The organism is Bergeyella zoohelcum ATCC 43767, assembly GCF_000301075.1.
Classification (GTDB): domain Bacteria; phylum Bacteroidota; class Bacteroidia; order Flavobacteriales; family Weeksellaceae; genus Bergeyella; species Bergeyella zoohelcum.
This window is the reverse complement of the sequence record NZ_JH932293.1, coordinates 1,284,225-1,330,508: the sequence shown is the minus strand read 5'-3', so window position 1 is coordinate 1,330,508 and position 46,284 is coordinate 1,284,225. Positions and strand designations below refer to the sequence as shown.

Annotated in this window: 38 protein-coding genes and 1 pseudogene; 21 read left to right on the top strand and 18 right to left on the bottom strand. The window is 36.1% G+C overall.

All coding sequences use genetic code 11. The features are described from left to right. A partial coding sequence (locus HMPREF9699_RS10810) for a hypothetical protein (RefSeq protein WP_002663274.1) occupies window positions 1-2,661 on the top strand: 2,661 nt, incomplete at its 5' end. Window positions 2,662-3,069: 408 nt separating this feature from the next. On the opposite strand, the gene HMPREF9699_RS06030 is transcribed toward HMPREF9699_RS10810, so the two are convergent. After that, a complete protein-coding gene (locus HMPREF9699_RS06030; protein WP_002663273.1) occupies window positions 3,070-3,552 on the bottom strand; it encodes a BlaI/MecI/CopY family transcriptional regulator in 483 nt (160 codons plus the stop codon). After that, a complete protein-coding gene (locus tag HMPREF9699_RS06025; RefSeq protein ID WP_002663272.1) occupies window positions 3,549-4,034 on the bottom strand; it encodes a type I restriction enzyme HsdR N-terminal domain-containing protein in 486 nt (161 codons plus the stop codon). Before HMPREF9699_RS06025 ends, HMPREF9699_RS06030 begins: the two co-directional genes overlap by 4 nt. On the opposite strand from HMPREF9699_RS06025, the gene holA reads away from it, so the two are divergent. After that, window positions 4,016-5,053, top strand: a complete 1,038-nt coding sequence (holA, locus tag HMPREF9699_RS06020) for a DNA polymerase III subunit delta (RefSeq protein ID WP_051008205.1) — start codon at window positions 4,016-4,018, stop codon at window positions 5,051-5,053. The genes HMPREF9699_RS06025 and holA overlap by 19 nt on opposite strands. A 493-nt stretch (window positions 5,054-5,546) precedes the next feature. On the opposite strand, the gene HMPREF9699_RS06010 is transcribed toward holA, so the two are convergent. Both HMPREF9699_RS06010 and HMPREF9699_RS06005 read right to left on the bottom strand, forming a co-directional pair. After that, the gene (locus HMPREF9699_RS06010; protein ID WP_245946047.1) at window positions 5,547-7,307 is read right to left on the bottom strand and encodes a TonB-dependent receptor; all 1,761 of its coding nucleotides are present in this window, start codon (window positions 7,305-7,307) and stop codon (window positions 5,547-5,549) included. A gap of 71 nt (window positions 7,308-7,378) precedes the next feature. Next, a complete protein-coding gene (locus HMPREF9699_RS06005; protein ID WP_002663268.1) occupies window positions 7,379-10,345 on the bottom strand; it encodes a tetratricopeptide repeat protein in 2,967 nt (988 codons plus the stop codon). A 525-nt stretch (window positions 10,346-10,870) separates the two neighbouring features. Between HMPREF9699_RS06005 and dacB (HMPREF9699_RS06000) the strand changes: the two genes are divergently transcribed. The 10 genes from dacB (HMPREF9699_RS06000) to HMPREF9699_RS05955 all read left to right on the top strand — a co-directional run bounded on the left by dacB (HMPREF9699_RS06000) (window position 10,871) and on the right by HMPREF9699_RS05955 (window position 21,704). Further along, window positions 10,871-12,316, top strand: a complete 1,446-nt coding sequence (gene dacB, locus HMPREF9699_RS06000; RefSeq protein WP_002663267.1) for a D-alanyl-D-alanine carboxypeptidase/D-alanyl-D-alanine endopeptidase — start codon at window positions 10,871-10,873, stop codon at window positions 12,314-12,316. A gap of 56 nt (window positions 12,317-12,372) precedes the next feature. Beyond that, on the top strand, window positions 12,373-14,304 hold the full coding sequence (locus tag HMPREF9699_RS05995) for a M1 family aminopeptidase (RefSeq protein WP_002663266.1): 1,932 nt from the start codon (window positions 12,373-12,375) through the stop codon (window positions 14,302-14,304). Window positions 14,305-14,380: 76 nt separating this feature from the next. Beyond that, entirely contained in the window at window positions 14,381-14,605 is a 225-nt protein-coding gene (locus HMPREF9699_RS05990; RefSeq protein ID WP_002663265.1) for a hypothetical protein, read from the top strand. Window positions 14,606-14,615: 10 nt separating this feature from the next. After that, window positions 14,616-15,101, top strand: a complete 486-nt coding sequence (locus HMPREF9699_RS05985) for a DUF2335 domain-containing protein (protein WP_002663264.1) — start codon at window positions 14,616-14,618, stop codon at window positions 15,099-15,101. 115 nt (window positions 15,102-15,216) lie between these two features. Continuing rightward, entirely contained in the window at window positions 15,217-16,371 is a 1,155-nt protein-coding gene (locus HMPREF9699_RS05980) for a homogentisate 1,2-dioxygenase (RefSeq protein ID WP_002663263.1), read from the top strand. A gap of 53 nt (window positions 16,372-16,424) precedes the next feature. Then, window positions 16,425-17,696: an acetyl-CoA hydrolase/transferase family protein gene (locus HMPREF9699_RS05975; RefSeq protein ID WP_002663262.1), complete on the top strand. Its 1,272-nt coding sequence runs from the start codon at window positions 16,425-16,427 to the stop codon at window positions 17,694-17,696. A gap of 168 nt (window positions 17,697-17,864) precedes the next feature. Beyond that, complete coding sequence (gene hppD, locus HMPREF9699_RS05970) at window positions 17,865-18,989, top strand: 4-hydroxyphenylpyruvate dioxygenase (protein ID WP_002663260.1); 1,125 nt, start codon at window positions 17,865-17,867, stop codon at window positions 18,987-18,989. A 62-nt stretch (window positions 18,990-19,051) separates the two neighbouring features. Then, window positions 19,052-19,534, top strand: coding sequence for a hypothetical protein (locus HMPREF9699_RS05965; protein ID WP_002663253.1), 483 nt, complete (start codon window positions 19,052-19,054; stop codon window positions 19,532-19,534). Then, window positions 19,534-20,781 carry a fumarylacetoacetase gene (gene fahA / locus HMPREF9699_RS05960; RefSeq protein ID WP_002663252.1) on the top strand — a complete coding sequence of 416 codons (1,248 nt, stop codon included), beginning with the start codon at window positions 19,534-19,536 and terminating at the stop codon, window positions 20,779-20,781. The genes HMPREF9699_RS05965 and fahA overlap by 1 nt, the downstream gene beginning before the upstream one ends. A gap of 101 nt (window positions 20,782-20,882) precedes the next feature. Then, a complete protein-coding gene (locus HMPREF9699_RS05955; RefSeq protein ID WP_002663250.1) occupies window positions 20,883-21,704 on the top strand; it encodes a flavin reductase family protein in 822 nt (273 codons plus the stop codon). 64 nt (window positions 21,705-21,768) lie between these two features. Here HMPREF9699_RS05955 and HMPREF9699_RS05950 read toward each other — a convergent pair whose 3' ends face one another. The 10 genes from HMPREF9699_RS05950 to HMPREF9699_RS05905 form a co-directional block, all read right to left on the bottom strand. Then, on the bottom strand, window positions 21,769-22,326 hold the full coding sequence (locus tag HMPREF9699_RS05950; protein ID WP_002663245.1) for a hypothetical protein: 558 nt from the start codon (window positions 22,324-22,326) through the stop codon (window positions 21,769-21,771). Between the two features lie 38 nt (window positions 22,327-22,364). Continuing rightward, window positions 22,365-22,955 (bottom strand): anthranilate synthase component II, encoded by a 591-nt coding sequence (locus HMPREF9699_RS05945; protein ID WP_002663243.1) that lies wholly within the window; start codon window positions 22,953-22,955, stop codon window positions 22,365-22,367. Continuing rightward, window positions 22,933-24,240 (bottom strand): glycosyltransferase family protein, encoded by a 1,308-nt coding sequence (locus HMPREF9699_RS05940; RefSeq protein WP_002663241.1) that lies wholly within the window; start codon window positions 24,238-24,240, stop codon window positions 22,933-22,935. The genes HMPREF9699_RS05945 and HMPREF9699_RS05940 overlap by 23 nt, the downstream gene beginning before the upstream one ends. 126 nt (window positions 24,241-24,366) lie before the next feature. After that, window positions 24,367-25,275 (bottom strand): DUF5655 domain-containing protein, encoded by a 909-nt coding sequence (locus tag HMPREF9699_RS05935; RefSeq protein ID WP_002663239.1) that lies wholly within the window; start codon window positions 25,273-25,275, stop codon window positions 24,367-24,369. A gap of 15 nt (window positions 25,276-25,290) precedes the next feature. Next, a complete protein-coding gene (locus tag HMPREF9699_RS05930; protein WP_002663237.1) occupies window positions 25,291-25,863 on the bottom strand; it encodes a hypothetical protein in 573 nt (190 codons plus the stop codon). 219 nt (window positions 25,864-26,082) lie between these two features. Further along, complete coding sequence (locus tag HMPREF9699_RS05925; RefSeq protein ID WP_002663235.1) at window positions 26,083-28,602, bottom strand: YfhO family protein; 2,520 nt, start codon at window positions 28,600-28,602, stop codon at window positions 26,083-26,085. Between the two features lie 24 nt (window positions 28,603-28,626). Then, window positions 28,627-28,818, bottom strand: coding sequence for a hypothetical protein (locus HMPREF9699_RS05920; RefSeq protein WP_002663234.1), 192 nt, complete (start codon window positions 28,816-28,818; stop codon window positions 28,627-28,629). Between the two features lie 12 nt (window positions 28,819-28,830). Beyond that, window positions 28,831-29,889 (bottom strand): DUF6263 family protein, encoded by a 1,059-nt coding sequence (locus HMPREF9699_RS05915; protein ID WP_002663233.1) that lies wholly within the window; start codon window positions 29,887-29,889, stop codon window positions 28,831-28,833. Between the two features lie 41 nt (window positions 29,890-29,930). Beyond that, window positions 29,931-30,686 carry a 23S rRNA (guanosine(2251)-2'-O)-methyltransferase RlmB gene (rlmB, locus tag HMPREF9699_RS05910; protein WP_002663232.1) on the bottom strand — a complete coding sequence of 252 codons (756 nt, stop codon included), beginning with the start codon at window positions 30,684-30,686 and terminating at the stop codon, window positions 29,931-29,933. A gap of 63 nt (window positions 30,687-30,749) precedes the next feature. Further along, window positions 30,750-31,217: a DinB family protein gene (locus tag HMPREF9699_RS05905; protein ID WP_002663231.1), complete on the bottom strand. Its 468-nt coding sequence runs from the start codon at window positions 31,215-31,217 to the stop codon at window positions 30,750-30,752. Window positions 31,218-31,335: 118 nt separating this feature from the next. On the opposite strand from HMPREF9699_RS05905, the gene HMPREF9699_RS05900 reads away from it, so the two are divergent. The 3 genes from HMPREF9699_RS05900 to HMPREF9699_RS05890 are packed head-to-tail and all read left to right on the top strand — an operon-like array spanning window position 31,336 to window position 34,968. Continuing rightward, window positions 31,336-32,373, top strand: a complete 1,038-nt coding sequence (locus tag HMPREF9699_RS05900) for an SRPBCC family protein (protein ID WP_002663229.1) — start codon at window positions 31,336-31,338, stop codon at window positions 32,371-32,373. Between the two features lie 57 nt (window positions 32,374-32,430). After that, window positions 32,431-33,804, top strand: coding sequence for a D-alanyl-D-alanine carboxypeptidase/D-alanyl-D-alanine endopeptidase (dacB, locus tag HMPREF9699_RS05895; RefSeq protein WP_002663227.1), 1,374 nt, complete (start codon window positions 32,431-32,433; stop codon window positions 33,802-33,804). Between the two features lie 12 nt (window positions 33,805-33,816). Continuing rightward, the gene (locus HMPREF9699_RS05890; RefSeq protein ID WP_002663226.1) at window positions 33,817-34,968 is read left to right on the top strand and encodes a sensor histidine kinase; all 1,152 of its coding nucleotides are present in this window, start codon (window positions 33,817-33,819) and stop codon (window positions 34,966-34,968) included. A gap of 204 nt (window positions 34,969-35,172) precedes the next feature. Here HMPREF9699_RS05890 and HMPREF9699_RS05885 read toward each other — a convergent pair whose 3' ends face one another. Together HMPREF9699_RS05885 and HMPREF9699_RS05880 are read right to left on the bottom strand one after the other, a co-directional pair. After that, the gene (locus HMPREF9699_RS05885; protein WP_002663225.1) at window positions 35,173-35,853 is read right to left on the bottom strand and encodes an outer membrane beta-barrel protein; all 681 of its coding nucleotides are present in this window, start codon (window positions 35,851-35,853) and stop codon (window positions 35,173-35,175) included. A gap of 61 nt (window positions 35,854-35,914) precedes the next feature. After that, entirely contained in the window at window positions 35,915-36,610 is a 696-nt protein-coding gene (locus tag HMPREF9699_RS05880; RefSeq protein WP_002663224.1) for a porin family protein, read from the bottom strand. A gap of 197 nt (window positions 36,611-36,807) precedes the next feature. On the opposite strand from HMPREF9699_RS05880, the gene HMPREF9699_RS05875 reads away from it, so the two are divergent. Beyond that, window positions 36,808-37,311: a superoxide dismutase family protein gene (locus HMPREF9699_RS05875; RefSeq protein WP_002663223.1), complete on the top strand. Its 504-nt coding sequence runs from the start codon at window positions 36,808-36,810 to the stop codon at window positions 37,309-37,311. 135 nt (window positions 37,312-37,446) lie between these two features. Here HMPREF9699_RS05875 and HMPREF9699_RS05870 read toward each other — a convergent pair whose 3' ends face one another. Beyond that, window positions 37,447-38,244 carry a hypothetical protein gene (locus tag HMPREF9699_RS05870; RefSeq protein WP_002663220.1) on the bottom strand — a complete coding sequence of 266 codons (798 nt, stop codon included), beginning with the start codon at window positions 38,242-38,244 and terminating at the stop codon, window positions 37,447-37,449. A gap of 169 nt (window positions 38,245-38,413) precedes the next feature. Here HMPREF9699_RS05870 and HMPREF9699_RS05865 point away from each other — a divergent pair, with 169 nt between their 5' ends. The 5 genes and pseudogenes from HMPREF9699_RS05865 to HMPREF9699_RS05845 all read left to right on the top strand — a co-directional run bounded on the left by HMPREF9699_RS05865 (window position 38,414) and on the right by HMPREF9699_RS05845 (window position 44,863). After that, entirely contained in the window at window positions 38,414-40,840 is a 2,427-nt protein-coding gene (locus HMPREF9699_RS05865; protein ID WP_002663218.1) for an alpha-ketoacid dehydrogenase subunit alpha/beta, read from the top strand. Window positions 40,841-41,011: 171 nt separating this feature from the next. Then, window positions 41,012-41,737, top strand: a pseudogene (gene lptB / locus HMPREF9699_RS05860) (LPS export ABC transporter ATP-binding protein); the annotation flags it as partial. A 438-nt stretch (window positions 41,738-42,175) separates the two neighbouring features. Then, complete coding sequence (locus HMPREF9699_RS05855) at window positions 42,176-42,751, top strand: cob(I)yrinic acid a,c-diamide adenosyltransferase (protein WP_002663214.1); 576 nt, start codon at window positions 42,176-42,178, stop codon at window positions 42,749-42,751. Further along, window positions 42,752-43,396 (top strand): thiamine diphosphokinase, encoded by a 645-nt coding sequence (locus HMPREF9699_RS05850; RefSeq protein ID WP_034985688.1) that lies wholly within the window; start codon window positions 42,752-42,754, stop codon window positions 43,394-43,396. 75 nt (window positions 43,397-43,471) lie between these two features. Further along, complete coding sequence (locus tag HMPREF9699_RS05845) at window positions 43,472-44,863, top strand: type III PLP-dependent enzyme domain-containing protein (protein WP_002663212.1); 1,392 nt, start codon at window positions 43,472-43,474, stop codon at window positions 44,861-44,863. Between the two features lie 296 nt (window positions 44,864-45,159). Here the strand turns inward: HMPREF9699_RS05845 and HMPREF9699_RS05840 are convergent. After that, the coding region (locus tag HMPREF9699_RS05840; protein WP_002663211.1) for a hypothetical protein at window positions 45,160-46,284 on the bottom strand (1,125 nt) is incomplete at its 5' end.

Here is a 46,284-nt window from a genome sequence, read left to right as displayed (position 1 = left end):
GGAACCGATGGGGATTTCTATATCAACACCACTACAAATACTTTATTCGGACCTAAAACAGGCTCTAACTGGGGCTCTGGTAAATCACTTATAGGACCAAAAGGAGCTAACGGTAATAATGGGGCTTCCATGCTTACTGGTAACGGAGTACCTCAAGCTGCTACAGGAACTAATGGAGATTCTTATGTAGATACCACAACAGGAACAGTATACAAGAAAAACAATGGTAGCTGGGCTAACATCGGAAGTATTAAAGGAGCTACTGGACAACAAGGACCGCAAGGGGTAGCGGGACCAAAAGGAGCTACTGGACAGCAAGGGCCGCAAGGACCTGCAGGACCTCAAGGAGGCATTGGTTTAATTGGAAATGGCACCAATACCACCGTAACCGGAAATGGTACTACGGCAAATCCTTATAAAATCAATACCTCTACAGGAAACATCACAGGTACAGGAATTACTGTAGGAAATGGAAATGGTGCTGCACTTAAAAATGTAACACTAAGTATTGCTGACAATGCCATCAATTCTGCAAAAATCCAAAACGGCACGGTAGAATCTATAGATATTAAAGATGGTACAATTGTAAATGCAGACATTGCCAATAACACTATTACAGGTGGAAAAATAGCCAATGCTACCATCACCGCCGATAAACTCGCTGCTAATGTCCTCAAAAATATCTATACCCATGATGGAACTTTATCTGGTAATAGAACTGTAAATCAAGGAGCTCATAACCTTAATTTTACTGGAAATGGCAACATAAATATTGGTACTGCCACTTCGCAAGGAAAGTTTAGAGTACAAGGAAATGGTACAAATGATAATAACAAAATTGCCTCGTTCACACGAAATGATGGGCAAGGATTAAGCATTCATAGTGACCAATCAGGCAATAGAATAATTGGTAATAGTACACCTGATAACGCAAAACCTATGACCCTCGAGTCCAAAACAAACGATACTTTTACCGCACCTACTGCAGGAGAACTTGGATTTATGTTTAAAGTTCAAAACACAGAAGTAGTTCGCATTAAACCGAATGGCAATGTAGGAATTGGAACAAATACACCTCAAGCCACTTTAGATATTTCCGAAAGAAATTTAACGCCTACCTCTACACCACAAGGGGTAAGTTTCCCAAATTTCACTACCGCCCGTAGAAGCGAGTTTACCAATGTGAAAAAAGGTACCATGATTTTCAATACGGACAAACAATGTTTGGAAATATTTGCAGGAAACCCAGCACAGTGGGATTGTGTATTCTCCAATAGAAACGAGCAACAGCAAAAAGTAGAAATCTCTCCAGCAGGGTTTACGGGGGCGTATGTGGCAAATGTTCCGTTGAATAATGGACATAAAGTGAAATTCTTATTGAAAAACAACTCCTTTTCCACAGTACAAAGTGTGGACTTCAGCTCTGCTGTTACAGTAAGCAATGGAAATTCTAATGTGCAAGTACATCCCAACCAAAATTATAGTGTATCAATAGCTCCAGGAGCATCTACCACCTTAGAATACAGACTCACAGGAACTCCTGTTCAAGGAGATTTGGTTGCTAAATTTAACCACTTAGGATTACTAGCTACGCAAACCACCAAAGTAGGATTAGGCTCTGCTAATATTCAAAATAAAGAACATTACATTGTATCATTAACCTACCAAGGAAGCGAAATCCAAGGAAAAATAAATAATTCCGATAGCAAAGTAACGGTAAGTATTCCTTATACTAGTGGCTCTGGTTCTTATAACGCCGTGAGTACACAGGCAACCACTGTAGCAGGACAAGATGGACAAACCAATCCACTTACGCTCAGCATTCCTGCAGGAAATTTCTCTTCCGCAGGTGCATTACAAGCTACAATACAAGTAGGAGGTGATGGTGAATACCTTGTGAAGAAACTACAGCCAGGCCAAAAAGAAGACATTGCTACTTTTAACATAAATATGAATGGTATGCAGTATAAAGTGAAACTAGTAGCTGTAGGAGGCATTCCTGATAAACATTTTAGCACTCCAGTAACACAATCTGGACAACAATATTACAATAAATATATCTATCTACCTATTCAAACACCCGATGGAAAAACATGGTTAAGCCAAGATTTAGGTTCTAAATATTCTAAATTGGGAAGCCCTGACTTTGACCCCGGGAAAACTTTTACCCATGCTGAATATAGACAAATGGAAGAGATAGATCGAATCTTTGGTGCTCCTTTTCATAGAAACTCTATTGATTATTCTGGTTGGGGGGGAATAAATTATTATCAAAACTCAACAACAAATCCTTGCCCAAATGGATATCGTCTACCAACAATAGATGAATATGTAAATAGTTGGGGGTACCTCAATACTACTCAAGCAAACACTCTCCCCCCAATACCTGCTTTGTCTTTGGATGTGTTAAAAGCGACAACAAGTCCAAATTTGAGATTTAGGTCGGAAACATGTAGTAGAATTGTATATGAACCATGTGATACTGTACCAACTTCATTTGGTTCATGTCCGAAGACAGAGTATTATGAGTGCGGACAACATGAGTGGAAATCCGCCACTACCAGATTTTTAGTAAATGGTTTATGGTCTGAAGAAAATTTTTCACAGAACAACACTACTTTATATAAAGATAAGTTCACCGCTCGTTGTATCAAGGAGTAACAACAGGATTTGGCTTAATCCTTCATTACGCTTATAGTATCGTAATATCTATCAGGGGCTGCTATATAGCAGCCCCTGATTTTTGTAAAAAACTGTAAAAACCTGAACACATAAAGCTTTATAGCGGATTTTCAAAGTGTTTATACTACCTAGATTCAACTTATAAAAGTAACTTTCCGTTATTACTAATTGTTGTCAAATAAGTCGAGATAGCTTCTATAATAAAAATGCAATAACTTCCCTATGTGCCGTTTAAAAGTATTTTCCCTTAAAAAACTTATAAAGTACTCCTTTTCATAGAGTACAAAGTCACTAACTAAAAGCGAATAGCCATTAGGTAATGGCTAATGGTCAATAACCTTATAAAGACTTTGCGATGAAAGTTTCAAACATTTTATCTGGTAAAAATTAAGATTTAATTTTCTTCTTTTCTTTGCCCTTCTTATCTTTTTTCTTTTTCTTCTTTTTATGTTTTTGTTTCTCAGATGGTGCTTCATCTACAGCCTCCATCACCTGATCTACTGCAGGAATTTCTGGCACTTCTATTTTTTCTGTGTACTCTGGCTGTGGAGCTTTCCATCCTTTTTCTTCTATATACTGAATAAAAGCATCAGTAGTTTTAAAGTATTGTTCCACAAAGTTATTCAGGAGAAAATCTGTATAGGTTTCCTTTTTTATCACCGTATGATATACTAAAATGCGTCCTTCCTTTTTAGATTTTATAAACCCTTTTTCTGTAAGAATTTTTAAGTAAGTAGAAATGGTATTCTGATGTGGAACCGGTGCAGGATGAGCTTCCATAATATCTTTCAGCCTAAAATCATTAAGTTCCCAAAGGATATGCATCAGCTGTTCTTCTACCGTAGTAAGTGTTTGGATTTTTTTCTTCATGATTGAGATTGTATTCTATTAAAAAATTCTTCATGAGGCACAAATCTATACTTGCCCTGATAAAGGTAAGCAAAAATATGCTGATAGCCATTGCTTAAAACAATATTTTCCGCCTGAATGATGGAATTGTACCTCGCTACCTGCTCAAAAACTTTCTCTGTAACAGGAACTTGTGGTGCCTTAAATTCAAACAATATCTTAGGCAAAGTCTTCTCCGTAAGTAAAAGGTCTATCCGTTTCGTTTGCTGATTAAGAATAATTTTTTGTTCCAAGATGAGTGATGATAATGATTTCCCCTGACTCTCAATAAGAAAAGCCACCCAGTGCTGGCGTACCCACTCTTCAGGAGTAAGCACTACCCATGATTTTCTTACCGTATCATAAATAAATAATTTATCTTTGTTTGTCCGAATTTTAAATTCGTAGTTTTCTTTAAAATTTAACTTAGGTAGTTGCACAGCAGATGAAAGAATTTGATTCACTAATTAAAAAAGTCAAAAATAAAGAATTTTTGCCAGTTTATTTTTTCCATGGCGAAGAGCCTTATTATACCGATGAACTTACACAGGTTTTCGAAAACGAAATTATCTCAGAAGAAGAGCGTTCTTTCGGGCAAACGGTGGTCTATGGTAGAGATACCACACTGGGAGAGGTAATGGCTTTGGCACAGCAAATGCCCATGTTCGGTACGCTGAACCTCATCATCGTAAAAGAAGCTCAAGACCTAAAGTTTGAAGAAAATGAAACCAAAGCATTAGAAAATTATATAGAAAATCCTTTATCTACTACGCTACTGGTTTTTGCTTATAAACATAAAAAAATAGACGCTAGAAAAAAGTTCGCTAAAGCCCTCCAAAAATCGGGAATGCTCTTTTATAGCGAACCGGTAAAAGATTATCAACTGGGAAAATGGATTTCTGAGAAATTACAAGAAATGCGTTTTAAAACGGCTCCTAATATTTCCAATCTCTTAGCAGAATATTTAGGGAATGACCTTTCTAGAATACAAAATGAGCTCAATAAACTCAAAATCATCCTCAAAGAAGATGAAATTCTAGACGAAACGGTGGTAGAAAAACATATTGGAATTTCTAAAGAGTTCAATATCTTCGAACTTCAAAAAGCATTAGGAATGAGAGACCAAAATAGAGCCATGCGAATAGCTCATTTCATTGCTCAAAATCCAAAGTCTAATCCACTTCCTATGATGATGGGAAGCCTATACACTTATTTTTCTAATCTTATCATCTATCAAACTATGAATGGGCAGCCTCCCAATATCATTGCGGAGGCTATGGGGGTAAATCCTTATTTCCTAAAAGATTATGCACAGGCAGCCGCTTTTTATCCTCTAAAATATGCTACCCGAATTATTTCCATTCTTAGAGAAATAGACATGAAAACCAAAGGTTTAGGAGCAAACGCTATAGAGGACGGGGAACTCCTGATTGAAATGGTGTATAAAATCCTTAATATAGGACAACTGAAAGTGGCTACATGATGAGTTGGAAAGTAGAAATTGTACGATGTACAAAGTATAATGTACAAAGACTTTAGAGATTAGAGGTTAGAAATTAGATGTTGGAAGATAGAAAGTAAATCTTAATTATAATCGCCAAAAGCCAGAAGTTAAAAGCTTTTTTAAACAAGAAGCCAACCGTTTCTTTTTTCTTTTTATTTTTTGGATTTTTAAATGTTTTAGAATTCACTAAAATCCCATTTATTATGGCTGACCCCAACGGGGGCAAATGTGTATAGCAACTTATTATTCGACCCCTTCGGAGACGAATATTATACACAATCATATCCCATGCTATAAGCATACGACTTCTACGAGGTTAGAAAACTAAAAGGTTAAAAAGTTAGAAGCCAAAAAAGCTATTTGACAGCGACTAAAAGCCCTCTGCTTTTATTTCAAATAATGTGGGGAACGGATATATCCATTCCCCACTCGTTTTAATTGTCAAAAGCCTAATGTATAACCTATTGCCTCTTTAAAATCTAAACTTTACACCACCAGTGATTTGAGCACCCAGTACTTTATAACCTTGGAAAATTTCATAGTTTTTATTGAGAAGATTGTCTCCCATCACAAAAGCAGAAAAGTTTTTATGAAAAAGATATTCCGCAGAGAGGTTCAAATCAAAATACGCAGGTAGCTTTCTGAAATCTTCCGTTGCAGTATAGCTGATGGTGTCATCAATAAGTGTATAGAAATTCGTTTCCCGTGTTCCTACAAGATACGCCTTGGCACCAAGAAGTAATTTTTTATCTAAGGCAAAATAATTTACTCCAAAAGATGCCGTAAAATTGGGGCGGTTAAGAATCTTTTCATTATTATCTAGTTTGTAATCAAATATGTTCAAATCTGTATTTAAAGTAAGATTTTGAAGCGGAACATAGGTGAGTCCCAAAGCGAATTGATTAATATTTCCATTAGCATATTTCGCTTGGAAAGTATTGGCATGATCAAATCCGTTTCTGTCATTGGTTATCGCAGTATTAAAAAGAGGGTTGGCACCAAAATGCAGAATGGCATTGGTCTTTGCGGTTCCAAAAGAAAGATGATAGCTTATCTTCTGCTGAATATCTCCCGTAAGTCCAAAATAGAGATGATATTTCTCTTCGGTAGGTCGGGTGTACTGGTGAGACAGCATAAAAGGATTTTCACTGGTAATATGCCCAAAAGCATTATGCATCAGTCCACCTTTAACTCCCAAAATCAGCTGTACTGCATCATCTGCCGCTATTTTCACTTCTGCCTTTGGAAACCAATATGTTTTAGAAGTCAGCTCTCGCTCTCCATTGCGTGTAGTTCTGGCATTGAGCATCGTAAAATTAGACCCTAGGCTTACGCTGGTTTTTCCTTTGTAGAAAGTAATTTTAGGTTCAGCTTCCGCTTGAAAATAATTATTTTCTAATTTCTGAATCTCTTGGAAAGAATTTCCTAAAAACTGTACCCCCAGTCCTGCATCTACATTGAGGCGAATGTCATTCATATGGGTATTAATACCATGTTTTGCTAAATTGGTCTTTAGTGCTGCTTCTGTTTCATGAGCTTTATAGGCATCAGAAAGGTGAGATGCTTTGATACGGATGTCATTAAGAATATGATTATTATAATGATCATACACTGCCTGTAGTGAAACAGTATTGAGCCGCTGTGCTAAGCTATTATGAGGACGATAAGCATCATTAAAAGCATAAATGCCATAATAATGAAAAGCATCCAAATCAAACCCTACATTTGCATTCAATTTTCCAGATTCCAAATAGTGATTAACCCCTGCTTTCAGCTCCAAATCCGTAGCAGTACTTTTCCAAGGATAGATTTTTTTCAATCCCGATGTAGAATTGATATGCACTGCGGCATTAAGGTCTGTATTTTCTCCTAACTTCGCTGTAAATCCAGCATCACCAAGGATTTTTCCATAATTCCCTATCCCGAAACGAACATAATTATCAAAATGTTCTCCCGCCTGATTAGGAGATAAGTCTTCCCCTTGGATAAGAGAAGTTTTAAAATCCGAAAGGAGCGGGATATTGGTAATGGTATATTCTATTTTTTCGGCACTTTTCTCCTCTGGTGGATAGTTTTTAACTTTAGGAACAGAAGTTTTTTTCTTCTGAACTTTTTTTAGAGTAGGATGTTTTGCTCTCTGAATAACCAAAGTTTCTTCCTTAATTTGTCCATACGCTACTAATGAAAAAAGCGTAAGCCCTAAACCTATGATTTTTGTGTTTCTTATATTCATAAAGTACATTAGTAATTAATATTAAAAGATGAAGAGAGGTTAGTATTAATTTATCTTTTCACCATTAAATATTATTTTTTAATCGTTGATTTTAATTTTTTTGCTTCATTAACTACATCCTCGAAATCTTGATAATTTTCAATAATCTGATCAAGGGTATAAGATGCTTGATAATTATCTTTCAGACCGATATAGTTTTTCGCCATCACTACTAAGGCTTTTGCCCCCCAGTATTCTTCTGAAGCATAATTATTAGACAGTCTAAATATGGTTTCATTAGATGCTTTATAAGACTTCGCTTTATTTTGGAAGAAAGCTTTTCTAAAAAGTGCCTCCGCAGCTACTGCTCTATTTACTGATTTTTCCAGCTTAGCAAAGCTATTTTGTGCTTCTTTTTCTTTACCTTCATTAAGCATTGCTCTTGCTTGGATGGCTTTTGCCTGATCTATTACTGCAGCTGAAATACCGCTACTTTTCTCTATTTCCTGAGCCAAAGGCACCGCATTTACCATATCATTTTCCTTAGAATAAATGGTGAGCAATTCTGCCATTGCAAAATTTCTAATAGATGGATTATTACTAGATTTTATTTTTTCTAAAATCCCTTGGGCTTCATTGGTTTTATTCTCTTTCAGATGAATCTGTGCCAGTCTGGTCATTGCCTCTTCTTGGAAAGCACTTGGCGTTTTAGCTACTTCATCTAAAAGGATTTTCGCTTTCGTATATGCTTTGGTTTGGTAATAGCAATCGCCTAATTCATACTGAGCGGTAGCGTAGTTTTCAGACAATGAATTCTGAGCCAAATATTTCTCATACAGAGGGATTGCCTGTGTATATTTCTTATCTGCATAGAGATTTCTAGCAGTAGTAAGATTAATTTCCTCTATTTCATTTTGGGTAATGCTTTCTCCTATCGTCTGTGCAAATTTCTGCAGCCCATCCGCATCTCCTTTTTGTCCGTATAAGAGTTTGGCACTGGTCATCACTCTCCCTGCAAAAGGAGTTCCTTGGTATTTTTTACCTAGAATAACCAGTTGTTTTTCGGCTTCATTCAGTCTATTTTGCTGAATATCATTTTGTACCAAATAAATCTCGGACTGGATAACGAGTTCTGGTTCTTGGCTGTTTTTTAACACCTTCTGAAAGGAAGCATCAGAATTTTTGTAATCCGACAGCATAGCGTAGGCTACCCCCATTTCATAATGGGCATCATCTGTATATTCAGAATTGGGATATTGGGCTAAAAGTGATTTTAGAGCCGTTATTTTTTCATTGTGCTTTTCTAAATCTCCCAATGCCACTGCTTTTTGGAACATGGTATTGGCATCTTGATTTGCTATGGTATCTATCGTTTTTATCGCTTCACCCGCATTATTTTCTGCATAGTGCGTATTAGCAATTCGAGCCAAAGCATCTTCTCGATGTTCCTTATCTCCCGAAGCCACATATTTTTCAAAAGCCTTTCTAGCCTCTGCAAATTTATTAAGCTTCAGATAAGTGTATCCTAAATCATATTGTAACTGGTCTTTTTTCTCAAAATTTTGAGATTTCTCTATCTTTTTAAATTGTTCCAATGCTTCCTCATAGCGTTCTTGGCTATAATAAGTTTGTCCCAAACCATACAAAGCATTGTCCACAAATACTTTATTAATTGGTTTTTTAAGACTTCTTAAATAGTATTTTTCAGCTTGTTCGTACTGAGAATTATTATACTCTTCGGTTCCTAATAAATAAGCTACTTCTTGGTCTATCTTATCTACTTCTGGCGTAGTACTTTGCATTCTATCAATGGCATCTAGTGTCGCCTTAAAATCTCCAGAATAAATATAAGATTTCACCAAAAGCTGTTTAATCTCGGCACCACCATCTTTCCCACCATATTGGTCTAAATAATCTTGTAGTGCCTTAGAGGACGACTCAAAAGGATTCCCTATTTCATAGCTCAGTTTAGCATATTGCTGGGCGGCCAATTGTTTTGCCTCTTTATCATAATCCATCTGTGATGCAGAACGAAATGCCGCCAATGCTTCTGCTTTTTGTCCGTTCTGTAAATACGCATTTCCTAATTGGTAAAAAGCATTTTGTGCCAATGGCGATTTACTATTAATCAATTGATTATAATAAGAAACTGCTTCAGAATACTGTTCCATTTGTGCCGCTACAAATCCCATTTCATATAAATCTGCATCAGAGGGACTGCTGGTGTTTTCTATGTACGCTTTGAGATAAGGATAAGCCTCTGTGTATTTTTGCTGACGAAAATAGCTCTCGCCCACTATTTTCTTCGCTTCATTTACAAAAGATTGAGCACTCTCTGAATGGATAAGTGCCATGCCCTCAGTAATAGCTTTATCATAATCTCCCTCATTATAGTACATCTGTACATAATAAGGCTGTACAGTCTGTGCATACTGAGGATTCTCCTTCAAAGGGTCAAAATATTCAAAGGCTTTATCATATTCTTCTTCTGAATAATGTAAATGCCCCAGCATGTATGCGATATTATCTTTTTGGCTACTGTGATTAGATTCGTACGCTTCTTTTAATGCTCTTTTGGCTGATTTGGTATCTCCCAGCATGAATTTAGTGTATCCATATTTAAGAACATACTCTGCATTTTCAGAATCTGAAAGCTGTGCTTGATTCACCTTTTTCAATACCTCCAATGCTTTTACAAAATCTTTTTTCACCAAATAATAATCTGCTAAAGGAAGATTTGCTTTTCCAAAAAATGCCGATTGTGGATTTTGTGCAATGATAGCATCTAATCCTACTTCTGCATTTTGTTTTTGGAGAAGTACGCCTATTAAGTTACCAAAAAACTGAGCTGCTTCTTTATCTAATGCGGTAAGATAATCATTATAAAAATACTGGTTATCATAAATGTATTTAGAAGGAGAATGAATTTTAGTTTCGTAAAGATTATCTGCCAATTCTAATTTGTAACGCGTCTTTTGTGAAAGCTGTGCCGATTGCTGTGCCGAAAAAGTTCCTGCCAACAAAAACGCAACTCCAATAGCAATTTTATTCTTAATCATAATAAATTACTTGTTATCTATAATTTCAAGCAACGAAAGTAACGAAAAACAAGCCAAAACACAAATATTCCATTTTAATTTAACAAAAATTAGACAAATACCAAACTCAAAAGCCATTGGTCTATATTCTCAAGTGGTTTAAACTCATTTAAGTTCTCTCTACTTAATGAACAAAAATAACCATTAAGAAATTAAGATAATGAAGCGTATAGTTGTTATTTTTATTAAGAATCCATTGTATGGATTTAGTGCAGTACGATGTTTTCGTATAGTGTAGTACGATGTATTCGTATAATGCAATACGATTTTATGGATTGAATGAAGTTCATTCAGCTGAATGCTATAAGCTATATGCCAAAAGCCATAACCATATCTTTCTTGTATACATTACTCTTTTTAACCAATTTTAACACTTTTTTTATTTTTTTAGTATGCTAATCCTCTTCCAATTAGCTAAATAATAGTACCTTTGAATATCAAAAGATAAATGAAGTCTAAATATTGTGAACCAATAATCTTTGTATTGTGAAAAAAATATTAAAACAATGGATGGTACTGGGTACTATTGCTTCGCTTTCTTGTCCAGCTCAAACCCTTAATACCTCCACAGTATATACTCCATCTATCGCTTCAGTAATAAGTGAGGAAAAAATTAATCTCAGCCCTAAAGAACTCATAGACATCAAACTAGATGAAATGACCTATGACCCCGTGCTGAAAAATGCTTCTTGGAGTTTCGTGCTGTATGACCCTAAATCAAAAAAAATCATCTCTTCCTATAACGAAACCGCACCTCTGATTCCTGCATCTACTACCAAACTTCTCACCACAGATGCTGTGCTTAATCTCCTAGGAAGTAATTTCAGATGGACTACCCAAATGGAATACTCTGGAGAAATAGATGAGGAAGGCGTGCTTAATGGCAATCTATATATTGTAGGTAGTGGAGACCCCTCCATAGGAACGGGAAAAGCAGGAAGTAGCCGCTATCCCGAAATTGTAAATCAATTTGTAATGGCACTTCATGAAAAAGGAATAAAAAAAATTAATGGAAATATCATTGCTCAAACTGCATTTTTCAAAGATAATAAAATGCCTTTCCTCCCTGAAAATATCGTTTGGCAAGAAACTGCTCAGTACTATCTTCCCGCAGGAGGCACCCGTGATGTAAACCCTGCTAATGAAAGACTCATTGCAAGAAAAAAAACACCTTTCAGAGAGAATGATGCTAGAAGTTATTACTATGTCTCTCCTTATATTAATAAAATGGTATTCGCAGAAAAGTTTGAAGGGACACCCATGAATACTAAAATAGCGGATGCTCCCCTTTATTTGGCAGGAAAAATAAAGGAGGTGTTACCCAAAAATAAAATCATCTTCTTCGGAAAAGTAGAGGCTAAAATTAATGACCCTTTGCCCGAGATGCGAACCAAAATCACAGACTATAAATCGCCTACTCTGGCAGAAATAGTATATGATACCAACCAAAGAAGTGATAACGCACTCTCCGAATCCCTCTTAAGGACATTAGGCTTTATGACTCATGGAGACTATACTTTAGCAGCAGGAAAAAATGCAATGAATAGCCACTTAAAATCTATTGATTTTGATAGTACTGACTTCGTTTATATGGACGGAAGTGGACTTTCTAGAGCTCATAGAGTTACCTCTTTGGCACAAGCCAAATTCCTCGCATCTAGAATGAACACCAAATATTATCCTACATTTTTTGATTCACTGCCCATCGCAGGACAAACAGGAACTTTAAAACGCTCTTTCAAAGGTCCAGGATATGGACAAATTTATGCGAAAACAGGTACACTGAATAGAGTAAAAACGCTGGCAGGATATGTGAAAACTAATTCGGGAAAAACACTGGTTTTCTCCCTACTGCTCAATAATTACAGTGGCTCTGTAGATCAAGCTAAAAACCGAATGGAAAAAATTTTAGAACCCGTCCTAGATTTTTAAGTGCATGATTCAAAACCTTTCAGTATATTTGGAAGGTTTTTTTATTTTACAATACAATGAAGAAAAATAATCTTTTATTACTCCTAGTAACTCTGGTTTCGATACCTTTCTTTGCCCAAATAGATAATTATGAAAACAAGGATTTATTGCTAAGAGAACAAAATGCCTACCTCCGCAAAATGAATGTAGGAAACTTTAACCCCAATACGGCTAATTATGACCTAAGATACCAAAGGCTAGACCTTAATATCAATCCCTCACAAGCCTTTGTACAGGGAAGCGTTACTTCTCATTTCATTCCCAATCAAACGATGAACAGTATTTATATGGATTTACATTCATCGCTTACCGTATCTGAAGTGAGACATCAAGGAAATACAATTCCTTTTCAGCAATTAAATTCTCACGAACTTAAAATAGACTTTCCTCACTCACTATCTGCCAATGTTTTAGACTCCATTACAGTAAGCTATAGTGGTGCCCCTGCCATCGGTCAAGATGCCGTAAGAACAACGCCTCAACCCAATGGTACTCCTGTTTTTGCTACGCTCAATGAACCTTATGGTGCTCAAGACTGGTTTCCTACCAAGCAAAGCCTCAATGATAAAATAGAGAAAGTAGATCTGTTCATCACCACACCCAGCCAATATTCCGTAGCTGGAAACGGGGTACTCATGTCTGAATCTATATTAGCCTCAGGACAAAAATTAACCAAATGGCGTACCCAATACCCTACTGCCGCATACCTCATTGCACTCGGAATTACCCATTATACCAAACTTAATGATACGATAGGCAATCCTCCTTTTCCTTTTATTAATTATGTGTATCCTTCTACGGTGAATAATACGCATACCATGTCCATCATTAACTGGACTAAAGATGCGATGACGCTTTTTGAAAATCACTTCGGGCCTTATCCTTTCAGAAATGAAAAATATGGACACATGCAGTTCAATTACTCGGGAGTGGCTATGGAACATCAGACCATGTCTTCCATGCCCCACTGGGACTATGGCGTTACTGCACATGAACTTGCTCATCAATGGTTTGGAAATAAAATCACCTGTGCCACTTGGAATGATATTTGGCTCAATGAAGGCTTTGCCGTTTTCGGAGAGCACATGATTCAAGAGCATCTTAGAATGACGCCTGCCCAATTCCAAAACTATCTTTCCCAGATTAAAAACCTTGTAACCAGTAGCCCTAATGGAAGCGTCTATGTACCTGATAACCAACTGACCAATGTGGGAGCTATTTTCTCTTGGAGACTCAGCTACCAGAAAGGTGGTTTTGTGGTAAGAATGATGAAATGGAAGTTAGGAGATACAGCTTTTTTTTCCGCCATCAGAGACTATCTAAATCATCCTGATTTGGCTTATGGCTATGCTTCTACCAATGATTTAAAAAACTCACTACTCACTTCTACGGGAGTAGATTTCACTGAATTTTTTAACGATTGGATTTATGGGCAGGGCTACCCTACTTATAACATCCGATGGAAACAATCTGGGGATAATATCATCCTCCAAGCCCACCAAACCCAAAGCCATCCTACGGTAAACTTCTTTGAAATGCCACTACCTATCCGTATCCATGGCACAAATGGTGAACAGCTTGACCTCAAATTAGAACATACTCAGTCTGGACAGTATTTTACAATTCCTGTCAGTTTTCCTATTGCCAGCGTTCAGTTTAACTATGAAAATCAAATTTTAGAAAGAAACTCTGATGTAGTGCATGATAATCAACTTTCTATCCAAGAAGTTCAAACCAATGGGCTATCCATCTATCCTACTCTGGCAAAAACTGAAATTTACATTAAAGGGCTTACTAAAAAATCTACTTATCAAATTTTTAGCATGGACGGAAGACTCATCCTTTCAGGAATCACCAGCCCTGAAAATCCCATCCTAGTAAATCACCTTACCAAAGGAAAATACATCATTACTATAGGAAAAGAAAAAATTTCTTTTATGAAAGAATAATTAAAAAAGTATATCAAATTTATCAGTAAAAATTACAAAGTAATTAATATATTTGTATCGAAAAATGTGAACTAATATGAAAAAATCAGCTATAAAGAAAACAAATTTCTCACTCCCAAAAAACAGCTTCATCATAGGTTTAGGGAGTGTTGTAAATATTTTTGGTGGTTATTTTGAGTACAATACACACCAATCTCCAAAGGAAATTGATACGAAGGCATTGCAATCCGATTGGCAAAGTGTAGGAGAAGACATAAAAAAATCTCTCAATGATAGCTTTAAGAAAGTAAAACTTTGCTAACCTAAAAGAGATGAACAAAAATAGTAATCCAAACGATTCTTCAAAAAATGAAGTCATAGAACTTGAGCAAGATTTATTATCAGTAAATCCCAAGATTTTTGATGGAATAAGTATAAAAAAGAAGCAAGAAATTTTAAGAAGTGTTTCGGTTACACTGATTCAAGAAAAAATGCACTCTGGTCCACTTCCTGATGCTGAAAGTTTAGTTAAATATAATTCTGTAATTCCTAATGGAGCTGATAGAATAATGCAAATGGCTGAGAAACAACAAAAACATAGAATTGAAATTGAAAAAAGGGTAATACTTTCTCAAAACACTCAAGGGTTATTGGGGCAAATTTTTGGATTAGTCATTGGATTATTTGGTATTTCATGCGGAACTTTTTTAGCACACGGGGGAGAGACTGTTGTGGGTGGGCTTATTGCTGGAACTACAGTCATTAGCTTAGTGTCTGTTTTCGTATTAGGTAAAAAAAGGCAAAGAAAAGACAATTAATAATCGAAAAAGGCTGTCCAATATTTTTTAGACAGCCTTTTTTATCAATGATTTTCATCAATTACTTCGTTCAATTCTAAAAAATTTGTAATTTTACCCGAAATCGTTTGGCATCATGAGATACATTCAGCAAGGGAATATTCCCCATAAAAGACATACCGTTTTTAAATCTCCAGAAGGAAACTACTATTACGAACAATTATTTGGCACCGAAGGATTCAGTGGAGTTTCTTCTCTTCTATATCACATCCATAGACCTACACAAATTAAAAGCATTGGAACCCCAAAAGATGTTAGTCCCAAAATTGCTATAGAGAAAAATGTTACGCCTAGAATGTTCAAAGGAGGAAAAATTCAGGCAGAAGATGATTTTTTAGATTCTAGAAAAATATTAATGGTCAATAACGACTTGATGATGGGACTTGCCAAGCCTAAAAAATCCATGGATTATTTCTATAAAAATGGACATCACGATGAGCTTTTTTTCGTGCATGAAGGAAATGGAACGCTTAAAACCTTTGTAGGAGAAATTCCTTTTGCTGCGGGAGATTACCTTATCATTCCAAGAGGTACCATTTATCAAATGGAATTTAATACAGAAAATACCGTACTCTTTTTTTTAGAAGCGGCATCTCCTATCACTACTCCTAAAAGATACAGAAATGAATATGGTCAGCTTTTAGAACATTCGCCTTTCTGTGAGCGAGATATTGTTCCCCCTACCTTTGTACCTCCAATTGATGAAAAGGGCGAATTCCTCATCAAAGTAAAAAAAGACAATCTGATATGGGATTTTATTTACGCTACCCATCCTTTTGATGTAGTAGGTTGGGACGGCTATTTTTATCCTTACAAATTTAATATCAAAGACTTTGAACCTATTACAGGAAGAGTACACCTACCACCTCCTATTCATCAAAATTTCGAAGCACATAATTTCGTGGTATGTTCTTTCGTAGCGAGAATGTATGATTATCATCCTTTGGCAGTTCCTGCTCCTTATAATCATTCTAATATAGATTCTGATGAAGTACTCTTCTATACCGAAGGGGATTTCATGAGCCGAAATCACATTGACCTTATGGACTTTACACTTCACCCAGGAGGGATTGTTCATGGTCCACACCCAGGAGCTATGGAAAGAAGCATTGGTAAAAAATCTACAGAAGAGTACGCCGTGATGGTAGACCCTTTCCGACCACTGAAAATTACCGAAGAAGCGATGAAAATAGAAGACCCTACTTATCTTACTTCTTGGCTGGAGGAATAATCTGTAAGTTAAAAAAATGAAAAAATCTAAAAGATAAAAAAATACTATTTTTTATGTATCAATATGTAAAAGCCGAAGATGCTATAGCCCTTATCAAAAGTGGTGATCGTATTTTTCTCCACGGAAGTGCATGTACCCCCAATCACTTAATTTCTGAACTGGCTCATCAGTCTCACCGATTAAAAAATGTAGAGATTGTATCTATTACAGTTCAAGGAAATGTAGAAATAGCAAAGCCTCAATACAAAGATAGTTTTTATATTAATTCTCTTTTTGTATCTGCTCCTGTAAGGCAGGCGGTAAATAGTGAAAGAGGAGATTTCGTACCTGTTTTTCTCTCAGAAATCCCCAATCTTTTCTCTAATGGCTTCCTCCCGCTAGATGTAGCCCTTATTACCGTTTCCCCACCAGATAAGCATGGCTATTGCTCTTTAGGAACTTCAGTAGATGTAGCCAGAAGTGCGGTGGATAATGCCAAATTAATCATTGCACAGGTAAACCCTAGAATGCCAAGAACCATAGGAGATGCCATGGTGCATGTACAGAGGATAGATAAAATGGTATGGCACGAGGAGGAACTACTCACTATAGACTATGCCTCTAAAGTACAAGACGAAGAAAGAAAAATAGGACAAATCATTGCTGAAATGATAGATGACCGCTCCACTCTTCAGATGGGTATAGGTACTATTCCAGATGCGGTACTCAGCTGTTTGCATAACCACAAAGACCTTGGAGTACATACGGAAATGCTCTCAGATGGCATCGTAGATCTCATTGCGAAAGATGTGGTAACCAATAAATACAAAGGTATCCACAAAAACAGAACCGTTTCTGCATTTGCTTTCGGAACGAGAAAGCTCTATGATTATATAGATGACAATCCGAGTTTTTCTTTCCTAGATGTAACCCATGTGAACAACCCGAATGTCATTAGAAAAAATAAAAAACTCATCGCTATCAATTCGGCAATAGAGGTAGACCTTACAGGGCAAGTATGTGCCGATAGTATCGGGACAATCCAATATTCAGGAATTGGTGGGCAGATGGACTTCATCCGTGGAGCTTCCCTCTCCGAGGGGGGTAAACCCATCATCGCCATCACTTCAAGAACCAAAAAAGGTGTCCCAAGAATTGTTCCACTTCTTAAACAGGGAGCAGGTATCGTTACCACCAGAGGGCATATCCACTGGGTAGTTACCGAATACGGTGCCGTAAACCTTTATGGACTTAATATGAGACAAAGAGCAGAAAAACTCATCTCCATCGCACACCCAGATGACAGAGAAATGCTGGAAAAAGCATCATTTGAAAGATTTGGGTAGGAAAGGTAATTCCACCATAAAAATTAAAAAATTAGTATAAAGTTAAAAAGTGATAAATGTAATTAGGGCATCGAGCAGTTGAAAACTGAAATCCCTAAAAAGCTTATGGCGTACAGCCTACTGCTTATCGCTTAAATTAAAAAACAGTTAAAAAAAATATAAAAAACAATGGCAACATTTGCAGAGAAAATAGCACAGGCAGAAAATTTTTTGCCCATTAATGGTACAGACCACATCGAATTTTATGTAGGAAACGCTAAACAAGCCGCTCATTTCTATAAAACAGCTTTCGGATTCCAAAGCGTAGCATACGCAGGGCCTGAAACAGGCGTAAGAGATAGAGCTTCCTATGTACTTCAGCAGGGGAAAATAAGAATCGTCCTTACTTCAGGACTCAAATCAGACTCTCCCATTTGTGAACACCAGAAAAAACACGGAGACGGTGTAAAAATCCTTGCACTTTGGGTAGATGATGCCTATGCCGCATTTGAAGAAACTACCAAAAGAGGAGGTAAACCTTACATGGAACCTACCACCCTTACCGATGAACATGGAGAAGTGCGTATGTCAGGCATCTATACTTACGGAGAGACGGTACACCTTTTCGTAGAAAGAAAAAATTATAATGGTCCCTTTATGCCAGGCTATGAGAAATGGGAATCTGATTATAATCCTTCTGATGTAGGGTTACTCTATGTGGACCACTGTGTAGGAAATGTGGACTGGAACAGAATGCTCCCAGTGGTAAAATGGTATGAAGATGTAATGGGATTTGTGAATATCTTAAGTTTCGATGACAAGCAAATCAATACCGAATATTCGGCACTCATGTCCAAAGTAATGTCCAACGGTAATGGCTATGCCAAGTTCCCTATCAATGAACCTGCAGAAGGAAAAAGAAAATCTCAGGTAGAAGAATACCTAGATTTCTACGAAGGCGAAGGCGTTCAGCACATTGCCGTAGCTACCAAAGACATCATCAAAACCGTTTCTGAACTCAAAGCAAGAGGGGTAGAATTCCTATCAGCTCCACCAGATGCCTACTATGAAATGGTGCCAGAAAGAGTAGGACACATTGATGAAGATTTGAAAAAACTTCAAGAACTCGGCATCTTAATTGACCATGATGAAGAAGGCTATCTACTCCAAATCTTTACCAAACCAGTGGAAGACCGCCCTACCCTTTTCTTTGAAATCATTGAAAGACACGGGGCTCAGAGCTTCGGAGCTGGAAACTTTAAAGCACTCTTTGAAGCACTAGAAAGAGAACAAGCCAAAAGAGGAAATCTCTAAGAGAATGTGGGAATTTGAGAATTCCCTAATTATCTAATTCTCCAATTAATTCTAATTATTAAATGAAAAAAATATTTTTCGTACTCATATTCGGGCTTTCATTAGGAGCGAAAGCCCAATATGGTACGCTTCTGAGAACACTAGAAAGATTAGAAAAACGCCGAGGTTTAGTTCAGTCTCCTATAGACATCCAATGGGATGGGAGAAAATTCATCCATATTCAGGTAAGTCCAGAAGGGATTGTAGAAAAAAAAATCCTCTCTTTTGATAAAGATAAAGTAACCCTCATGGAAGTCTATGATGATGAAAAAAATGGAAAAATCACCACCAACCTCTTCCATGGCGATTTCGTTTTTACTAGAAAAAATATTCTCAATGTAAGAATGACATATATGGAGAAAAAACAAATGAATATCCCTCAGTCTCTTACTTTTTTACTGAATCAGCAGGACGATGTGTATTACCTAATAGAGTCCGTCTCTAAACAAAAATGGATAGACCAAGAAGCCATCACTAGAAAAAATAAATCTAAAAATAAAAAATAATGAAGTCATTCATCTCATACCCTTCAGATTCCGATTTTTCTATTCACAATATACCATTTGGTGTAGCGGTATTTAATAAACAATACATTGCATGTGCCACCCGCATCGGAGACATGGTGATAGACCTTGCTACACTTTATGACTATGGTTATTTCAATGAAATAGACGGGTTAAATGACAATGTTTTTGAAGCCTATACATTAAATGAATTTATAGAACTAGGGAAACCCATAACCAACGCGGTGCGTATCAAAATTCAGGAACTCCTCTTAGAGGGGTCTCCTCTTTCTCATGATGAACGCTCTTTGGAAGAGTGTTTTTACCAGCTCGACCAAGTGAAAATGCTCATGCCTATCCATGTTCCTAACTATACCGACTTTTATAGTAGCATGGAGCACGCTACCAATGTAGGTAAAATGTTTCGTGATCCCGAAAATGCACTCCTCCCCAACTGGAAACATCTTCCTGTAGGCTATCACGGCAGAGCTTCTTCCATTGTCGTATCAGGAACCCATATCCATAGACCGTGTGGACAGATTAAGCCCGTAGATGCTACTGCTCCTATTTTCAGTGCGTCTAAACAGCTGGACTTTGAGCTGGAAATGGGATTTATAGTCAATAGAAATACCGAAATGGGAACAAGAATTTCCACTGCCGAAGCAGAAGATGCCATCTTCGGAATGGTACTCTTTAATGACTGGTCTGCAAGGGATATTCAAAGCTGGGAATATGTACCGCTGGGTCCTTTCCTCGGGAAAAATTTCGGAAGCACCATTTCTCCATGGGTAGTTACCTTAGAGGCCCTTGAGCCTTTTAGAGTGCCTACGCCTAAACAAGAGCCTGAAGTCCTAGACTACCTAAAATTTGAAGGAGATAAAAATTTTGATATTCAGCTAGAAGTACTTCTAAAACCTGAAAATGGAGAGGAAAATAGCATCTGCAAAAGTAATTTCAAGTACATGTACTGGAATATGGCACAGCAACTGGCTCACCATACCATTAATGGTTGTAATGTAGAGGTAGGGGATATCTATGCCAGTGGTACCATCTCTGGAAAATCTCCTGACGCTTTCGGGTCTATGCTAGAACTCACATGGAGAGGACAAAACCCTTTACAACTTAAAGACGGCTCTGAAAGAAAATTCATTGAGGATAATGACACTATTATCATGAGAGGTTTCTGTGAAAAAGATGGTGTGCGTGTAGGTTTTGGAGAGGTCTCTGGAACCATCTTACCTGCAATATAACATTCTCCTAATAATATACCCTATTATACATTTCCCCTCTTTCCTACCGATAGAGGGGTAATATGTTCATAAAAACAAAACTTATTTTTTTAATTTCAATCATGATTACTATAAATCCCAAAGAAATTACCACCCCAGCATTGCAAATGATTTTGCAAACTGCCATTTCTCCAAGACCTATCGCCTTGGCATCTACCATAGATAAGGAGGGGAATATTAACCTTTCTCCTTTTAGCTTTTTTAATATGTTCAGTACCAACCCACCTATACTCATCTTCTCTCCGAGTAGCCGAGTAAGGGATAATACCACGAAGCATACCCTACAAAATGTAAAAGAAGTGAAAGAAGTGGTGATAGGAACAGTGAATTATGATATGGTGCAGCAGGTATCCCTCAGCTCTACGGAATACGATAAAGAAACGAATGAGTTCATCAAAGCAGGACTCACGATGAAAGATGCCCATCTAGTAAAACCTAAACTCATTGCAGAATCTCCAGTAAACTTTGAATGCGAAGTGAAAGACATCATAAACCTCGGTACGGAAGGCGGTGCTGGAAATTTAGTCATCTGCGAAATCAAAAAAATTCACATCCGTCCTGAATTTACAGATGAAAACGGAAATTTGAGCCAAGAAAAACTCAACATGGTGGCTCGGCTGGGCGGAAATTATTACGGACTAAGTAATGCAGAAAGTCTTTTTGAAGTTCCTAAACCATTGGTAACCTTAGGTATCGGTTTTGACCAATTGCCACAGGAAATTCTTCACAGCAAAGTGCTTACAGGAAATGATTTGGGCATGCTTGCCAATGTAGAAACGCTACCAAAAGGCAATTATACCTCTGATGAAAGCCTCCACCTCAAAGCACAACAATTACTCAAAGAAAGCAAAGTAAACGAAGCATGGGATATACTCAAAATTTGATTACTCATACCTTTTATACTACTGAACACCATAGGGCATCGAAATCATCGATGCCCTATGGTGTTTATTTTTTATTTTTGTAGGTTTTTGAATGTTCTTCAATATAAGAAATCAAACTATTAAATAGAGGATTAAATGTATTCTGATCATTTACTCCTGTCCAGATTTCATCAAATAAAGTATCACCAACAAATATTTCATCAAAGTTTTCAGGATTAATTAATTTTAACTGAATTCTCTTACTTTTTTCTTTATTATCATCAAATCTTAAGTATAAAAACTTTTTATATTTTCTATAAATATTGTTGATTCCTATTTTTCCACTCATCGAACCAATATCATCTTGTTTTCCATCTTTGATGATTTCACTTTCTAATTCTTCAAAAGTAATCACTCTATCAAAATAACCAATCTTTTCAGCCATTCCCTTCATGAATGTGCTATTTGGAACAACAAGTAACTGTTTATGTTCATCCAAATCAAAAGGTTTATTTACTAAAACAACGGCTTTTTTTGTAGATTGAAAATATCCATCTTCCTGCTTTTCCGATACTTTCATAACCGTACAGCTTTGTAAAGCAAAAGCTGTAGAAATCATAATTGGGAGAATAAGTTTCTTCATTTTATTGATTTTCAATTATATTATTTTCTGCAAATTTATTATTTTTCTCTTTTTAGTACAATTTTATTTAAAAAATTCTTCACCATTTTCTCCCCTTCTTTAGTAAGATAGCTTTCAGGGTGAAACTGTACGCCATAGAGTGGAAGAGACTGGTGTCTTAATGCCATTATTTCACCATCTGTAGATTGTGCAGAAATGATGAGTGATGACGGAAAAGCTACTTTTTCTACTGCCCAGCTGTGGTATCTTCCTGCTTTAAACGGATTAGAAACACCTTGAAAAATAATATTTTCATTGTCTATCACCTCCGTTTCAGAATGTACCCCATGATATACAGCATCTAAGTTTTTTAGCCTTGCACCAAAAAACTCTGCCAACGCCTGATGCCCCAAACAAACGCCTAAAATAGGTTTCAAAGCATGGTATTTTTTTATAATTGTAGGCATCATTCCAGCTTCCTGAGGAAGCCCCGGACCTGGAGAAAGAATAATAGCATCATAACTTTCTACTTCGTGTATCTCTATTTGGTCATTCTTTACAATGTCCAATTGTCCGTCCCAATTTTCTTCAATAATCTGGGCGAGATTATAAGTAAAACTATCGTAATTATCGAGTAGTAAGAGCTTCATGGAGCAAATTAACAAGTTGAGCAGTTAAATTTTTTCTTGAATAATACATTACCTCTTCGCTGAGTTGAGGTTTTAAATTTTCTTTTTGGATGAAAGCATTAAAAGCATCCAAAAGATAGCTTTTCATTTCATTTTTTTGGGAATAAGTAAAGTGTTTTCCTGCTTTGGTCTTCATTAGAATACCTTCTACATCAGCTGCTTCGGGACCAATGGACACAATTTTATTTCCCGTAGATAGGTACTCAAAAAGTTTCCCTGGAATAATACCTTTAGATGCTGACTTTGGAAAATTAGTGATAACTAAAACCACACTGGAAAGCATTACGGTAAAAGAATCATGATGAGAGATGTACCCTAATAAATGTACCTTATCTTTAGGAATCTGTTGGTATATCTCCTTGAGTATCTCCTCATCTACTCTACCTGCAAACTGCAACTGAAAATGATTTTTGAAATCCTCATTCTCACTACAAAGTTCCCCTATCGCTTCCCAAAGTGCAGAGGGGTTTCTCAGCTGCTCTAGTACTCCTACATAACTGACACTGAATGCCGTATGCTGAATTTGGGCTATTCCTTTTTCATGGGTATCAAAACCATTGGTAATACAAAAAGCATTGGCCCCCTCATTTTTAAAATTCTCGGCATCAGAGGGGCTAGTTGCCAAAGTAATATTTGCCGTTTGGAATACTTTTTTCTCCAGTTGTTTATGCTTAGCATCCGCCCATGGAGTAAGCATAAGATGTTGGTAATAAGAAATTTTAGTCCATGGGTCACGGAAGTCTGCCACCCAAAATAGATGAGGAAACTCCTTTTTTAATTGTAAACCTATCAGATGCATGGAATGCGGTGGCCCTGTAGTAACGAGGACATCCACGGTATGCGTTTCAAGGTATTTTTTCAAAAATTTTACCGATGGCCTTACCCAAAATTTTCGGGCATCAGGTATGAAAAAGTTGCCTCTTATCCATACCGAAATTTTTGATTTCCAATTTTGTTTGCTTTGCGTTTCAAACTGTCCCCCTTTAAATTTCTTATTCTTTTTATTGAAAATTTCCGCCCATTGATACGGTTCCCAAATCGGTTGTTGGATAACGGTTACACTTTCTGAAACCTCATCTGCCAAACTTTCGTCCACAATAGGATAACTGGGATTTTCAGGCGTATAAATAATAGGATTCCACCCGAATTCTGGTAGATATTTGGCAAACTTTAACCATCGCTGAACTCCCGGCCCACCCGCAGGTGGCCAATAGTAACTGACAATAAGGATTTTTTTGTTTGACATTATTGTGATAAAATAAGAACAATTAAGTAAAAACTACATCAAATAGGCTATCATCCACTAACTACCACACAATGGTTTTCGCCTTTATGGAAAACTTCAATTTATTTTATAAATCGAAGTGGTGAACTACACTGCCTGTTTTACCAAACTCATCAAATATTCTATATTTTTGAGGTCAATGATTTTGACTTGATAATCGCCATTGCCCAAATGTCCTTTTTTAGAAACATCAGTCATCAGCTTTTTAGGGTCATCAAGTTCTCCCATTTTTTTGTTAATATAAAGTTTCAATCCGCTTTTTTGGATTTCTATATCTGAAATATTTCTTTTTCCAATCCTAAACGCCACATAGTGTTTTTGCGGAATCACCTCTATTTCTGGGGAAAGGTTGCAAATGGCTTGTTTCACTTCTTCATAAAGTTCCAGCGTTTCATCAGGTTTTCCTTTAAGTAAATCTTCCTCTGTGTAAGTTTTTAGCTCTTTGGTAATTTCCTGAAGCTGAAAATTTTCTTTTTGAGCCGACAATTTTACGCTCGGGGCAGAGGCAGATTTTTTGAGTCCATTGATAGTGATAATGTCGCCCTCAAACTGCTTAATTTCCCAAAGTTCGATATTCAAATCTTTGAAATCGACCGCTTTTTTCTGATGTGAATTAAAGGCTGGTGAAACAAAAACAACTTTACTTTGCGACCAATCTACTTCGTCTTTTTTGAGTAATTTTCCCAAATTTTCGTTGTATTCCAGTACGAAATCGGCTTTATATTGCAATAAGGTACGCAGATAGCCCACACCTTGATCAAACACGCTGTAATTGTGCGAACGCTTGTATTCTATAATGACAAACGACTTGCTTTCGGCATCAAAAGCCAAAGTATCTATGCGTTGCTCCTGAACTTTAAACTCGGATTTTACCAGCTCCAAACCTGTAACTTGCTCCAAATTCTGCTCCAATAATCGCTGTATATCTCGTTCCAACTTAAAGGGAATTTCCTTTAAATCAGCTAAAATATTTTTGGTTTTGTGAAATATTTTCATTGTTCTTTTATCGTTCTAATCCTTTTTTAACTTATTCCAAAACTTCATAATTTCGTTTTGTAAACTTTCTGTAAGGTGTGAGAAATTATCACTAAAATAACTCTCACGATAATTATCTTTTCTTAGCGTCCAAACTTCATACGCTTGATTGTTCGCAACGATAAAAAAAATGGTTTTCTCTGAAGGATTATCGATACCTTGAGGATTTTCTTGCAACATATACATAAACTCCATATTTCCGTCCTTATCATCGTCCAGTAGCATAGACCTATTGTTTACAAATACCAGTGCTCTATTTTTAGGATGTGTTTTCTTGTGGCTAAAGGTTTTTTGATAGCTTCCATCTTGGAGTTTTGTAAATTTTTCTATATACAATTCGTCTCCCTCTGCTCCGATAGCATTTTTGGAAATCACCAAAATATTTTCAGTGTTTCGGTCATTTAATCCTACTGCATATATCTTTCTATCTCCAGAAAAAGGCAAATCTGACTTAGTAAGATGGGTAGTAAATCCCGAAATAACCTGCCCTACCTGAGCATTTGCTACCCCTGAAAACAATATTGTACATAAAACTAAAATGTTCCTCATACTTCTTTTGTTATTTAATTGTTCACATTATTAGGGATATAAATAAAAAAACGGATATTCCTTCTCTAAATCACTACATTCAAAACCTTTCCTCTCCGCTATGGTATTTTTTTATTTGATTTTCAACGAATTGAAATTTTGACACAATTATTCTACCAAAATTATTTTTCCCACTCCCTAAATAACCTTTACCTCCTTGTAAATAGAGTTCGTTTTAGATTATCGATGAATATTTCTCCGATTATAATAACCACCTCCTATACTCAACACTATAAAAAGCCCTAAAAACGACATAGAAATCATTTTTCCTTTTTCGATGACTTCTGGCTGAAATGTCATTTCTATAGTATGGTTTCCTGCCGGTACATGTACGGCACGAAGCAAGTAATTGGCTTTAATATAAGGTACTTCTTTTCCGTCTATGAACATTTTCCAGCCGTGAGGATAATAAATTTCCGAAAAAACGGCCAATTGGGGAGTAGCACTCTTAGAGGTAAACGATAAATGATTCGGCTCATATTTTACCAATTGGATAGATGCCAAAGTATCTTTAGCCATCTTTTTATCTTTAAAATAGGCACCATCTTCCTTACCTATCACGGCTACTTTTTTGGTATCCACCACACCTATTTTTTCTATCTCTTCATTGGCATTTTTCGCTTCTTCTATTTCAGAAACCAGCCACGCATTGCCATTGGTAAAAGGGTTATGCACCACTTCTAGATTTTGCGTATCCCCAAAAATCATATACTTAGCATTCAGCATATTGAGAATTTTGGGCGTTTTTACAGTATCTGATTTCGAAAAATAATAGTTGATAAGGTCATCATACCTTCTTAGTTTTACCGCATGATAACCGCCCACCGAAGATTTAAAGTAAGAAGTATTGGTTTCTGAAAAAGGACCAATGGTCTGATTATATACTCGGTAATGCCCTTGGTCTTTCTGTGCAATTTCTTGAATGGCATGATTTACTTTCGCATACGCCAAAAGGGACTGGAGTTCTTTTTTATCGCCTACCTTATCCACTAAATAGTCCGTGATTTCCGTCTGAAAAGGATTTTGAGCAAACTCTGCCTCTACGAAATTCTCTTCATTCAGATAGCGTTGGTTTACGGTCCAAAGGTCAAAAGTAGATACCGCTGCAATGATGATTAACGCAATATTTTGAGCTAATTTTTGTTTCAAAGCAAGGTATAACACCACAATGACAATGAGTACATAGAGCAATGTTTTAAGTGCATCTGACTTAAAAAATCCATATCTTTTTTCGATGAGATAATCCTTCATATAGCTAGGCATATAGGTAGCCTCTGCATCGGTAAGAAACCCGAAAAGTCCTTTTCCTGCCAAGATGAAAATCACCAACAGTGCCACCACCGTACCTCCTACGATGAAGAGTTTTTTAGTCTTTTCTGCTACTGAAATCTCTTGGCCATTAAAAAAAGCATATAATCCTACCATTCCCAATAAGGGTAATAATAACTCTGCCACTACTAAAATGGAGCTGGGAGCCCTAAATTTATTATAAAAAGGCACGAAATCTATAAATACATCAGACAATACAATAAAATTACTTCCCCAAGCCAAGCCAATGGTGAGCATGGTAGCTCCAAGAATCCAATACCTAAATCTTTTATCTGCGAAGAACAAAGCCAAAATAGCAAGAAAAATAACTACCGCCCCTTGGTAGGCTGGGCCACTGGTACCCGGCTGATCGCCCCAATAGGTAGGGCTGGCAAATGCGGAAATAATACGGTTTACCTCCTCCTGAGATTGTGCGTTTTCCTGTATTATCGTCTGGATATCCTCCATCATTTCCACACCTTCTTTTTCAGAACTTCCCCCACCCATCATCCTTGGAATGAATAAGTTTAGGGTTTCTAATTTCCCGTAACTCCATGCCAGCATACTTTCTTTTTCCATTCCGCTGGCTTTCTCATTTTGAGATTCTGTATTGAGTAATTGTTTTCCTCTTACCGTTTCGGTAACATATTCAGAGTTGGCAAGGAGTCTTTGGGCGTTCATCCCTACGGCCAGCCCCATGGCTACTGCTGCAATGGCGGTAGAAATGAGAAAAGGCTTGAAAGGTAACTTTTTTACCACTACCCTTATGAATTCTGAAAGGAAAAAAATACCCAGTGCAATGAAAAGATAGTAGGTCATCTGTGGATGATTGGCCGCCAACTGAAGTGCCATGGCCAGTGTAGTAATAACGAAGCCTAAAAAGTATTTCTGTCTTAAAAAAATCAATAATAAACCTGCCAACAAAGGGGCAAAATAGGCAATGGTATGTACTTTCCCATTATGCCCTGCCGCAATGATAATATAGAAATAAGTAGAAAAACCGAACATTAAAGCTCCCAAAAGTGCATATTTCCAGTTTCTTACGGCTACCATACCCAGTAGGAAAAATCCTGAAAAGAGCAAAACGAGATAATTGATGGGTTTAGGAAAAACCATCAGCACCTTATCTAAGGTCTTGATCATATCCCCAGGAAATTGTGCTCCCATCTGATAAGTAGGCATACCCCCGAACATACTATCACTCCAGTAGGTTTCTTTTCCATTTTCTGCACGGTAGTTCAGTAGCTCCTCCGCTCCTCCTTTATACTGAATAATATCATGCTGAAAGAGCTGCTTACCCATCAGCACAGGATAGGCATAAAGATAAGCTAAAGCAATGAAAAACAATACACTTCCTACAATGTATAGCGTACTTCTATATTTAGTCAGCATAGTATATAAATATCTAAAAAACAATTACTTTTTTTCTTTCACTTCTTCGTATTCTACAGTTTCGGCATCCCAGTTAAACTTTTTCTCTGAGGGTTTTCTATTCAAATTTCCCTTTTGTGTAGGACGCTGTTCATTGAAAAAAAATCTTTTCAAAAAGTTCCAAACAAAGAAAAAAATAACGGCCGAAAGAATAGTTAAAAAAATGAATTTTAGCATTTTATATATTTTTTATTTTGAAGGATTTACTATTACGGTCATCACAGAACTATTGGTCATGGTTTCTGTTCTTTTACCATCAGTAAAAGACTGTGATTCTTTATTTTTCACGGTAATATTTTGTGATTTTATCCATCCCGTTTTTGTATCAAACTGATAAGAACCATTTTGCGAAAGCTCAGAAGTAAGAGTTTGAGTAACTCCCTGCTGGGTGTCCTTTTGGGTTTGTTTAGGCACTCCCCCTGAAACAGTGATTTCTGCAATTCCATTTTCCACTTTTTTCAGGGTATAGTTAGAAGTGAGTTTTACCTTTCCATCAGGAGATACATTTTCTGAGTGCGACCAAGTTTCTCCTATTTTAGCTCCTTTCTTTGGCAAAATAAAAATATTTTTACTGAACTGATCACGAATAATTTTTTCAGTGAAAGAAGCCTTCATTTCTTTCAGTACCGCCTCTTGCTGTTTTTTATCTTTGGTCAGTTTAGCAACGGTAGTATTGAGTTTATTATATACAGCATCAAATCCTGTGATAGAAATAATTTCTCCGTTTTCTTTGAGCTTCATTTTCAGAGTATTTCCTGTAAGTGCTTTCTCTATTTCCCATCTGTTTTTCAGTCCTTCATCCTTTGGTGCTGGTGCTTTAGTATCCACGGTTTGGGTAACGCCCATCCCTGTCTGAGTGGTCTTTTTAGAGACAAAAATAATGTCCATATCATACACTCCTCCTTGCACTGCATTGACCTTAAAATTAATCACATCAGTATTTTCTCTGGTTACCGTCTGGGAAGTACCATCGGGCATTTTTACAGTAGCTACATCTTTTTGCTGTGTGGTAAAAGGATATTCCTTGCCCACTTCTAAGCGTAAATATTGATGATATACCCCCGCCGAGTCTCTGATTGCAAATTTTTCGGCTTCTTTTTTTGCAATTTCCACGGAATCTTGTACCGGAACTTCTATCTGAGTTACTTTTCCTGTTTTAGGATCTACTTGTTCTATGGTCTTGGTTTCTTTCTTATTACAAGAAAATAAAACTATTGCGATAGCCAAAGTGGCAGTAATTTTTCTCATTGTTTGAAATGATTTTTATTTTAATCTTTTTCTATTCTTTTTTATCCTAATGAACTGATATGCTTCTGTCTCACCGCTTCGTAAAGGATAGCTCCACATGCTACAGAAACATTAAGAGATTGTGTTTTACCTACTATAGGAAGTTTTATTTTTTCATCTGAATGATGAAGCACTTCTTTGGAAATTCCCGTTTCTTCATTTCCCATCACCAAGGCACAAGGCTCAGTAAAATCTACATCATAAATCAATTTTTGTGCTTTTTCAGATGCTGCAAAGACCGCTACCCCAGATTGCTGTAAAAAATCAATGGTATGAGCCAAATTTTTCTCTTTGCATATTTTAATATTGTAAATGGCTCCTGCGGAAGTTTTTATAGCATCTGAATTAATAGGAGCCGCTCCTTTTTCTGGAATAATGATAGCATCTACCCCTACACATTCTGCCGTTCTGCATATTGCCCCAAAATTTCTCACATCGGTCAATCGGTCTAAAATAAGTAAGAAAGGAGATTTTCCCTCCTCAAAAATCTGGGGTAGAATATCTTCTATCTTATGGAAAGGAACATCTGAAATGAACGCCACTACGCCCTGATGATTTTTCCGAGTAAATCGGTTCAATTTTTCCACAGGCACATAATTCGCACGAAGTCCATGTTTTCCTAAAAGTTTTTTAAGGTCGGCATAAATTTGCCCTTGTAATCCGTTTTGTAAAAATATTTTATCAATGGTTTTTCCCGCTTCTATAGCCTCCATTACAGGACGAAGCCCGAAAATAAAATCTTCTTTTTTTTGTTCCATCTTAAAGTTAAAAGGTTATAAAGTTAAAGAGCTAACAGCCAACTGGTAATAGCCTGCCACAATTTAAAAATACTGCAACAGAGCCCTTTTCTGAGCCATCACATAGCCATAGTGTAACCCCTCATGGATATTATTAAAAATAATGGCCTCCTGAATATTTTTCAAATCAAGCCCAAAACTGGTAGTATAAGACTGATAATCATCAAATAAGCCTTCATCATAATCTTCTATCAAAATTTTTCCAGTTTCTACTAGTAGAAAATCCAGTTTTTCTACATCTGATTCCGTTACTTCTAAAGTAGGCAATGTCCCTTTCCTAAAAGTATCTATCCAGTAAGTATCTATTCTAAAATCATTACCACTGAGATAGTAATGGAGCAATTGCTGTGTGGCTACACAATGGGCAATATTCCAAAAAATATTATTATTAAACCCATCAGGGATATTGCTAAGATCTTTCAGCGAAGTAGTTCTAAGAATATTCGCAAGGTTTTCTCTTATTTGCTGATGAGCCTTAAAATGATAATTCATTTATTCTTAATTTTAATCTCCAAAGATAATGAAAATATGAACGCAAGGAATGTTTTGCCTTATTTTTTATATCCCACAAAATCCTTAGCTTTGTAAATGGAATCATCTATAGAAATTCATGTTCAAAAAAATTATAAAAACCGCCTCTATATTACTAATCTTCACTGCAATTGGCATTTATGCTTACTTCCACTTCAGAAAGGAAGAACCCCAAATCATCACCCTCCAAAAAAATATAGATTTACCTATAGACAAAGTGTTTCCTCATTTTGATCACCTTCAAAAACTGAATAATTGGTCTGTATTTTTTTCTGAAAAAGACTTCCCTTCCATGGTCTATTATTCCCCTTACGAAGGATTAAATGCCTCTTCTACTCTTTTTTCTAAAGATAAAAAAAGACAAATAGAGCTTTCTATAAAAAAAAGAAAATCCCACCAACACATTCAGTATCAAATCATTGAATCCAATAATAAAAAACCTATTCTTTTAGATGTTCATTTCAAGCCTGTAGGCAATGGCACTCAGCTGAATTATACAATGACCATCCCCCCTACCAATGCTATTTTTCAAGATGAACTTTTTGACAACGAAAGTGATTTTCAGCAAAAAGTAAATCAAAGTATGGTACAACTAAAAAATTTCGTAGAAAATAAAATTCAAAAAGAAAACCAATTAGGAAAAATTCAGTTTGACTCTATAGAAGTAGAAAAACTAGAGGCAACAAATTACATCGGTATTTCTTCTTCGTCTAAAAATAATAAAAACGATTGGACTAAAAACTTAGAAAAAAATTCTACCAAATTAGAAAATTTCATCACTTTAGATATGGGAATAAAGGCAGATGATATGGGCTATACCACCCTATTTTATGCTCCAAAATCTACCATGAAAGAGCAACAGTATTTCCTCGGAATGCCAGTAAATCAGCTACAACCCATTAAAGATGCTAGTTTTTCCGTTCAGCATAAGCCCGCCTCCCACGCCTTGATTGCTTACTACAAAGGAGACTGGGAAGGAAGAGTAAAAGTGCAACAAAACCTCTTACAAAAAGCAGATAAAGAGAATAAAACCATGCATTATTTCGCCCTCGTTTTCCTTAAAAAACCTCAAAAAGACCAGCCGATTTTGGTGAAAATGATATTGGCTTATTCATAATTATTTTGTCCATTAAAAAAATCATACTACATTTGGAATTCATCTAAAAATTCCACCGTGAAAGTATTTTTTTTAGTAACGATAGGCATTTCTCTATCCATTTCAGCACAAACCAACTTACAAAACCGACTGAACAAAGAAGTTCAAAAATTTCTCTCTACCCCCAAAGGTAAAGTGAGCAATTTGTCTTATTTCGTAGCCGATGAAAAGGGGAACACCATCTATAATTACCAAGGAGAAAAAGGACTTACTACCGCATCTACTCAAAAGATTTTTACGGCAGCTACCGCCATGGAATTACTTTCTCCCTCCTACACTTATACCACTTCTATTTTTACATCAGGGGATATTATCAACCAAGAACTTTATGGAGACCTTATCCTCCGAGGAAGTGGAGACCCTACATTGGGAAGCTGGAGATACCAAAGCACAAAGCCAGAACATTTTCTCTCTGCTATCACGGCAAAATTGAAAGATAAAAAAATAAATACCATCCGAGGAGATATCTATATGGACGATGGCATCTTTGATATTCAGAGTATTCCTGGTGGATGGACTTGGCAAGATATAGGAAATTATTATGGGGCTGGCGTTTTTGGGATTAACTGGCGGGAAAATCAGTTTGACCTTACCGCATTGGGCAATGAAATCATCTACCAACCTATGAAAAATATTTCATGGATTAATGAGCTGACGATAGGTGGAAACAGCGACCAAAGCATCATCTACACTGCCCCTTTTTCTGATTTCGCATATATTAATGGAAAACTTCCTGCCCATAAAAAAATGACTATTTCGGGTGCAGTTCCTAATCCTCCTTTTCAATTAGGACTAGAGCTAAAAAACCACCTTATACAAAATGGAATATCGGTTTTAGGGGAAATAAGAACGGCATCTATGAATCTATTTTCGCACCAAAAAAAGGAAATTCAAAACTCTACCCTGCTTCTGGAATGGAAGTCTCCTACTATGAGGGAAATCATCTATTGGTTTTTGAAAAAAAGCGTTAATCTATATGGAGAAAATTTATTAAAAACGATAGCCAAAGAAAAAACAGGCAATAGCCAATATGCCGTAGGTGTAGATTTACTCAAAAAATACTGGATAAGTAAAGGTATCCCCGAAGAAATGATCAATTTTGCCGATGGAAGTGGACTTTCACCTAAAAACTATGTGAGTGCCAAAGCAGAAGTACTCGCTCTGCTCTACTCCAAGAAACAACCTTGGTTTGACGCTTACTTCAAAGGATTTCCTGAACAAAAAAATGGTATGAAAATGAAGAGTGGAACCATGCGGCACACCAAATCGTATTCAGGAATCCATCAGGCTAAATCAGGAAAAAATTATTATTTTGCCATTATTATCAATAATTACCAAGATACTGACCTCAATACTCCTCTATTTAACATGCTATCCCCTCTAAAAGAATAAAATCCTGAGTGTATGAAAAATCCCTTTCTATCTAGACTTAATCAATGGATCATTTTCGTGATTTTCACTACCATTGCTGTGGGAGGACTTATGGCAACCATGACGCTCATCAATTACCTAAGAAAGGAAGAAATAAAAAGAATAGACCTCTTTGTAAAAGCCATCAAATTTCAGCAAGATGTTACTGAACCCGATGATGCCACACAAGCATTGGTGCTAGAAATTTACAAATCTAACAATACCATTCCTGTAATTATTTTGGACAAAGATGGTGTACCGATGTTCCATAGGAACATTCCGTTTGATATAGAAAACCATCAGCAAAGCATCATCCAATACGCCCTAAAAATGGGTGATAATTATCCTCCTATAGAACTAAAATTCCCTAATGGTAATAACCAATTTGTTTATTATGACAATTCCTACTTGCTCAATATATTACAATACTCTCCTTATGCCGTAGCCTGTTTCATTCTACTGTATTTGCTTTTCAGTTTTTGGTTTCTGAGAACCATCAAAAAAACAGATGAAGGCTTCCTATGGGCAGGACTTGCAAAAGAAACAGCCCACCAAATAGGCACCCCTCTCTCTTCTATGATAGGCTGGGTAGAAATTCTCAAAACGGTAAAACCACAGCCCATAGGTGTAGATGAACTGAGTAAAGATGTACAGCGGCTAGAAACCATTTCTCAGAGATTTTCTAAAATAGGCTCTACTCCAGAACTCTGCGACCATGATCTACAAACCACTATAGAAGAAAATTTTAATTATTTGAAATCTAGACTTTCAGCAAAAGTGGTTTTCCAGCTTTATATTGCAGAAGGGCAATATGAAATATTGCATAATAAAATTCTCCTAAGTTGGGTCATAGAAAATTTAGTAAAAAATGCAGTAGATGCAATGAAAGGAGAAGGTCATCTCATCATTAAACTCTATGAAAAAAATAAAAAAATATACATTGATTTCCGAGATAATGGCATCGGAATGAGCAGCTCTAAAACCCGAAGTATCTTTAAACCTGGCTATTCTACAAAAAAAAGAGGCTGGGGATTAGGGCTGAGCCTTGCCAAAAGAGTTATAGAAGATTACCATAACGGAGAAATAAAAGTAGCCTACACAGAAATAGGGAGAGGGACTACATTTAGAATTATTTTTAGGAAATAAAAAGCGGAATGTAAAATAATCAATTATAAATTTTAAATATCATATCCGTTTCTAGATTTTCTGAATATTTTAATATTTGATATTGTTGATTTAGTATATTTTTAAATTTCCAAATCAATGATGTCTATTAAATAAAACAATCTATTTTTATCAATAACTACAGATGTTTAACAATAGCTAAAATATTTATATTAATTAATAATATTAAAACCGATACCCGACCCCCAATTGGTAAACAGTTTCATTAAAACTAAAACTCCAATTATTATTCAGAAGTACCGTTACCATATTGGTAATATTAAAATGATAACCTAACTGGAGATACCATTTAGGAGTAAAGGAGTACATGCTTCCTATTTGCCCTTTTACACTTAAAATATTAATTTTTTTACCATCATTACCAACAACAGATTCTTCCATCGATATAGAATTTCCTCCATTATTCTGTTTTTTTTTAACATTTCTCTCTTTATACGAGACAAAAAAGATAACAGAAGGTTGTATTCCCGCATAAAAAGCAAGAGATGAATAATGATACAATGCATTTATCTCTGCTCCTAGTTGATAAATCGCAAGTCGAATATCTGCATTTCTATATTTTTCTAAATCATAAGGTAATTGATTTTTGATAAAAAAAGTAGAGTTACTCACTTTACCTCCCGTTTCTGAAAGTTTTATTTTCGCTTCAGCAGACCACTGACGGTTAAGAATATATTTATTTCCAAAAGCAATAAAATACCCCTTTTTTTTATCGGAAACCAATTGAGTATCTGTAAAATTACTGCTCACTTTTAAGGTAGAATACACTCCTCCTCCCTCTACAAAATACTTTTGACCAAAAACAGGTACTACCCCTACTATGAAAAAAACTAATAAATATTTCATACAAAAAAGGCTACCTTTTTATAAGAAGTAGCCCTATTGAACTTATAATTAGACCAAATGATTAAAACTTATATCCTACTCCAAATTGAAAGTATCTTTGTTTAGCACTCACAAAATCTGTAAAATTCTGATTCAAACTTGAAATACCAAAATTATATCTTACATCCACAAAAACATTTTGAGTAATTCTATAATCTGCACCAACATGAAGTGTGAAATTAGTAGATGAAATCTGCTTTTTGAGTTCATCATTTAAAACAATATTTTCGTTTTGTTCAAAAAATTTTGTCACATCGTTCCCATCAGCTTTCAAAGAAAGTTTTCTACCTGTAACGAAATTAATTCCTACACCTCCGAGTACACCAAATTTATCATTAAATGTATATTTAGCAGATAATGGCACTGTGATTTGATTGACACTAAAATTAATTTCTGCTTTTTTGACACCTTCAGGCATATTAAAATCTATTCCATAATTTTCAGCAGTAGAAGGAAGCTTGTTTGAATCTACCGTAGCTTTCGCTCCCAAATTACTATATAATACTTCTCCTTGCAATGAAAACCCACTTCCAATACCATACTCTACAAAACCTCCTACACTATACCCTGATTTGTTCCCAAGTAAAACTTTTGCACTTGATACTGGTGAACTCACAGCTACATTAGAAAGATTGTATCCTGCCTTTACTCCATAATTTACCTGAGCATGTACTGCCCCAAAAAGTGCCAAAGCACTTGCTACAAATAATTTCTTCATTTTGAAAAATTTTAACAGGGCAAAGTTAATAAAAAAAAACAAACAAGAAAAAATATTCGTTTAAATTATTTGCAATTGTGAAAGTTGTAACAGAAAATAAAATATTTTATCTCGAAACTTTTAAAAATGTAAAGCACATCTCTGTCTCTAGAAAATATATTTAGATTGTTTTTCATAACTTTGTAAAAATTTTACCTATGAGAAATACAGTAATTATAAGCATTATGACATTTTCCCTATTTTCATGTAACTCAGTTGTTCATACCTACCCTATTCAAGCTAAAAGCAATACTTCTACTCAAGGAACTGCCAAATTTACCCAAAAAGGGAACAAAGTAACATTGGATTTAAATGTTTATAAGCTAAAACCTAATTCATTATCTGCATCTCATATTCATGAGTTTGGGGATTGTAGTGCACCCGATGGTTCTTCTGCGGGAGGACATTGGAATCCTACACATGAAAAACACGGAAAATGGGAGCATGGGGAACACCATAGAGGAGATCTCGGTAACCTTAAAACAGATAAAAATGGATACGCTAGAATGGTAATTACTACCGACAAGTGGTGCTTAGGCTGTAAAGATGAAACCAAAAATATCATAGGTAAATCCATCATTATTCATGCGAAAGCTGATGACTTCAAAACCCAACCTACTGGAGATGCAGGAGGACGCGTAGGATGTGTAGAAATCAAATAAATTTTAACGCCATAGCATACAAGTTTTAAAAGGAGTAGGTAAATTTTCTTACTCCTTTTTTAGCCTTACTTAATTATATACAGTTTATAAATTCATCTATAAACTACTTGTTTAATTTTCATATTCTAGAAATCATTACTCATATCGAATTGCTTCTTCATAAAGGACAATTCTAGCAATCGGAGTATTGGGCTTAAAGTCAGCAATAGTAAACTTCTTATTTTCAATATTTTCAATATCTTCAATACTAATCTCTTCCCAATCTTTCTTAAAGCTTTCTGCATCCACTGCAAATCCTATATTAGGGTAATCAGGAATCAATACTTTAATTGCATTCGCATCTTCTTCTACCCAACCTACAATTATTTTTAATTTTCCATATTTTTTCTCTAGCTCTTCCAAAGTAATCCCTACACCTATCCCTTCTTGGGTCTTAAATTTAGGGCTGTGAACCACCATATACTGTATCTTATCCTTTTCATACCAGCCACCACAATTATCTGAACTTACAGAAAACAAATTGGGGTTATTTTTATATTTTTCCTTTTGGGCTTGTGTAGCATCAAAAGGTAAATCCTCCACAAATGCGGCACCAATGGTAATCTCATGCTCATCTACAAAACCATATTCATCTTTTTTTAAATTATTTCCAAGAGAATACCCTCCATCACAGCATGCATCTACACATATTCCGTATCCTTCTATAAAATCATAGCCATATACATTTTTAGCGAACGCTCTCCATGTACCACCTATCTTAAATCTTCCCACAGAATTACGCGTGATAAGATAATCCTGAGATTTATCCTCTTCACGCTTTTCCACTATTTTTTCCGTCGTTAAGGTATCTGCCTTTGTAGCAGCTTCATTTCCTTTTTCTTTAGAACAGCTCATAGCTACCATTCCTAATGCCCAAAGAGCAATCATTTTCATCGTAATATCTTTTGAAAAAGTAAAGATAAAAAAATACAATAAATAATACAAGTACTTCAAACAATACTCATTATTTCTTGGAATAAATCAATTGCTAAGTTTTGGTGTCAGTAAAATTTTTCTATTGCCTTAGAAATAGTTATATTTGTCAGACAAATAAAAATAATCCATGCAAGATAAAATAGCTACAGAAAAAGTATCTTTTGAAGATATTAAAAGAGATGTATTACACGACTATAAATTAGGAAGAATTTCTAGAGAAATGTCCCTTTTGGGAAGAAGAGAAGTACTTACAGGAAAAGCAAAATTCGGAATCTTTGGAGATGGCAAAGAGCTACCACAGCTGGCAATGGCGAAGGTTTTCCGTGAAGGCGATTGGAGAAGTGGATACTATAGAGACCAGACTTTTGCATTGGCGGTAGATGCCCTTACGGTGGAAAGTTTTTACGCTCAGCTTTATGCAGATACCAGCGTAGAGAGAGAACCCGCATCTGCTGGGAGACAAATGAATGGGCATTATGCCACCCGAACGCTAAATGAAGATGGAAGCTGGAAAGATTTGACCCAAATAAAAAATATTTCATCTGATATTTCCCCTACTGCTGGGCAAATGCCAAGGTTATTAGGACTCGCACAGGCTTCTAAAGTATTTAAAGAAATTCAATTTGAAGGAGCAGAAAAATTTTCTAAAGGGGGAAGAGAAGTAGCTTTCGGTACCATTGGAGATGCTTCTACAGCAGAAGGTCATTTTTGGGAAACGCTCAATGCGGCGTGTGCATTACAGGTCCCTATGATTGTTTCCATTTGGGATGATGGTTATGGAATTTCAGTACCTACACATAATCAAAGAGCTAAAGTGGACATTGCAGAAATGCTCTCTGGATTCCAAAGAAACGAAGGAGAAACCCAAGGATGTGAAATTATTCAAGTAAAAGCATGGGACTATCCTGCACTTTTGGATGCCTATTCTAGAGCAGAATATTTTGCTAGAGAAGAAAGTTGCCCAGTAGTGGTACATGTAATAGAAGTTACTCAGCCTCAGGGACATTCCACTTCAGGTTCTCATGAAAGATACAAAAGTGAAGAAAGGCTTTCTTGGGAAGCAGAACATGATGGACTCCTAAAATTCCGTGAATGGATTCTCAATTATTCTGCAGAATTAGATGGTAAAGAAATAAGTATTGCTACCGCGGATGAATTAGATGAAATAGATAGAGAAGCCAAAAAAATAGTAAAAGACGGACAAAAAAAGGCTTGGGACAGCTATCAGAAAACCATTACAGACCTCAAGAATGAGCTACTACCATTGGTAGAAGCATTGGCAAATGAATCTACCGAAGTAAGCGGGGAAATTACTAAGTTTAAAAATTTGGTTACAGTAGCCAAAAAAGAAGTTTTCCACTTGGTAAGAAAGGCGTTAATCCACACCAGAGGAAAAAACTCATCTGCTCGTGAGGCTTTACAGAAAGCATACGAAAGACTTTTCGATATAGAAAAAGACAACTACTCTTCTCATCTTTACTCTCAGTCTCAGTGGAAAGCTACGGAAGTCCCTGTAGTAGAACCTATTTACTCTGATAGTTCTGAAGAGATGGATGGAAGAATGGTAATACGAAATAACTTCGATAAAATTTTTGAAAAATATCCACAAACTTTGGTTTTCGGTGAAGATTCTGGAAACATTGGAGATGTAAACCAAGGCTTAGAAGGAATGCAAGAAAAATATGGAGCTACCAGAGTGGCAGATACTGGAATTCGTGAAGCTACCATTTTAGGACAAGGAATCGGTATGGCAATGAGAGGATTAAGACCAATCGCCGAGATTCAATATTTAGACTATATCTTGTATTGTCTTCAAGGTATGAGTGATGATTTGGCTACAGTACATTATCGTACCAAAGGAGGACAAAAAGCACCTGTCATCATCAGAACCAGAGGACACAGATTAGAAGGAATTTGGCATTCAGGTTCTCCTATGGCGGGAATTCTTAACCTATCTAAAGGTATTAATATTTTAGTACCGAGAAGCTTAACTAAAGCCGCAGGATTCTATAATACTATGCTTCAAAGTGATGAACCATGCGTCATTGTAGAATGTCTAAATGGTTACCGACTAAAAGAAACCCAACCTGATAATATAGGAGAATTTACTGTGCCTGTAGGAAAAATAGAAATTACCAAAGAGGGAACAGATGTTACCTTAGTTACTTACGGCTCTACATGGAGAATCGTTACGGAAGCTGCTAAAGAATTAGAAACACTAGGCATTTCTGCAGAAGTAATTGATGTACAGTCTTTAATTCCTTTTGACCTTACGAATGAAATAGCAGAAAGCGTGAAAAAAACCAACCGCTTAGTAGTTATAGACGAAGATGTAGAAGGGGGGACATCTGCGTTCATCATGCAACAAATTATAGAAAAACAAAAGGCTTTCCGCTATTTGGATAGTGACCCTATTACTATTTCTGCAGAAAATCACAGACCTCCGTATGCAAGTGATGGAGACTACTTCAGTAAACCATCTGCAGATGATATCGTGGAAAAAGTATATGCATTATTTCACGAATCGAATCCTGTGAAGTTCCCCAAATTATAATTTGAATCCTTCTTAATACCCCTACAAATCCCATTTAAAGAATCACCTTTGAATGGGATTTTTACTAGTAAAACTATGTAGCTCACTCTTCACAAAAAAATATTTTTTACAGAACTTTTTTAATTATAAAATTTATGCTCCCATTCCCACCCCATTCACTATATTTGCGTAATGATACTTCGAGGTGAAAATTTAATTAAAGAATACGGCCCTAAAAAAGTAGTAAAAGGGGTTTCTGTGGAGGTAGAACAAGGGCAAATAGTGGGGCTTCTGGGACCTAATGGTGCTGGAAAGACCACTTCTTTCTATATGATTGTAGGTCTGGTGAAACCTACCATGGGAAATATCTTTTTAGACCAAGAAAACATTACCCATGATGCCATGTACCGCAGAGCTCAAAAAGGAATTGGTTATCTTGCTCAGGAAGCATCTATCTTTAGAAAGCTTTCCGTAGAAGAAAATATTATGGGGGTTCTGCAGCTTACCCAACTCTCCAAAAAAGAACAAAGAATAAAATGCGAAGAGCTGATAGAAGAATTTTCTCTTCAGCATGTAAGAAAAAACCGTGGCGATTTACTTTCAGGAGGAGAGAGGAGACGAACAGAAATTGCAAGATGCCTAGCTACTAGCCCCAAATTCATCCTCTTAGATGAACCTTTTGCAGGGGTAGATCCTATAGCAGTAGAAGATATACAAAAAATAGTGAGAAGCCTTACAGACAAAAACATCGGTATCCTCATCACCGATCACAATGTACAGCAGACCCTCGCGATTACCCACAAAACTTATATCATGTTTGAGGGAAAAATTTTAAAAGAAGGCTTACCTCAAGATTTAGCGAATGACCCACAGGTAAGAGAGGCCTACTTAGGAGAAAACTTTGTATATCAAGACATTCTGAATAAAGAGCACAAGAAAGTTTTCGTTTACCATGTTTGGGGAGGAAATTTTGAATCCAAGGCAAAGCTCAATGCTTTTGTAGAAGAAAAAATGGATAACAAAAATAATTTAAGGCTTTTACATGGCTTTGAAGATGTGAGTTTCGCATCCATTTCCAGCTCAGAGATAGAAAAGATTTTTTCCGAAATTGATAAACTGAAATTCTCATCATATATCATTGAAAAAAAGGAAATCACAACGCTCCACCCTTTGGATGATTCTATAGAAATGGCAAAAAAAATAACCCCTGAACCATTAGAATATCTTACTTCTCGTTCTTTTTAAGAAAATGAAAAAAAAAAATTAGCAGTTGGCTTTTGGCTATTAGCTTTTTTGACTTTCTAAATCTCTAACATCTAAACTCTAAGTTTATAATATCCAATCTCTATAATCATTATGAAAATATATACCAAAACAGGAGACAAGGGACAAACCGCGCTATATGGCGGCACAAGAGTTTCCAAAAGTTCTGCAAGAGTAGAAGCCTATGGCACAGTAGATGAGCTCAATTCCTTTGTAGGAATGGCCAAAAGTGCAATCCAAAATGAAAAACTCATAGGTCAGCTAAAGAAAATACAGTTTGACCTCTTTACGCTGGGTGCTGAAGTGGCAACCCCTGAGGATAAACTCATGCTTGCCAATGGAAAATCTAGATTACCACTGGTCATTGAACATCAGGACATAGAAAAATTAGAAAACTGGATAGACGATTGGGAGCAAATACTCCAGCCGCTCCAATTTTTTATTTTACCTGCTGGTGACCACGCCAGTGCCACGCTCCATGTATGCCGCACCGTAACACGAAGAGCCGAAAGAGCTTTGGTCTTTGTGAATGAAAATGAAAATTCGAGACCCGAACTTTTACAATACCTCAACCGACTTTCAGATTATTTTTTCGTGGTAGCAAGAGTCATCGCCCAAAAGAACGGCACAGCAGAAGAATACTGGAATCCCGCTGAAAGACCCGAATAAATGAAAGGACTTTTAATATTAAATGGGCAAATGCCTCATCAATTTCCGGATACAGAAGATTACGCATTTATCGCCTGTACAGATGGTGCTTTGAACAAACTCATTAAAAGGAAATTTGACTTACAAAAAATTGATTTAATCTCTGGTGACTTTGATTCTTACCCGCCACTCTCCCCAGAACAGAAAACCATCATAGAAAATAAAATCATCCACACCCCTGACCAAGATAAAACCGATTTCCATAAAGCACTGGAAATTATTAAGAATGAAAAAATTACGGAATTAGACATCTATGGCGGTAGCGGAGAAGAGATGGATCATTTTTTAGGTAATCTTACCACAGCATTTCAGTTCAAAGATGAAATGAATCTGGTTTTTCATGATGATTATGGAAAATATTTTTTTATCTCAAAAGAAATTGTACTTTATGATGTAAAAAATTGTAATATCAGCATTTATCCCTTTCCTGAAGTAAAAAATGTACAATCCAAGGGACTTCAGTGGGAGCTGAAAAATCATCATTTCTCTATAACCCAACGCATCGGGACCAGAAATAGAGCCATAGAGGATAGGGTGAAAATACAATACGAAACTGGAAATCTCCTCTTATTCGTAGGAAATAAAAGTGAAATAAAATTACAATAAATCAAAAATTGTAGGTATTTTTTCATTCCTTTTTTGCAAATTTGCCATCATAAAATAGCTTTTTAGATTTAGACAATGAAAATAAAGTATTCTGAACTTATCGATCAAACGCTGTATTTCCCTACAGAAGAATTTCATGTAGCCGAAAATAAACTCCTTTTCCACGACATTCCACTCATGGAAGTGGTAGAAAAATTTGGTACACCACTTAAAATAAGTTATTTACCAAAAATATCTCAGAATATCCAAAGAGCAAAAACTTGGTTTAAAGAGGCTTTTGAAAAACATGATTATAAAAAAAGCTATACCTATTGCTATTGTACAAAGTCCAGTCATTTTAGTTTTGTATTAGAAGAAGCACTGAAGAATGATATTTCCATAGAAACTTCCTCCGCGTATGATATGGACATTGTAAAATCTTTGTATGAGAAAGGTAAATTTGACCAGTCTATAGAAGTCATTTGTAATGGCTTCAAAACCGATGACTATCTAGAGAAAATCTCTGATATGATTAATCATGGGTTTGAAAATATTACGCCTATTTTAGATAATTACCGTGAACTAGATAAACTCACAGAAAGCATAGACACTACTTTTAATATCGGTATCCGTATTGCTTCTGAGGAAGAACCAAAATTTGAGTTTTATACCTCCCGATTGGGAATTGGGTACAAGGACATCATTCCTTATTACTCCCAAAAAATAGCAGAACATCCTAATGCAAGGCTCAAAATGCTCCATTTCTTCATCAATACGGGAATTAAAGATACCGCCTACTACTGGAATGAACTCTATAAATGTCTGCGTGTATATGCGAGACTGAAAAAAATAGCTCCCGAAGTAGATTCACTTAATATTGGTGGTGGTTTCCCTATCAAAACTTCGCTCAATTTTGACTACGATTATCCGTATATGGTGAATGAAATCGTCTCTCAAATCAAAAAGTTCTGTGAAGAAGAGGGCGTGGAAGAACCGAATATCTATACCGAATTTGGAAGTTTTACCGTAGGAGAAAGTGGTGCCAATCTGTATAAAATTGTTTCCCAAAAGAGACAAAATGATAGAGAAAAATGGAATATGATAGATTCTTCATTTATGACTACCCTGCCTGATGCTTGGGCGATTTCTAGAAAATTCATCATGCTACCACTCAACCGCTGGGAAGACACCTACGAACGCGTATTCTTGGGCGGACTTACTTGTGATTCTGATGATTATTATAATTCTGAACAGCATACCAATGCCATCTATCTTCCAGTTTTCAGTGATACCAAACCGCTATACATTGGTTTTTTTAATACAGGAGCATACCAAGAGAGCATCAGTGGATATGGTGGCGTACATCACTGTCTAATGCCTCAGCCGAGACACCTCCTCATCACGAAAGACGAAGAAGGAAATTTCATTTATGAAATTTTCCGCGAAAAACAAGAACCTCAAGATGTATTAAAATTATTAGGGTATTAATCATAACACGATGTTTCGGAAAATCAATCTTATTTTCCTATTCGAAAATATATCCCATAAGATTAGCCGAAAACGGTAAACCCTGCTCCCAACGGAGCATATATGACAATAACAAGCATTAGATATTACGACCCCCGACGGGGTCGTATGTTATATAGGAAAATATTCCACTATAAACATATGACCTCTACGAGGTCAATACTTAAAAAATACTTTGCCAAAGTCTTTAAGACTTTGGCAAAGTAAAAAAGTAATAATAAATTTAAAATACAAATTACTTTTATAAAAATTTTAAGCTACAATCCGGAACCAAAAGCACCTGTACCATCTAGCATATTGTTTCCGCCCACACTATATGCCCATATTAAATTGCCATTAGCATTACGCGTACAGAAACCGAATACTCCTACTTGTTTTCCGTTTTTCATAATGGTCTTGTAATGGATTGCTCCCTCATTAGAAGCAGTACAATCACTGGTAGTATCGGTGGCTTTCATTACAAATTGACTGGTTTTCAGCACCCCATTTTGATCCGCTACTACTACACGATCTCCTGTGCCTTTCAAATCCCCAAAACGGATTTGTCCTTCTTCTGTATGTATAGCTCGGTTAATTTGCGTTCCTTTATTTACATTATCTATCTTTAGACCATACATATTCTTTATTCCCGTAACGCTTGAATGAATCCGAAAATCAGAGTGAGTACCAATTAAATTTTCTATTGTACCAGTAAAATTAGCCGTTACCTCACCTATATTTCGTGTTAAAGCAGCGTGAGTGATAGTATTTGTAGAAGCATTTGTAATATTAAGATGATTTCTAGTACCATTTGCTACTGCAATTTTTCCGGTCCCTCTTGGAGTTACAAAACTAAAAGTACCTTCCATATTACTTATATCAGATGATGTTCTAGTACTTGCTTGGTTATAGGACCCCACAATTCTACTAGCCGAGCCATTATTTATACCAGCATTATTATAAACTCCCATAACAGCAAAACTAACCCTGCCTGAACCATAATGTTCCGCATTATTTACTGCAGAATAAAGACTTTGTATGTCTTTTGTTAAAGATTCGTTTGTCTGCAACTTATTAACATTTAACAGAAATCTATTAAAGGGAGATGTATTACTATTTCCATCAACTACAAATAAATTGTAATTCATTTGCTTTTCTTTGTAAGTAGGATCTACATAGTTTTGTGGAACTTTATCTACATATTGAATATTTAGATTACCTGAATTTCCAATATTGCTAGTATTAACATCTGTAAAAGATTCTATCGTATTCGCGGCTGAGTTCCAAGTACTAATAGGTCTTTGTACTTTAGGCGTATTTACTAGTCCACCATTTTCCGTATATTTTACTGTATTTTGGATATCATTATCCACCAATAAAATATCTTTGTTGGCTTGCTTTTG

Bases quoted from the DNA above. Each gene is read 5' to 3' on its own strand.
- HMPREF9699_RS05935 (WP_002663239.1), bottom strand. From the start codon at position 25,275: ATGAAAATATTTCACAAAACCAAAAATATTTTAGCTGATTTAAAGGAA.
- fahA (WP_002663252.1), top strand. From the start codon at position 19,534: ATGAAGTCATTCATCTCATACCCTTCAGATTCCGATTTTTCTATTCAC.
- HMPREF9699_RS05865 (WP_002663218.1), top strand. From the start codon at position 38,414: ATGCAAGATAAAATAGCTACAGAAAAAGTATCTTTTGAAGATATTAAA.
- HMPREF9699_RS06005 (WP_002663268.1), bottom strand. From the start codon at position 10,345: ATGATTAAGAATAAAATTGCTATTGGAGTTGCGTTTTTGTTGGCAGGA.
- HMPREF9699_RS05980 (WP_002663263.1), top strand. From the start codon at position 15,217: ATGAGATACATTCAGCAAGGGAATATTCCCCATAAAAGACATACCGTT.
- HMPREF9699_RS05965 (WP_002663253.1), top strand. From the start codon at position 19,052: ATGAAAAAAATATTTTTCGTACTCATATTCGGGCTTTCATTAGGAGCG.
- HMPREF9699_RS05885 (WP_002663225.1), bottom strand. From the start codon at position 35,853: ATGAAATATTTATTAGTTTTTTTCATAGTAGGGGTAGTACCTGTTTTT.
- HMPREF9699_RS05995 (WP_002663266.1), top strand. From the start codon at position 12,373: ATGAAGAAAAATAATCTTTTATTACTCCTAGTAACTCTGGTTTCGATA.
- HMPREF9699_RS05945 (WP_002663243.1), bottom strand. From the start codon at position 22,955: ATGAAGCTCTTACTACTCGATAATTACGATAGTTTTACTTATAATCTC.
- HMPREF9699_RS05930 (WP_002663237.1), bottom strand. From the start codon at position 25,863: ATGAGGAACATTTTAGTTTTATGTACAATATTGTTTTCAGGGGTAGCA.
- HMPREF9699_RS05990 (WP_002663265.1), top strand. From the start codon at position 14,381: ATGAAAAAATCAGCTATAAAGAAAACAAATTTCTCACTCCCAAAAAAC.
- HMPREF9699_RS05875 (WP_002663223.1), top strand. From the start codon at position 36,808: ATGAGAAATACAGTAATTATAAGCATTATGACATTTTCCCTATTTTCA.
- rlmB (WP_002663232.1), bottom strand. From the start codon at position 30,686: ATGGAACAAAAAAAAGAAGATTTTATTTTCGGGCTTCGTCCTGTAATG.
- HMPREF9699_RS05905 (WP_002663231.1), bottom strand. From the start codon at position 31,217: ATGAATTATCATTTTAAGGCTCATCAGCAAATAAGAGAAAACCTTGCG.
- HMPREF9699_RS05855 (WP_002663214.1), top strand. From the start codon at position 42,176: ATGAAAATATATACCAAAACAGGAGACAAGGGACAAACCGCGCTATAT.
- hppD (WP_002663260.1), top strand. From the start codon at position 17,865: ATGGCAACATTTGCAGAGAAAATAGCACAGGCAGAAAATTTTTTGCCC.
- HMPREF9699_RS05880 (WP_002663224.1), bottom strand. From the start codon at position 36,610: ATGAAGAAATTATTTGTAGCAAGTGCTTTGGCACTTTTTGGGGCAGTA.
- HMPREF9699_RS05900 (WP_002663229.1), top strand. From the start codon at position 31,336: ATGTTCAAAAAAATTATAAAAACCGCCTCTATATTACTAATCTTCACT.
- HMPREF9699_RS05975 (WP_002663262.1), top strand. From the start codon at position 16,425: ATGTATCAATATGTAAAAGCCGAAGATGCTATAGCCCTTATCAAAAGT.
- HMPREF9699_RS05920 (WP_002663234.1), bottom strand. From the start codon at position 28,818: ATGCTAAAATTCATTTTTTTAACTATTCTTTCGGCCGTTATTTTTTTC.
- HMPREF9699_RS05870 (WP_002663220.1), bottom strand. From the start codon at position 38,244: ATGAAAATGATTGCTCTTTGGGCATTAGGAATGGTAGCTATGAGCTGT.
- HMPREF9699_RS05985 (WP_002663264.1), top strand. From the start codon at position 14,616: ATGAACAAAAATAGTAATCCAAACGATTCTTCAAAAAATGAAGTCATA.
- HMPREF9699_RS06030 (WP_002663273.1), bottom strand. From the start codon at position 3,552: ATGAAGAAAAAAATCCAAACACTTACTACGGTAGAAGAACAGCTGATG.
- HMPREF9699_RS05955 (WP_002663250.1), top strand. From the start codon at position 20,883: ATGATTACTATAAATCCCAAAGAAATTACCACCCCAGCATTGCAAATG.
- HMPREF9699_RS05940 (WP_002663241.1), bottom strand. From the start codon at position 24,240: ATGTCAAACAAAAAAATCCTTATTGTCAGTTACTATTGGCCACCTGCG.
- HMPREF9699_RS05850 (WP_034985688.1), top strand. From the start codon at position 42,752: ATGAAAGGACTTTTAATATTAAATGGGCAAATGCCTCATCAATTTCCG.
- HMPREF9699_RS05915 (WP_002663233.1), bottom strand. From the start codon at position 29,889: ATGAGAAAAATTACTGCCACTTTGGCTATCGCAATAGTTTTATTTTCT.
- HMPREF9699_RS05845 (WP_002663212.1), top strand. From the start codon at position 43,472: ATGAAAATAAAGTATTCTGAACTTATCGATCAAACGCTGTATTTCCCT.
- HMPREF9699_RS05950 (WP_002663245.1), bottom strand. From the start codon at position 22,326: ATGAAGAAACTTATTCTCCCAATTATGATTTCTACAGCTTTTGCTTTA.
- HMPREF9699_RS05925 (WP_002663235.1), bottom strand. From the start codon at position 28,602: ATGCTGACTAAATATAGAAGTACGCTATACATTGTAGGAAGTGTATTG.
- HMPREF9699_RS06010 (WP_245946047.1), bottom strand. From the start codon at position 7,307: ATGAATATAAGAAACACAAAAATCATAGGTTTAGGGCTTACGCTTTTT.
- holA (WP_051008205.1), top strand. From the start codon at position 4,016: ATGAAAGAATTTGATTCACTAATTAAAAAAGTCAAAAATAAAGAATTT.
- HMPREF9699_RS05890 (WP_002663226.1), top strand. From the start codon at position 33,817: ATGAAAAATCCCTTTCTATCTAGACTTAATCAATGGATCATTTTCGTG.